Source organism: Actinacidiphila acidipaludis (assembly GCF_019890725.1).
Classification (GTDB): Bacteria; Actinomycetota; Actinomycetes; order Streptomycetales; family Streptomycetaceae; genus Actinacidiphila; species Actinacidiphila acidipaludis.
Map to the genome: position 1 here is coordinate 1 of NZ_JAINZZ010000053.1, position 54,103 is coordinate 54,103.

Genomic DNA, 54,103 nt, shown 5'->3' on the forward strand with positions numbered 1-54,103 from the left:
TGAGGACCAGCTCGAGGAAGCTCAGCGCATCAACGCCGAGCTGCGCCGTGACAAGGCCACGGCCGCCGACCCGCCGCCGGAACAGGGGTCCTGATCGAGTCAGTTGCTGCTGCTATGCACTGATTCTCATAATATGTGCGCATGATCGCCGAAGACGACCAGCCGCCGACACGCGTCCGAGCCACCCAGCTCGGTCCGAGCGCCACATCCGACGCCTCCCTTTCCACCGCCGGCACGTCCGGCCGGCAGCCGGGCCCGGCAGCCCATCCTCATGCCGTGGCACAGCGGACGGCAGCCGCCGTGAAGCCGAAGATGCGCGGGTGGCTGCACGCCGGCATGTTCCCCCTGGCGCTGCTCGGCGGCATCGTCCTGCTCACCCTCTCGCGCTCGGCAAGCGTTGCCGTGGCGTGCTCGGTCTATGCGGTGTCCGCGCTGCTGCTGTTCGGTACCAGCGCGATGTACCACCGCGGGGACTGGGGCCCGCGGGGCGAGGCGGTCCTGCGCCGGCTGGACCACGCGAACATCTTCTTGATCACCGCAGGGACCTACACGCCGTTGGCGGTGCTGCTGCTGCCCGGCCGCCAGCAGATGGTGCTGCTGTCCCTGGTGTGGTCCGGAGCCGCGGCCGGTATCGCGTTCCGCGTCTGGTGGATCAGGGCGCCGCGCTGGCTCTACACCCTGTGTTACATCGCCCTGGGCTGGGCGGCGGTCTTCTACCTCCCCGACTTCGCCCGCACCGGCGGCATCACCTCCGTCGTCCTCATCCTCGCCGGCGGTCTGCTCTACACCGCCGGCGCGGTCGTCTACGGGCTCAAACGCCCCAACCCCTCAGCCCGCTGGTTCGGGTTCCACGAGGTCTTCCACGCCCTCACCATCGCCGCTTTCACCGCGCACTACACCGCCATCCTCATGGCAACCGGATAACGTGCCGCGCAGGCGGTGCAGCACTCGTGTTCGATGTGTCCGTGCCGTGACGCGGCTCGCCCCGCCGGCTGCACAGACGCGTGTCGTCCTCGGCGGCTTCGGGGGTAGATGCCCTCAAGATCGTGGCATCAGAAGTCTAGATGTGTGGGGCGACCCAGGTGACTGACCATCCCTTCGCCGCTGTTCCGCCACCCGCCGGACCGGGCGTGGTGCGACACTGGCGCGCAAATTACGACAATGTCCCCGACAGCGTGGGGGCGGCCCGTGACCTGGCGCGTGCCTTCCTGACCGAAGCGGTCGACGAGGTGGCACCCGTCTCCGAACGCACGATGCAGGACGTACTGCTGGTCGTCAGCGAACTGGTCACCAATGCCGCGCGCCACGACGGGGGCCCCCGGATGCTCGACCTGGCCCGCACCACGGAGGCCGTGGAGGTCACCGTCTGGGACACCAGCTCACAACTGCCCACACGGTTCCCTCCCGACCCGGCCCGGGTCGGCGGCCACGGCATCGAGATCGTGACGCACCTGTGCTCTGCGTTCGAAGCGGCAACGGTTCCGGGAGGCAAACGCGTCCATGCCCGCGTCGCGCTGGCGTGACTGGACGTCAGCAGCCCACAGCAGCCTGTCGGCGACAGGCAGTCGGCTCCACATCGCCGGGTGGCGTTTCGAACCCGAAGGCGGCCAGGGCCTCCTCGGCGGCCTGCTGGTCCTGCTCGTAGTCGCCGCCGGAGATCCCCAGCCCCCCGATGTACCGGCCGTTCTCGATGATCGGGTAGCCGCCGACAGCCATCACACGAGGGTGGCCGCCCAGCGGCGCGATGTGCGGGTTGACGTGACGGCCCTGGTGCACAGCTTCGAGGCTCAGCACGAACCAGCCGGCAAACGCATCACCGTCCGCATCGCGCTGACAGATGAACCGGGCCTCTTTCAGCGAGCCCGCCATCTCTCCAGAGGACGTCAAAAGCCCTTCGCGGCCACCACGGTCGTCCGTGGCGCTTGCCAGCACCATCGACGGACGAGCACGGCCGGGCAGCGGGGAATGCGCCCGGCCGCGCTCCCTCGGTAGACCCGGCACGGGGGGAGCCGGGATCCACGGGGCCGGTCAGGCGCCGGCGGCGGGAGCCTCGGTGGCGGGGTCCAGGCGGTGGTCGCCGACCGCGTCGTAGGTGGCCCTGAGGGCCTTGCGGGCACTGTCCAGGTGGCGTTGTGCGACGCCGACGAACAGGCAGTCGATGACGGTCAGTTGGGCGATGCGGCTGGCGGTCGCGCCGGAGCGGAACGTGGTCTCGGGCGCCACCGTGGTCAGCAGCAGGTCGCTGACCTCGCGGATGGGCGCCCGGGGGAAGCTGGTCAGGCCGACCGTCGTCGCGCCGTGACGGCGCGCCACCCGCAGGGCCTCGACGGTGTCGGCGGTGGCCCCGCTGTGGGACAGCCCGATCGCCACGTCGCCGGCGCCGAGCACCGCGGCCGATGTCAGCATGATGTGCGTGTCGCTCCACGCGAAGCTGACCCGCCCGATGCGATGGAGCTTCTGCTGGAGGTCGGCGGCCACCAGCGCGTTCGCGCCGACCCCGTAGATGTCGACGCGGCCCGCGGCGGCAACGGCGGCCACCACGTCGCCCAGGACCTCGACGTCCAGTTGGCGTGCCGTCTGCTCGACGGCGCGGGCGTCGGCGAAGGCCACCTTGCCCACGACGTCGGCGAGTTCGTCGGTGGGGGTGATGTCGGCGCCGAGCCGCGGGTCGTCACGGATCTCGGCCCGCGCGGCGTCGGCGGCGAGTGCGATCCGCAGCTCCGGGTAGCCGCGCAGCCCGACCGCCTTGCAGAAGCGGACGACGGTGGTCTCGCTGGTGGCCGCCGCGCCGGCCAGTGCGGTGATGCTGCTGCGGGCGGCGGCGACGGGGTCGGCCAGCACGGCGGCGGCCACGCGCCGCTCCGCCGGTGCGAGACCCGGCATCAGCGACCGGATGCGAACGAGGGGGCTCGCCTCGCGGGGCTGGGAACCGGCGGCTGCCACAGGCACAACGTACCCACCGTGATCGCGCAGGTCAACGCGGTCGAAAGTGTGCCCGGGCGCCGCCGGTGGCCGACGGGCCTCAGCGCGAGGCGGCGGGCGCCGGATGCTGCACCTGGTGCCAGGCACCGCCCGGCGTCAGGGTGCACGAACCCGGCACGGTCGTGCCGCCGGCCGTCACCGACAGGTGCGCCAGGTCGACGCCGCGGCCCTCGTAGACCGGGTCGGTGCTGTAGCGCCAGCGGAGCTGGAAGGGCCCGGCCTGCTGCGGAACCCGGGTGTGAACCTGCCACCAGGCGCGCACCGCCTGCCCGGACAGGGAGGTCGGGGTGCCGGAGGGCGCGCCCCTGCCGGTCACGGTGAGCGGCAGCGCGTGCCAGGTGGTCCCGCCGTCCGTGGAGTCCTCGACGGACAGCAGGTCGGTGGACTCGGTGTTGACGAAGGCGGAGAAGTCCACGTCGGCGGGGGCGGCAGCGGTGAGCGGGCCGGTGGTCAGGGTGCTGGTGGTGCCACCGCCCTGACCGGAATACCACAGAGGTCCGCCACCGGGGGCGGCCACCGGCATCGCCTGCGCCATGGCCTCGCCGATCGCCCGGCGCGGCGGGTTCGTGGAGGGCGTGTTGCGACCGGGGTGCACCCGGTTGCTGAGCAGGATCACGAAGGACCGCGACTGCGGGTCGATGACCAGCGAGGTACCGGTGAAGCCGGTGTGGCCCAGGGTCCGCGGGCCGGACAGGCCGCCCATGTACCAGATCTGGTCCAGCTCGAAGCCCAGGCCGTGGGAGTCGGAGGGGAAGGCCTGGTTGAAGTTCTGCTCCATCAGCCGGACGCTGTTCTCGCTGAGAATGCGGTGGCCCTTGTAGATGCCGCCGTTGAGCACGGTCTGGGCCAGCACCGCGAGGTCGTCGGCGGTGGAGAAGACACCCGCGTGGCCGGCCACGCCGCCCAGCGACCAGGCGTTCTCGTCGTGCACCTGACCCCACACCATGCCGCGGGCCGGGCTGGTCTGGTACTCCGTGGCCGCGATGCGGGGCTTCTCGGCGGCCGGCGGGTTGTACCCGGTGTCGGTCATGTGCAGCGGAGCCGTGATGCCGTCACGCACCAGGACGTCCAGCGGCTTTCCGGTCACCTTCTGCAGAACCAGCTGCATGCTGAGCATGTTCAGGTCCGAGTACAGGTACGTGGTGCCAGGCGGGTTGATCGGCTTGGCGTCCAGCACGGCCTTTTCCCGCGACGCGATGTCGGGGTAGCCCTGCCACAGGGACGGGACCGGATCGGCGTCGAACCCCGAGGTGTGGGTGAGGAGTTCCTTGATGGTGATGGCGCCCTTGCCGTTGGCGGCGAACTCCGGCAGGTAGTGGGCCACGGGCGTGTCGAGGTCGATCCGGCCGGCTTGCAGCTGCTGCATGGCCACAATCGAGGTGAACAGCTTCGACAGCGACGCCAGGTCGTAGATGGTGTCGGTACGGGCCGGGATCCACTGGTCCCGGGGGAGTTCGGTGGTGGCGTCCGCGTACTTCACCGCGTAGCCGCCGGCGCTGCGCTCGACCACCACTCCATCGTGCGCCATCAGCGTCGTCGCGCCGGGGAAGTATCCGGCGCCGGACGCCGGGTCCTCCCAGCCGGTCATCCGGCGTTCGAAGGCGTCGATCGGCGCCGGGTCCAGGCCCGCCTCGCCCGGGGTGCCGGGGTGCAGGACGGTCCCCGCGGGGGCGAAGCCGCTGTAGGGGCGGTCGAAGCGCGCGTCGTGCGCGCGGTGCCCGGCCGGAGCCGCGGCGGCGGCACCCGACAGGGACAGCGTCAGGGAGGTCAGCAGCGCGGCGGCTGCCGTCAGTGCAGGAATCCGCATGAGCACCTCGTCGGTAGCGGCCAGGTCGAAAATTGTTCACCAAATGCCGGTCGGCATCGGTAAGTTACTGACCGCCTGATGCCTGGTCAACCACCGTGTCCCACAAGGGAGGAGCAGCTCGGCGCGCCACGGCGTCCTCGCCCGGCAGCGTGCACCGGCGTTGTGCCGGTCCGGTCAGCGGCCGGAGGTCACCCACGGGCCGACTCCGCCGATCCGTTCGACGGAGTAGCGGGCGATGTAGCCCGGCCCCTTGGGGGCGGGGAATTCGGCGTCCGGCGCCATGTACACCTTCGTCAGCCGGTTGAGCAGGTCCCACGCGCCGTCACTGGGCTCGACGGCGGCCCGCGCGTGGAGTACCACGTACTCGTTCAGTACGACGGCGGGATTCCGCGGCGCGAGGAACGACAGGACCACGCGCGGGTCCCGCTCGATGTTCCGCAGTTTCTTGTGCAGGGCCATGTGGCCGCTGACGATGTCGTCGCCGTCCAGCCCGATCCAGACGACGGTCACCTGAGGGCTCCCGTCGGCGTTGACGGTGCTCAGATGCGCCAGCGGTCCCGACTCGATCAGGTCCCGCAGTTCTCGCGGCAGACTGCTCATGACGTCGTCCTTTCCCCGAAGACCCCAGGGTAACAACGGTCCGGCGTGCGATCGGTGACGCAACGTTCGCGGAGCTTCCGCGTCGCGGCGGGCGAGCCGGTGATGGCCGCCTGCGCCGGGGTCCCGATGGGGCGACGGCCGGGGCCTTCCCGGCCCGGCCGGTTCAGCAGGGTGTCCGCCACGACTGGTCGAGCAGGCGGCGCAGCCACCGCCGCGACGCCGCGTTCGCATCCTGGGAGATGGAGAAGACCGCGTCGGCGAAGGCTCTCATCCGCTCGACGTCGATCCCGTGGTGCAGTCTCACTGGGAACTCGTGGCGAACCGGTCTTCATCGACGGCTGCGAACGCGGACATCACCGCGCCCCCTGCCACCTGGGCGAGCAGGCCGTCCCCGTTGGTGATCCGTGACCCGTTCGTGTCGTCGGTCACGAAGACGGCGGGCCCGGACAGGGCGACGACGACGCTGATGCTGCGGGCGAGTGTGCGCGCCGGCTTTTCCGCGGCCGCATGATGTCGGGCGGGGTCGTCCGTGTCCTGTGCGCCGGCGTCCGCGCCCGCGATTGCGATGATCCCGGGCGCGGTGCCCCGGACCACCGTCGGCAGCAGCCGCACCAGCTCGCGGGCCAGCGCGGTTCGCACCGGCAGGCCCCGGCGGTGAAGCCGTCAAGGACCGACGGTCTACCGGCGGAGCCGGCCGCCCGGGCCGCCTCGACCACGGCCGTCCGTTGATTTGCTTGCGGCGTCGCGAGGTTGATCACCACGGCGGAGGCGACGCCGGCGAAGGCGCCTGGCCTCGCCCGGAACGTCGACCATGGCCGGGATGCCGCCCAGCGCGTACAGCACGTTCGCGGTGAAGTCGGTGACGACGGTGTCGGTCAAGGCACTGCATGAGGGGGTGCCGCGATCTCACCCGGCTGAGTGCCTGCGGGACGAACGCGGCCAGTTCGTCGGTAGTCGCCGGCATCCGATGTCTCCGGAGCGGGAGGGGCAGCGCCCGGACACCCGCGGCGCGGGCAGGACGGTCCGCCCGGGACCGGGGGCCGACGCGTCAGTGCGGCCGAAGCGGTGCCTGGACGTCCAGGAACACCAGGAACGCTAACCGGCTCGTCACCTTTCGTGCGGAAGGCAGGGCCAGCAGACCGCCAAGTGGCCCGCCGCTTCGGGCGGGAAGTGGTCCACGCGGGCGGGCTGGTTGGGCCGTACGGTCGAATCACGTCGGGACAGGCACCTTGCCTGCCCGTAGCGGGCATCGGTGTGCCCGATCGCCGCCGCACAGTTTTCGAAGGAAGCCCATGCAAGCCATCACCGTCCAGGACCGGGAGGCCGGTATCGCCGGCCTCGCCCTGTCGGAGCTCCCCTATCCCCACGCCGCCGAGAACGACGTCATCGTGCGTGTGCACGCCGCCGGTTTCACCCGCGGGGAACTGGGGTGGCCCGCGACGTGGACGGACCGGACCGGCCGGGACCGGACACCAAGTGTGCCCGGGCACGAACTGTCCGGCGTCGTCGTCGAGTTGGGCTACGGCACCACCGGTCTGACCGTCGGCCAGCGGGTCTTCGGCCTCACCGATTGGGCGCGCGACGGATCGCTGGCCGAGTACACCGCGGTGGAGGCCCGCAACCTCGCTCCGCTTCCCGCGGACGTCAGCCACACTCAGGCCGCCGCCCTGCCGATCTCCGGACTGACCGCCTGGCAGGGCTTGTTCGACCACGGACGCCTCACGGCGGGCCAGACGGTGCTGGTCCACGGGGCCGCCGGCGGCGTCGGGTCGATCGCGGTGCAACTGGCCCGCGAGACGGGGGCACGGGTCGTCGCCACCGGCCGGGCAGCCGACCGGGAGACCGCTCTCGAGCTGGGCGCCGCGGCGTTCGTGGATCTCGACGCGGACCGGCTGGAGGACACCGGCCAGGTCGACGTCGTGTTCGACGTGATCGGCGGGGACGTCCTGGAACGTTCGGCCGCCCTGGTTCGGGGCGGCGGCACCCTCGTCACGATCACCGCGCCGCCCACGGCCAGGCCTGAGGACGGGCGGGCCGTCTTCTTCGTCGTCGAACCCGACCGGGCCCGCCTGGCCGACCTCGCACGGCGGCTGCGGGACGGACGGCTGAAGGCCCTCGTCGGCGAGGTGCGCCCGCTCGCCGAAACCCCGGCTGCGTTCGCACCCGGCCGCCACAGCCGCGGGAAGACGATCATCCGTGTCGCGCAAGCCGAGACCGGCCAAGCAGCCAGGTGATGAAGCACATGCCGGCCGTCGCCCTTCCCACGCCCGCCGGCGCGCAAGCGACCGCCGCGCTGGAGGTGAGCCGGCCTATCTGCCCGGCGCTGCTCAACACTCGCTGCGCGCGTTCTGGTGGTCGACTGCCGGGGAGGAGGCCGCCCGTTCAGGCATACCTGTGCAGCGGTGAGCAGAGCGGCGTTGCGGGGGCCGCAGCTGCCGGAGTGGCGGGGGCCGCCCGGGCCGCTGGTGATCCTCGCGTCGCACGGCGTCTGCCCGTCTGGGACCCAGGGCCGCAGCCCATGAAGGATTTACCAGGAACCGGACGTTTTCGGCTCGCCGGATCGGTGAGGCGCGTTGGTGCCGTGCGCCGGCGGTCGCCGCCGTGGGGCGCACACGCGTGAAGGGGAGCCCGAAACAGAACAACTAGTGCTGTGACCGGGAACGTTCGCCGGGTTGGTGGTTCGATGCTCGGTCGGCACGATTCGAGGTTGCGAGAACTCAGCGGTGTCGGGCCAGGTGGCGGGATAGGCTCCCGGCATGGCTGGCCCGACCCTGGTGATCGAATTGGCGGAGCCCATCTCCTCGGCTGTGCTGACTGAGTTCAGGGCGTTGATGCGCGGGCTCTCCACCCGCTTCGAGCAGCAGGGCCACGGATCCTTCGACGTCAACGTGCCTGTCGAGCGGCTTGGCATGGAAGCGCCGACGGCCCTCGACGCGCAGGATGTCGACAGTCAGCGGCCCTTTCTGGTCTACCTGATGGGTCCGGGGGTCGGCGACGAGAGCATCTTCGAGGCCGAACACGCGGATGAGTCTGAAGTGGAAGCGGTCCTTGGCTTTAAGCCGACCCATGCCGTGAATGTCAGCGCCGACTGCAACCGTGGGATCGACCACGCGGCCACTGCCCTGCTCACCGCGGCGGTCATCGATGTCCTCGGGGGCGTGGCCAAGGCCGAACTGTTGGAAGGACAGGAGGCGGTGGTCGCCGGACTTCCAGGGGTGCTGGGCCTCACCGACGAGGAGTATCCGATGGCGCTCGGCACCGCAGAATTCCTGCGGGCCTGGGTCGACCAGCCCGGTTTCCGGCTGGTCAAGTAGACCAGCACCTGGGCATGCATCCTTCTCACGCGGCGAAAGCGGGTCTGCCGCCCCGGCGGACGCCCTTCTCGCCGGGGATGCGGGCCCGTTCGCGTCGCTGGGCGGCGAGGACTGTGGGGTGCCGGGCATTCTTGTTGCGGCAGCGCAGGTAGGCGTGCAGGGCCCGGGTCTGGACGGTCTGATTACGGTGGTTCGGTTTCCATCGACCACTCACCCTCGAACTGACCACCTCAACCTGAGGAGGAAGCCTCACTGCCTCCTATACTCCTGGCGTGTTTGACGCGTCGGGCCACCTCCATGTTTCGTCCGCCCTCAATCGACAGTCGATCGCCGAGCATGGCCTGGACTGGACCCGGATGGGCGCGGCACCGGGAATCGCCGGCAGCCGCCGACCCGAGGTGGCGGGATCTTCGTCTGCCGAGGGGAGGAGGAGGCGGAGTTCTTCCTTCAGATCAACAACACCGGTGGGCCGGTTGATCTCTGGTCCGTGGACGGCATAGACGAAGGACTGCTCCTCGACAACGGCAACGGATTCGTCTATCTGCCCGACCGCATACCAGCCACACGAGTCCGCCTGGTGCGTTCCCAGATTCCTCCGCGACGTGGCTATTGACTCCGGTGCTGGATCGGGGGGATCCGGTATCTAGTGCCGTGGCCGGAAAGGTTGACCGGGGTCGAGAGCGGCGAGGTAACGGATGGGCCGCTGGAGCGGATCCGGCGGCCCATGCCGGCGTGAGAAGATCGCGACCGTGACCATCAAGCTTCATGACTTCGACGGCGAACACTCGCTGACGTTGGATGTCGGCGGCCTGGCCGCTGACGTGGCGGTAGCCGAGGCAGGGCACGAACCGAACGGGTACTTCTGGGAAGGTCTCGTGCGGTTTGCCTGGCCAGACATTGCCGAGCTGCTCGACTTCGACAGCGAGGCCGGCGTGTTCTGCGCTGTCGGGATTCCGAGCGACCTCGCGCAACTCAAGACGGTCCTTGAGCCAGTCATCACGAGCCCCGATGCGGTCCGCGACATCATCGCCCGGGCGGAGACTTCAGGATTCGAGTTCGACGACTAACAACTCCACCAGACAGCAACACCAGTCGTTCAGGCTGCCGTGGTGGTCGGGCGTCTGCCCCAACGGATGCCCTTCTCGCTGCGGACGCGTGCACGCTCGCGTCGTTGGGCGGCCAGCGCATCGGGGTGGCGGGCGTCGGTGTTGCGCCAGCGCATGTAGGCGTGCAGGGCCCGGGTCTGAATGGCGTGGTTGCGGTGGTTCGAGTTCGCGATCGTGAACTGCCGCAGCGGCCCAAAGTGAGCCTCGATCGGGTTCGCCCAGGACGCGTAGGTCGGGGTGAAGCACAGCTCGACGCGGTTCTTCTTCGCCCAGCGCCTGATCGTCTCGCCTTTGTGGGCGGACAGGTTGTCCAGAACGACGTAGATCGGGGCGCCGTCCGAACGGGCCGCACGGATCGACCTGAGGGCCGCCAACGTGTTCGCGGTGCCCTTCTTGTGGCGGTTGACGCCCCACAGGGTGTCGTCGCCTATGGAGTAGCAGCCGTGAAAGTAGCGGATGCCGTGGGTGCGGTGGTAGGTGGCGGGGTGGCGCTCGGGGTGACCGGCGAGAGACCAGCCAGAGCCGCCCGTGGGACGGATGCCGAGCGGCCCGAACTCGTCGAACGCGAAAACGCGGTCAGGGAAGCGCTCCAGGACCTGCTCGATGCGGTCCAGCTTGGCGTCCCGGTCGGGGTCGGGTGATTCCTTCCAGGTCTTGGTGCGCTGGAAGGTGATGCCGCGGCGGGCGAGCAGGCACCGTAACGCCTCGCGGCCGATCCGGATGACACGGCCCTGGACTTTCCGCAGGTACGCAGCGAGTTTACGGATGGACCAGCGGGTCAAGGGCTGGCCCAGCTTGGTCGGGCGGGTGGTGGCCGTCGCCACGACGAAGTCCTCGTCCTCAGGACTGATAAGGCGGGGACGGCCTCCCGCCCATTGAGGGTCCAAGCAGGCCAGGCCGATCTCGTTGAACCGGTGAATGGCGCCACAACGGAACTACTCGTCGAGGTGGAGCGGCCGTTCGCCGAACGGGCGCTGAGCGCGCCGGCCTTCGCCCTCTGCTCGACCACCGCGGACGGGCGGGCCGCAAAGTCTCGCTGCGGCCCGGCCGCCTCTTCGGTCAGGTTCAACTGACGTTGACGGCCGTGTCGTCGATGACGAACGAGGTCTGCAAGGTGGAGTCCTCGGTGCCGGTGAACTTCAAGGTGACGCTCTGGCCGGCGTAGGACGACAGGTTGAGTGACTTCTGGGTGTAGCCGGTGTTCTTGTTCAGGTTGGAGTAGGTGGCCAGCGTCGTGGAGCCGCACGTGACGGTCAGCGTGTCGTAGGCCGTGCTGCTCGATGTCTCGGCGGTGTCGACGTGCAGCCAGAAAGTGAAGGTCGCGCTGCAGCCCGCAGGGATGGTCACTGTCTGGGACAGGGTGTCGGTGTGGGCGGAGCCGTAACCGTCCAGCCATGCCTTCCAGGAGCCGGAGTGGGCCGGCTCGGACGTGTTGCTGCTCACGACGCCGGAGCTGGCGGTCCAGGGTGCGGCGGTACCGGTCTCGAAGCCCGGATTGCCGAGGAGTTGAGTGGGCGTGCAGCCACCCGTACCGCCGGTCGTGCTGCCCGTGGTGCCGCCGGTCGTGGTCCCGCCTGTGGTGCTGCCACCGAATTGGATGTCCTGGACGGCATGCAGCTCTATGGCGTTGGGGGCGACGCCGGTCTGGCCGTGGTCGAAGTCGAAGAAGCCGACCCCGGTGATGGTGACCGGCACGTTGGCGGTCTGGAAGCTACCTGTGGCGTTGTACTTGGCGTCGAACTCGCCGCGGGCCTTCTGGATGCCCGACAGCAGAGGGCTTCCCGCGCCCACGCACGCCGGGTCGGGTATCTCCCCGATCATCGTGTGGCCAGCGCCGTCGGACAGCACGAGGTGGTAGTCGGAGTCGGCTTCCAGCTTGTACTCCGTCAGCGTCGCCGACAGTCGGTAGACGGTCGTCTCGGTGGGCTTCACGCGGTTGTTGGACGGCAGCGAGGACGGCGCGGGGACCGCGTCCAGTGAGGCGATCGTCGTCGAGGTCGTGGACTGCAGGGTGATCGCGCCGGCATCGGCGTCGGTGCCGGTCTTGACCGACCACCGCTCCACTCCGCAACTGCCTGTGGTGGCCAGCGGGGCGCGCGTCACGTCCTCGTGCTCCTCGGCGTCCGGCGTCGAGTGGTAGCGCGGGCCGGCGCTGCTGGTCGCCGACAGTCCCAGCACCGCGGCGACCACTGCCGCCACAGCGGCCGACACGTAGATCCACCATCTCCTGCGCACGGAAGCCTCCCGGGGCGACGGCACGTTCCCCCGTCCCTGAGCTGGAACCCGTCACGGCGACAGCGAAGGGGCGACGGCACGTGATCCATGGGGTAGTTGGCTACGAGTGTGAGGGGCGGGCGGTTGACGCGCATAGATTCCTCACACAAACATTTGGCCGTGGACAGTCAAATCTTGGCCAGGTGAGACCTCCCGCCCGGGAGCCCGAACCGGCGTACCGCCATCCCATCGGCAGCGCCGTCCGCCGGCATCGGGGGGTTCCTTGAACGGCTCCTTGAGATGCGCCGTCCTTCTGCTTACGGCACTTGCCGCAGCCGCCACCGCCGGCGGAGCTAGACGGGCAGCGACACCTGCCGGACGCACGACATGGATCTGGAACTTTGAGCGCATCGGCCCTTTGGGGGCCCTTGTGCCAGGTCGCCTGCCGGTAGGCCCTGCGGCCGCCTTCGGCGGCCAGCCCTTTCAATTACAAGGCCGGATTGGTAGCGGGCGGTGGGCTTGCGCCCGGTCCCGGACCACGCCGGTGCGCTCGGCACAGCCTCATGCCGATGGGCGGCCTCATCGGCCCGCACCGCCACGCCGAAGTCCAGACCCCGCTCGGCTACGCCCTGCCGGAACGCGTCGTCCTGGCTGTATCCGGCGTCCGCGACGATCACCTTAGGTGCCAGGCCCCAGTTTCCCGGAGTACCGCATACACCGATGGGATACGGCCCCCGGCTCCGGCCCGACAACTCAACTCTCTTAATTCGCAAGACAGTTGAGGCCGGGCGAGGCGGTTCGTCATGGCCGTGCGCGGCAGCGGGGGGCAGACGGGCCCGCCGGTGCCGCGCACGGCCATGGCGGCGAGATGGGACCCTCGAGGGCGGCGGCGCTCCGCGAGGGTGAACTCGAAGGAACGTCGGGGTGTTCGCGGGTCCCTCGACCCGCTCATCGTCCGCGGGGGGCGGGGAGCGCGCTGGCGTGGGCGGCGAGGACGCGCCAGGTGCCTTCGGTGTGCACCCAGGTGCGGGTGTAGCGCAGGCGGGCCGCGAAGGGCTGTCCCCCGGCGGTGCCCGCGAGCGCGGCCAGCACGTGGGTGATGCCCGTCCCGTCCACCACGGTCACGTGCAGCTCCTGCTGGTCGAAGACCTCGACGGTCATGGCCCGCGACCGGTGCGCGGGCAGGTCCTCGTCCTTGGTGACGGTGCTGCCGTCGGGGCCGGTATAGACGACACGGTCGTCCAGGAGCAGGCGCAGTGCCTCGACGTCACCCGCCCGTGCGGCGGCCTGCAGCCTCAGCTCCGCCTTGCGCAGGCCGGCCTCTCCGGCCACCTCGTCCGTCCTCATCGGAACCCCCTCGCCTCGCCCGCGACCGCGGCCGTCGTCGGGTTTTGCCTCAGCCTGACACGTCCTGGGGGCGCTTCGCGGGGAATCTCACCGCCATCTGCAATGCCGACGGCATGCTCGGCAGCCAGAGCCACGCTGGGGACACCCCGGAACGACAATCGAACTGACAGGCCTTCACGGGGACGTCATGGCGAAAGCCGACCCTGATCAGGATGTCGTCACCGCGACACACACCCACTCTGAGTTCGGTGACCCCGAGGGCCCCCGCCCAACGGTTACGGCAGTCCGTATGACGAGCGATCATGACGACAGCGCCCTGCCCGCGCCCCGCGCCCCGCTCCACGGTACGGCCGCCGGCGCGCCGTGCGGGGGCAGATCTACGACGGCCTGGAGGTGGCGGCCGATGAGCCTCGTCTGCCCAACGGTGCAATGACGGGGCTCAGCTGCCGTGCCTGTCAGGAAGTGGCGGGGCGTCGGGCAGAAGCGTGCAGCTCGCCGTCTGGGGCGCCGGCGGGCTGCTTCCGTTCCTAGTGCAGGGCGGCGTGACCATGCCAGGCTAGGGCTCGTGGGGGCGGAAACCATATGGCAGGAAGCGTCACGCTGGGCTCGCAGACGAGCGGCGGCACGAGCGTGGCGTGCAGCTGACCGGCAGGTCGAGTCGTTCAGGGCAGATCTCGAGGTGCTCCTGGGCAGCGGTAGCAGGCCTGTTGGCCGGGTATGTTTGGGTTTGCGGCGATTTGTGATCAGCCGCCGCCCCGCGGTGGTCGGCCGATTGATTGCGGCACTGGTCTTTTCGGAGCTCGCGATGGGGTTGGACCGCGCGGTGGTATCCGCGGTCGCATCGCCGGCCCCCACCCGCCAGACCACCGGCGGCGACACAGCCTCCACTCTGCCTTCGCCTATCCTGCAGGGCCCGCTGGCCCTGGCGCTTCTGGTCCTGATTGTCATGTTCCTGGTGGCGCTGGCGACGGTGTTCGTCGTGCCGGTGGCAGGATTCGTCGTCGTGTGGCGGGGATCGGCGTCCAGTCCCTGGCGATCAGGCAGATGGGTCACCCAGTACCGGCTGGTCCACAGCGCGGCCCTCACCATCCGTGCCTGTGCCGTGGCTTCAAGAGCGTCGGCAGACGACTTGCCCCTCCGGCTGCGTGAGGTGGCCCGCCGGCTGGGCGTGACCTCCAGGCTGATCGAGAAGTCCTACCGCGATGCGGGCAGTGTCCGGTGGCCCTCCCATCGAAGGAAGGCCCTGCGGAACCACACGCGGCGGGTTGTTGCCAAAATCCGTGTCATCGAAGGTCGCCTGGACAGGGACGTCGACGCGGCGCTGACGGAACTGACATCTGTGCTGATCACGGTGTGCGACCGATACGTGCACGGACGGATCGGCGCGCTCTTGGACCTGGAGGCTTTGGAAGGCCTGGAGCCGGTCAGGAACTGGGAATGGGTCCGGCTGGTGGCAGCCTTGCTCGCCTGTAGCGGTGCTGCCGTGGGAGCTTCCTTCCTCCCCATACCGGGGGCCGGACTTCCGTACGCTATCGGGGGAGCGGCCGCAGCTGCTTTCATGCTCGCTTACACCGACCAGCCCGCCGCTGCGGTGGAGCTGTGGAACCGCATCGGCCGGGCCGGCGGTTGATCGCAGCCCCGCTCGGGGCAGCGACGCCCCCACGCGGGCTGGATCCTCGTCGCTCGCGAGCGAGCCCGAGTCCGTGATGAGAAGGGCATGTCGGGGCGGGCTCCGCCTCGCCGGCGCGGCCTGCACGACCCGGCGCAACTATGCGGCCCCTCCATACCCGATCTCGTTGCCGTCGGGATCGCGGTACAGGGCCTTGCGCATGCCGTCGGGATAGGACTCCCGCTTCACGGGCTCGATCCCGTGCTCGGTGATGCGATCGACGCAGGCGTCCAGGTCGTCGACGAGAATCGTCTGAACGGCATGGCCGGCGTGGTGGGCGTTCTCCTGGATATAGAGGTACCGATGCTCACCAAGCTCCCACACGGCTTCCGTGTCTGATGCGAGGAACGCCGGCTCGGAGCCCAGCAGACGCACGTACCAGGCTTGCGCAGCCTCGAAGTCGCGGACGTAGATCCCGGCAAACAACTCGAGTGGCATCCGGCCATGCTAGCGCCGGAGAAGGCACAGCGACCCCGCGAACCTCTGCGGTCACAGCAATCCGCCAGGGAGCACCGGTCCGGGTCCGCGGTCCGCCACCGCGACGACCAGCGTGGGGCAACAGCGGGGCGGTCGAAGCCGGTGACACCGGCTTCGACCGCCCGCAGGAGTCCGCGGACGCGTTGGGCGGTCTGTCAGCCCATGTCCGTCAGGAGGGCGTTCAGTTCCTTCTCCTGCTGCGCGGGAGCCATCGGCGGGTTCGAGTGATCGATGCCGAAGGTCTTGAGGACCTTGTCCATCTGGGCGTCGATGGAGGTCCAGCCGGTCTGGTCCAGCGGCTGCAGCGACGCCTGGTCGGCGTCCCACAGGTCGCGCAGCGACTGGGCGGCCGCGTGCGCGCCCTTCGCGTTCCCCGAGCGTGCGTCCTTGAGCGAGGTCGAGGCGAGGGTCCGCAGCGCGGCGACCTTGGCAGGCGGGAACTTCTTCACCGCCACGCCCGGAGCCATCTGGACGGCGGAGGTGTTGTCGGTCTCCGGCGCCGGGCCGACGTGCGGCTGGCTGTGAGCCCAGACCAGCAGGCCCGTGGTGACGACGGCGAGCAGTCCGAAGCCGGCCAGCGCGACGTGCTCCTTGCGCGGGTCGCCGGTGACGTGGGCGGCGTGGGTTGCCTCGTGCGTCTCGGTCACGTCCGAGCGCGTCACCGTCAGGTAGGCCACCGTCGCCAGGATGAGGCTGAGGAAGATCAGGCTGGTGGTGAAGGTGCCCAGCGCGAGACCGGTCGGCTCGCCCGGCTGAGCGACTTTCGGGGAGGCCAGCCAGTCGCCGATGTTGGCGCCGAGCGGGCGGGTCAGGATGTAGGCGAGCCAGAAGGACAGCACCGGGTTCGCGCCGAACTTCCACAGCGCCGTGATCGCCGCGATGAGGCCGAGCGGCAGCATTACTGAGGCGCCCGGGCTCCAGCCGGTGAGTTCGAGGGTCCAGTCGCCGGTCGCGGTGCCGAGTGCGAAGGTGACGAGAACGGCGAGCCAGTAGAACGACTCACGTGGCAGCGTCGTGACCGAGTGGATCGAGAGGGTGCGCTCGCGCAGCCACCACACGCCGAAGACCACGGCGAGCAGGACCGAGAACACCGCGGAGCTGATCCACAGCGGCACGTTGAGCTGGTCGGTGAGGATGTCGGTGTACAGGGTGCCCGTGACGCTGACAACGACCACGGTCAGCCAGTAGGGGAACGGGACGTACCGCTTCAGCCGCAGCTGGACGGCCAGGACCACCACGAAGACGGCGGTGAAGATCCATGCCGTGTTCACCAGGCCGACGCCCAGCTTCATGTTGATCCAGTCGGCGAAGCTCTCACCCACGGTGGTACACAGGATCTTGATCACCCAGAACCAGATGGTGACCTCGGGGACCTTGTTGAGCATGAGGCGCCCGCTGCGCGTTCGGGCTTCCGTTGTCGTTGTCATGCAGGGAGGTTTACGCGGGGAACCTGCAAGCAACCTGACTACGTGGCCGCGCGCGCGGCCGGGAGTGTCACCTCGACGTGACCGCGGCCGTCCGCGACCGCGCGCACCCCGACACCGGCCGAGGCGGCGATGCGCCGGACCACCGGCAGTCCCAGTCCGTACCCGCCGCCCCCGGTCACCCCCGCTTCGAAGACCCGGTCGACGTCCGCGTGATCGAATCCGGGGCCGTCGTCCAGGACATCGACCACGACGGCCTCGCCCTGGATGCGTGCGGTGATCCACACACGGGACCTCGCGTGCCGCAGGCCGTTCTCCAGCAGGGGTGACAGCAGCGACACGGCGACGTCGGGGGGCACGCCCACCTCGACCTTCGCCGGGAAGGCGATCTCGACCGCGCGGGAGCCGATCGCCTGGCGCGCGGCGGAGCGCAGATCGCACCGGGCTTCGTCGTCGGTCCGTGCGCGCGCGGCCCGCAGGATCGCCGTGATCGCCGTATGGAGGCGGTCGACCTCGCTCAGCACCACCTCCGGGACCACCGGCTTGCCGGACAGCTGGGCCAGTTGCGCCTCGCCTCGGAGGACCGTGAGCGGTGTCCGCAATTCGTGGGCGATCTCATCGGTGAGCCGGCGCTCGTCCGCCAGCGCGTTGTCGACGCGCTCCAGGAGGCGGTCCAGGGTCTGTCCCAGTTCCCCGAACTCGTCGCGGGGGACTCCGAGGTTGAAGCGGCGCCCGGGTTCGTGATGGCCCCAGTCGTCGGCGAGGGCGGCCATCTCGTGCACGACCCGCAACGCACGGCGCACCACGACGTGCGCGACACCGCCGGCGAGGATGATCGTGAGACCGCCCAGTATCAACGACAAGGTCAGACTGCGCTGCTCGGACATCTCGTAGGGCGTGAGGTCGACCCGGACAACCACCACGGCATGGTGGCCGTCGATCGGGACCTGCCGCGCGTACAGGAGGTGGTCGCCCACCGTCGCGGTCCGCGATCGCCCCGAGTCCGCCAGTTCCTCGACGCGGCCGACCATGCTCGCCGGTACGTTCCCGTCGATCAGACGACCGTCGGCATACACCCAGGCGACCCCGTCCAGCGCCTCGCTGCCATTCTCCGTGAGCACGACACGGCCGCCCTCGGCGCTGACGTTCGCCGCGACCGCCTCGGCGCGGGTCCGGGCCAGATCGTGCGCGTCGGTGTCCGTCACCCTGCTCAGCAGCACATGCGAGACCACGACCAGGACCGCGACCACGGCGGTGGCGATCAGCACAGTGAGCGCGACAACGCTTCTGCGGAATCCCGTCACTGCCATCGGTAGCCCACGCCGCGGACGGTCGCCAGACGCTCGGCCGCACCCAGCGGACCGAGCTTGGCCCGCAGTCGGCGCACATAGGAGTCGAGGGTGTTCTCGCTCACCTGGGCCCCGTGCGGCCAGCCGGCGGCGATGAGAGCGTGGCGGCGTACAGCGTCGCCCTGCGAGGCGATCAGACGGCCCAGCAGCCGGAACTCGGTCGGGGTCAGGCTCTCGCTCACCGAGCCGTAGGTCACCACGTGCTTCGCCGGATCGAGGACGACCTCGCGCGGTGCGGACGCCACGGTGGCGCGGCGCAGCAGCGCTCGGACCCGGACCAGCAGTTCCGGGATGTCGAAGGGTTTGGTCATGTAGTCGTCGGCGCCGGCCTCGAAGCCGCCCACCTTGTGATGAAGGCCGTCCAACGCGGTGAGCATCAATACCGGCACGTCGACACCGCGAGCCCGAAGGGCCAGGCAGACATCGCGGCCGTCGGCGTCCGGCAGCCCGAGATCCAGGACGACCAGATGGGGCGCCGGTGCGAGCTGCCGCAGCAGGCTGTCGGCCGTGGCGGTGACGGAAACGGTATGGCCGTCGTACTCCAGGGCGCGCTTGAGGACGCCACGGACCGCCGCGTCGTCTTCGCACACCATGATGAAACCCACAGGCTGACCCTAAATAGTCCGGCCCCCGTTCTCCATCTTCCCTGGTCAGCCGCCTGACGGTCGAGAAACGCCGGCTTCCGCGCAGCCCTCCCCACCCAGCCTCATCGCTGCCAGGACGTCTCCACCGCCGCAGACCTGCTCGGCTTCTTCCGCCTGCTGCTGGCCGGCGGGGGACCGGTGCTGTCCGAGCGGACCGTCCGCTGATGCGAGTGCTGACCCCCGCAGGCCTGGCCCGGGAGGTGCCGGCCCGTTCGGGTGCCGCGCCCGTCGCACACCGTAGTCCAGGATGCCCCCGCAGGCGAATACCTGTCTCCGCCACCCCGCACGCTCAACACGTGTTCGCGGGCAAGGTGCCCTGGTCGCAGGTGCCTCTCCGTCGATGACTGTCAGTGGGGCGACGTCCTGGCCTCGTCTGCCGTCCCAGTCACGGCGAGGGACAGGACCGGAACCGATTCGGACGGCACGTGCCTTGGCGCTGTCGGATCGGCTGCCAGGGCCCTGGTCCCTGTTCAGGCTCGGAAGGTGCGGCGGTAGGTGTCGGGGGGGACCCCGACGCTGCGGTGGAAGTGGCGGCGGAGGGTGGTTGCGGTGCCCATGCCCGTGGCCGTGGCCACGGTGTCCACGGTGGCGTTGGTGGTCTCCAGCAGTTCCTGGGCGTGGCGGATGCGTTGGGTGTGGAGCCAATGCAGGGGTGTGGTTCCGGTCAGGTGCCTGAAGTGGCGGCCGAGTTGGCGGGAGCTCATGCGGGCTTGGCGGGCCAGGTCCTCCACGGTGAGCGGTTGGTCCAGCCGCTCAAGCGCCCAGGGGAAGAGGTCGTCCAAGGGGTGGTTGCTGGGGGCGGGGAGCGGGGTGGTGATGAACTGGGCCTGGCCGCCGTCGCGGTGCGGTGGGATGACGAGGCGTCGGGCGATCTTGTTCGCGTCGGCTGCACCGTGGTCGAGGCGGACCAGGTGCAGGCACAGGTCCATGGCGGCGGCCTTTCCCGCGGAGGTGAGGACGTCGCCGTTGTCCACGTAGAGGACGTCCGGATCAACGGTGGCCGCGGGGTGGCGCCGGGCCAGTTCGCCGGTGTGGGCCCAGTGTGTGGTGGCGCGCCTGCCGTCGAGCAGTCCTGCTGCTCCCAGGACGAAGGCGCCCGTGCACAGCGAGGCCACGCGGGCCCCGGCCGCGTGTGCGGCGCGCACCGCCTCGACCAGCTCGCCCGGTGGTCGGCGGTCCGTGTCGGCCCAGCCGGGCACGATCACGGTGTCCGCTAGGGCGAGGTGGTCGAGTCCGTGGTCGGGGTCCAGGCGGAAGCGGCCGACGCGCACTGGGCCGTTTCCGCAGAGGGAAAAGTCGTACCAGGGGTCCACCAGGTGGGTCAGGTCGGATCCGAAGATCTCGACGGCCACTGCCATTTCGTAGTGGAGCATGCCGTCGGTGACGGCCAGCGCAACGGAGGGCATGTCCGAAACTGTACGCGGCATGTCGTTTCCGACGCTCGTGAGGTGCGTTACCGCGGGGACAGGATGGGGTGTCGGGCCGGGGCGGATCGACCTGGCAGCGGACGTCTTGGCATAGGGCATGCAGAGGGAGAGGTCTCATGGGGTCAGGTCAGCCGGTGGCGGTGTTCGGCGCGTACGGTCACACCGGGCGGTTCGTGGTCGCAGAGCTGGCCGCGCGCGGGTTCAATCCGGTGCTGTCCGGCCGCGACGCGCAGGTCCTGTCGGGGATGGCCGACGAACGTGGGCTGCAGGCCAGGGTGGCGTCCGTCGAGGACCCTGCGTCGCTGGACGGGGCCCTGGCGGGCGCCGCGGCGGTCATCAACTGCGCCGGGCCCTTCGCGGCGACCACGGGCCCCGTGATCGAGGCAGCACTCCGCGCCAGGATTCCCTACCTGGACGTTGCCGCCGAACTTGAGGCCAATCTGGACACGTTCGCCCACTATCGCGAGCGGGCCCGGGAGGCAGGCGTGGTGATCGTCCCGGCCATGGCCTTCTTCGGCGGTCTCGGCGACCTGCTGGTCACCATGGCGATGGGCGACTGGCCGGTGGCCGACGAGGCCCACATCGCCTACGCGCTCAGCAACTGGCACCCCACCGCCGGCACCCGTCTGTCCGGAGCCGTCTCCCGCGCGCGACGCGGCGACGTCCGCCTTCGCTACAGCGGCGGCCGGTGGGAGCAGCGCACCGACGCCGCGCCCACCCTTCAGTGGACCTTTCCGGAACCGCTGGGACCCAAGGAGGTGATCGGGGAGTTCACGATGGCGGACGTCATCACCGTCTCCCAGCACTTGTCCATCCCCGACGTGACCACCTACATGACCGCCGAGGCGGTCTGCGACGTCGCCGCCTCCCACACCCCCGCCCCGACCGCCGCAGACGAGAGCGGGCGCTCGGACCAGACCTTCCTCGTCGACGCCGTCGTACGCTCGAACGGAGACGAACGCCGCGCCACGGTCAGCGGCCAGGACATCTACGCGATTACCGCGCCCCTCGTCGTCGAGGCCCTCGACCGTGTTCTGACGTGCCGAACCAACACCATCGGCGTCGCCTCCGCCGGCGAGATCTTCGACGCACCGGACTTCCTGCACGCGCTGACCCCGCGCCTCACCCTGAATCCCTCGTAAGCCGCCTGGCCGCGATGCTCCGCAACGCATGGCCCTTTTCGCGCCAAGAAGATTCGCCGAGCTTCCTCCGGCGTGTCGCCGCATGGCCCGCATGCGCTCGTGACCAGCGCGAACCATCGAATGAGGGGTGCGAAGGCGAGGGTGTTCCGCGGGATCGACCGGGCTGAGAAGCATCACGGTCACTGCGAACCGGCGACCCGCGCCGGGGAGGCGCGCTGGGCGCGGCCCTGCGCGGCCGGCGGTTCCGGGGCGCCGAACCAGCGCGACAGGGCGCCCGTCAGTTCCCGCTGGTCGTCGCCGGCCCACACGACGTGGCCGTCGGGGCGGAGCAGGGCGGCGCGGGCGGCGAGTTCGTCGCTGGTGTCGACGGCGTGGTCGACGCGACCGGCCCAGCCCGCGGCGGAGAGTCGACCGCCGGTCTGGTCGATCAGGAGCCCGCGGCCGGTGCGCGTCAACGCGTAGACGCGGCCGCCCTGCTTCAGCGGCATGTCCTTCAGCCGCCTGCCCACCAGTGCGTGACCGCCGCCGAGGTCATAACGGATACCGGTCGCGGTGATCTTCTCGGTGAGGCGGCGGTTGACCTCGTCGATGTCCATGAGTTCGGCGACGAGCCGGCGCACCGCCCGGGCTCCGGGGTCCGGCGCCATCAACTGCATCTGGGCACGGGTGTTCTCCAGAACCTCGGCGGCCACCGGATGCCGTTCGGACTCGTAGGTGTCGAGCAGGCCCGGCGGCGCCCAGCCGGCGACCTCGGCGGCCAGCTTCCAGCCGAGGTTGAAGGCGTCCTGGATGCCGAGGTTGAGGCCCTGCCCGCCGATGGGAGGGTGCACGTGAGCGGCGTCGCCCGCCAGCAGCACCCGGCCGACCCGGTAGCGCTCGGCCTGCCGGGTTCCGTCGCCGAACCGGGACAGCCAGCGCGGCGCGTGCGCGCCGAAGTCGGAGCCCGCGACCGCCCGCAACTGCTGCCTGAGCTCGTCCAGCGTCGGCGGGACGGAACGGTCCACGGCGACGGCCGCCGCGGGCACGACGACGCGGTGGGCGCCGTCCTGTGACGGGCCGATGCCGAAGCGCAGCTGGGTCTTGCGCACCTCGGCGACGACGGCGGCCACCTCCTCCGGCGGCGCGGTCAGCCTCACCTCGCCGAGCAGCGTGTCGGCGCGGCTGGGCTCGCCGGGGAAGCCGACGCCGAGCAGCGTGCGCACCGTGCTGCGGCCGCCGTCGCACCCGACGGCGTAGCGTGCCCGCAGGAGAGAACCGTCCGCGAGGGTGACGGTGACGCCGTCCTCGTCCTGGCTCAGTCCGGTCACGGCGCTTCCTCGCCGGATCCGCGCACCGAGCGCAGCGGCGTGGGCGGTCAGCAGCGCGTCGGTGACCGGCTGCGGGATGCCGAGGACGTATCCGTGTGCGGTGTCCAGACCTGCCGGTGCCGGCTTGCGGATCCCGGCGAAGAACCCGCCGACGTCGTACCGGCGGCCCCGCGCCAGGAACTCCTCCAGCAGCCCCCGCTGGTCCAGCACCTCGATGCTGCGGGCGTGCAGCCCGAGCGACCGGACGATCTTCGTCGGCTCGCTGTCCCGTTCCAGCACCACGACGCCGACCCCGTGCAGCCGCAGCTCAGCCGCGGTCATCATTCCCGTCGGGCCGCCGCCCACCACGACGACGTCCACGCGCCCGGTCCCGCCGGTTCCCTCGCCTTCGCCGACCCTGTCGACCCTGCCGCTCACGGCATTCCCCCATTCCATCCAAAGCGTGTGATTCGGCGCGCACCCGGCATCTCACCAGGTACCGCCACCGGCGGGGAATTCTGCAGCAGGAGGGGGGCCTTGCGGCAAGGCCCCCCTGCCGCTATAGCTTGAAAGTGGAGGGGAGATGCTTCCCCCTTTCCGCCGATCAGTCGCCGTCAAGAGCCGTGGGTCGCCAGGTCCGCGAGCCGGCGACGGGGCGTCGGTGACCACGACGTCCGCGCCTCTCCGACGCCTTCGGGCCGGCATGCGAGATTTCTGGGCACGAATTCCGCACAGAGCGATGAGGTGGGGCGGTGCCGCCGGTAGGTACCGGTGAACACCGAACCGAGAGGAATCCCCGCATGAGCGGAATGGTCGGCGAGTTGATCACTGTGAACTCGAGCCTGTCCGACCCGGACGAGTCGCCAGGCGCGCCGCTGGGCGGCTGTGGGTTCCGGCACGGCCGGGAAGCGGCCTGGGGCAAGTCCAAGGCGCCGGACGGCGACCTGGTCGAGGATCACCGGGTGCTGACCTCTCCTACGGCCCTGGGGACCGGCAGCCGGCTCTTCTCCGCCAGCGGCCGGCCGGCGGTCCTGGATCTGCTGGATGTCGCGAACGTCGGTCCCGACGTCCTCACCCGGTATCGGAGGGCCGGCCGATGACGGCACGCTTCGTCGCCCTGTACGAGACGCCCGCGGATCCCGAGCGGTTCGAGCGGCACTACCGCGAGGTCCACATCCCGCTCGTGCGACGACTGCCGGGGCTGCGCAGCTATACGGTCGGCCGGGAGCTGGCCGCCACCGGCGGCGACTGCCCGTACTACATGATCGCTGAACTGGACTGGGACACGACGGACGAGTTGCGTGCCGCGTTCGCCTCACCCGAGGGGCGCGCGTGCGGCGCCGACGCCGCGCACCTGCGAGAACTCGCTCCCCTGCACACCATGATCTTCACCGTGGACGACATCATGCTGTAGGGCGATCACGGCCGCGTCCGCGCGGTGGCAGGTCACTTGGCGGGAGCTGATTTTCTGTGGCGTCTGCGAGCAGCAGCCAGGGCGAGCCCGAGATGCGAATGGTCGCGTCCGTCATCCGCCGTCGCAGGCCGTCCACAACGAGCGGGTGCCGAGTCCGACGGTGTCCAGGGCCAGTTCGGCGTACATCGCATTGGCCCATGAGAACCAGGGGCGGGTGAACTGCCGTGGGTCGTCCTTGTCGAAGGACTCGTGCATCGCCCCGGTTCCCGCATCGGTGTCGACCAGCGTGCCCAGCGCCCGGAGCCGATCGTCAGGGTCGTTGCTGGTCAGGCCCTCCACGGCGATCGCGATCGGCCAGATGTACCCGTCGGGGGTGTGAGGGCTGCCGACTCCCTCCGCGGCGGTCCCGCTATACCAGGTCGGATTGGCCGGGGAGAGCACGAATGTCCGGGTCGCGAGGTAGCGCGGGTCCGTCGTGGAGACGTTCGCCACGAGGGGCAGGGACAGGAGGCTCGGCATGTTGGCGTCATCGGTGAGCAGCGCGTGCCCGTGTCCGTCCACTTCGTAGGCGTAGATCGAGCCGAAGTTGGGATGGTGCACGGTTCCGTGGCGGAGCGCCGCGTCGCGCAGTTCCGCCGCCAGAGCGGTGGCGGCGTCGGCGAGCGCCGTGTCCGACAGGTGGCGTGCCATGTCGGCCGCGCCGTCGAGGGCGGCCGCGGCGCACAGGTTCGCCGGCACGTTGTAGCCGTAGACGCACGCGTCGTCGCTCGGCCGGAATCCGCTCCAGGTCATCCCGGTCCGGGCGACGGGGGTGCCCCTTCCGTCGTTCTGCAGCGTGTCGCTCCGTGCACTGGCCGGGCGAAGGAACCGGTACGCGGACAGGTCCTCGTGGTCCTGCTCCCTGCGCCACACCTCGATGACGAGGCGGGCGACCCGGGCGGCGCCGGCAAGGTGATCGGTGCGTTCGGTGGCCAGCCAGAACCGGTGGGCCAGCAGGAGAGGGAAGGCCAGGGAGTCGACCTCGTACTTCTCCTCCCACACCCAGGGGTCGTCGCACAGGTCGTTCGGGTCGTGCGCCCGGCCCGAAGGTTCGGCGTTGAATGCGTTGGCGTACGGGTTGCGCCCGATCTGCTGGAACTGACGCTTCATCACCGCGAGCACCAGGTCCTGCAAAGGGGCGTCGTCCCGCATGAGCGCGAGGTAGGGCATCATCTGCGTCGTGGAGTCGCGCAGCCACATCGCGGGGATGTCGCCGGTCACCACGAAAGCCGTTCCGTCGGGCATCGGGCGGATGGTGCGAGCCAGGGTGTCGTCCAGGCACCGCACCAGTGTCGGACCGAACCGCGGGTCGCCCAGCGCGTCCAGGCGCCGGAGCGCCTGCTCCACGATCGGATGGTCCTTGACGCTGGTGGGGAACTTCATGGTCAGTCCTTCAGGCGGTCGCCGACGGATGTCGTGGAGGGGAGGCGCGTGCCGGCTGCCCGCCGTCGACCACGGGTGGAGGGCCGGGCACCCAGCCGAACGGGCGTCAGGCGAGCGGTCGCGGCCCGGCTCCGGGCCCGGCGGAAGGCGGCCCGTGGCGGATGACGCGGGTGGGGACGGTGACGCGACGGGCGGCCGGCGGCTGCCCGTCGCGCTGGTCGAGACGGTCGATCAGCAGGCGCGCCGCCTGCCGGCCGATCTCGTCGGCATCGTAGGAGACCAGCGTCAGCGGCAGGCCGAGCACATCGGAGAGTTCGAAGTCGTCGAACCCGGCCAGGGGAATGGTGGTCCCGGCCTTGTGGAGGGCCCGGATCGCGCCATGGCTGATGCGGTTGTTGGTGCAGAACAGCGCCGTGGGGCCGTCGGCCCGGTCCAGCAGTTCCGCGGCCGCCTGCTCCGCTGTGGCGGCGTCGACGAGACCCTGGCGGATCAAGGTGTTGTCCGGTTCGACGCCGGCTTCCTCGTGCGCCGCCCAGAACCCCCGCAGGCGCTCGGTCCCGGTGTACAGCGCGGGAGGGTTGCCGAGGAAGGCGATGCGGGTGTGCCCCTCGGCAAGGAGGGACGCGGTGGCCTCGCGGGCTCCGTGGAAGTCCTCGACCAGGACGCAGTCGGTGTCGAGGCCGGCCGGTGGCCGCGCAGCCAGCACGACGGGGACGTGGCGCATCGCATCCGCCAGATGCTTCTGCCGGCTCCCCGCGGGAACGACGATCAGCCCTTCGACCTGGTGGTCGATGAGGCCGTCGACCAGGCCGGGCTCCTTTTCGACCTGTTCGGCGGAGTTGCTGAGCACCACCCGGAAGCCGTACTCGGTGGCCACTTCCTGGACTCCGAGCGCAAGACGCGAATAGAAGGGGTTGGCAAGGTTGGTGACGACCAGACCGATCATTCCGCTGCCGCCCAGCCGCAGGCTGCGTGCGGTCTCGTTGCGGCGGTAACCGAGCTGGTCCACCGCGGCGAACACCCGCTCGCGGGTCGCCTGGGACACCCCGGGATCGTTCTTGAGCACCCGTGAGACGGTCATGGCACTGACCTGCGCGAGCTTCCCGACGTCGTGCATCGTCGGGCCGCCGCCTCGCCGAGCGGTCATGCCCCTTCTCCTCCCTGCGCTGGCCGGCGGCGGAGTCCCCGTCCTCATGCAGCGCCCGGTCCGTCCTGTACCCAGTGGGCGGCCCCGATCAGCGGAGCGTCCTCGGGCTGCGCGGCCGGCAGGACACTCACCGCTGGTGTCCCGGCTGAAGCCAGTCCGCCGGCGAGCGCGGGGTGGATCAACTCCCACGACCGGGCTATGGATCCGCCGACGACCACCGCGCCGGCCTGGAAGCGGGTGATCCATGGAGCCAGGGCCCGGCCGAGCGTGTCGAAAGCGTAGCGGAAGACCTCCGAAGCGACAGCATCCCCTTCCCCGGCGCGAGCGGCGATCTCCCGGACGTCCGGAAGGTGACCGCCGGCGGGCAGGGCCGCGCGTGCGTAGTGCGCGCGGATGGCCCGGCGCGAGATCACGTCCTCCAGCGGCCGGCCGTCCACGGTCAGACGGTGCGCGTGTCCTTCGGGCGGCACCCGGTCACCGTCGTGGACGGGCCGGCCGGCCCGCAGGAACGAGGAACCCACGCCGGTGCCGAGCGTCAGGCACACCACGCGGTCGTGCCCGGCCGCGGCACCGGCGCGATACTCGCCGAGCGCGAAGGCGTCGGCGTCGTTCAGGAAGCACAGCCGCTCGGCGCGATCGGCCAGGCGCCGGCGCAGACCAGCCCCGACGTTCACGCCGGACAAGGACTCGAACTTCCCGATGCCCGTGAAGCGGCCGATCCCGGCGGTGTAGTCGAAGGGGCCGGGCATGGCCACCCCCCAGCGGGCCCGGTGCCCCGCGGGCAACTCCAGGGCGGCCCGGGCGATCGCGTCGAGGATGCCGTCAGCCGTGGCGTGCGACCCCAGCGACTTACGCGTCACCGAGGACGCGACGGGGCGAGCGGTGCCGGGGTCGACGAGAGCGGCGGTGACATGCGTCCCGCCGATCTCGAGCACGGGGATCGCCGCGAACGCACCCGTGGACGCAGCGGTCACGGCTCGACCACCAGGGCCTTCACGACGCACACCTCGTCGGAGCCCACGGAGCGCACGCGGTAGGCGCCCACCGCCGCGGGCACGGTGAGGGTCTCCGCGAAGGCCAGGAAGTGTGTGCGGCCGTCGGCGGTCTCGATGACAGCGCCCTGGCCCGCCGCGAGGTTGAGGATGTGGAAGCGGCCGGCGGTGTCGTCGGCGATCTCGGCACCGGGGGCGACGACGAGACGGTGCACCGCGTAGAACATCTCCGGCAGCGCGCCGATGACCTCCTCGCGCCACCCCTCGCCGGCGCGCAACGTGCGCGGCTGCTGGATCAGGTCCTTCGTCACGTCCTCCCCGCGCCGGGTGGCGTCCAGATTGGCGAAGCCGTGTTCGTAGGGCAGAGGCCGGGACGCGCCGTTGGCGTCCTTGCGGAGCCAGTCGTAGAAGCGCAGCGAGTACAGGTAGGGCGTCGCACTCACCTCCAGCACCAGATTGCCGGCCCCCGAGGCGTGCGGAGTACCCGCGGGGATCATGAACAGCTGACCGACCCTGGCGGGGTGGGCCTGTACATGGTCCTCCACCGGCATCGGGGTGCCGTCGGCTATGGCGTCCTCCACCTGTCGGCGCATGGTGTCGAGATCCGCGTGCTCGGTCAGGCCGAGCAGCACCTTCGACCCCGGCGCCCCGGCCGTGACGTAGTACGTCTCGTGCTGGGTGTACGGCCAGCCGAACACCTCCCGCATGTACCGCTCCTGCGGATGGCAGTGCAGCGACAGGTTGCCGCCTCCCATCGTGTCGAGGTAGTCGAACCGGATGGGGAACGAGGTGCCGAAACGGCGGTGCACCTCCCGGCCCAGCATGTCCTCGGGGTGCAGCACGCACAGCAACTGGAAGGGGACCTCGACGTGCGCTCCGCTCCGCTCGCCGATGAGGACTCCCGCTTCGGGAGCGATCAACTCGTAGCCCAGGGCGGTGTTGCCGGCCTGCGGGGTGAAGCCCAGTTCGCTTGCCGCCCACCGGCCTCCCCACGGAGTGGAGTTGAAGTACGGGCGGGTGCGCACCGGGCCACGGGCCAGGTGCGCCAGGGTACGGCGCAGGGCGGCCCCGTCCAGTGACGCCGGCGCGTGCGCATCCTGCAGATCGATCCACCGGTCGACCCGGCGGGCGATCGCATCGCGGTGCCGGTCCTGTACCGGCCAGTCGGTGTAGAACAGGCGCACCAGATCACCCGGCTCGCCGGGGCGGCCCAGATTGACGCCGACCGGCAGGTCCTCGTGCGCCACGGCTGCCTCGGCGTATCGCTTGGGCAGGTCCGCGTACCACAGTACGTCCGGCTCGCAGAGCGCGGCACCGGGACCGAACACCACCACCACGACGCCGCCGTCCACGGGTTTCACCGGCCGGGGCACGGCGTCGAACAGGTCGGCGGCCTGCGCCTCCGACAGCGGGGTGAAGAACCGGTCGTGCTCGGGGACGGGGCGGGCGGACAGCCGCTCGGCAGCCGACGGCGCGTAGTGACCGCGCACGTCCAGCAGGTCGGCGTCCCACCCCGCGGAGCGCAGAGCCGCCGCCAGGCCCTCGGCCAGCGCATCCCAGTCCGCCGCGGCAGGACCGTCCACCGACAGGACGAGCGGGCCGGCCGGCAGTGCGGCGACCGCGGCCGGCCAGCCGGCGATGACCTGTCCGGCAACCGGCCCGTAGCTGGGGTGGGGATCGTACGAACGAGACGCGGGCTGCACATCGGCTCCTCAGTAGGCACCACGAAGTGCGTTAACGATAACAGTCGGTGGCCGAAACGGTCCACACTTCGTCTGCGGTGGATCTTCATTCCATTCATGGGGTTTGAGCTGCGAAGATGTCGTGATGCCGAACTGGGAATCCGTTCGTTCGGCACCGAGGCCTTGCTACCAACGGAATGGTGTCGTTAACCTCCACGCAACGTGCACTCGGTGACCCGGGGGATTGGCGGGTCCACGTATGCCCCGTGGTTCCCATCCGGCCGTAGCAGGTGGCCCGATTCGGTGAAGGTGATCAATGTCAGCATCGGGCAGGACCCGCCGTGCGGCCGCGCCGCTCGCCCGGCGCAGCTTCCTCGCCGGGACGGCCGCCGCCGCGGCCGCTCTCGCGCTACAGGGGTGCGCTCGCGGGGAGAGCACGTCCGCGCAGCCGGGGACCACGAGCCTCTCCAACGACAACGCCACCTGGGACGAGGGGTACCGCTCCGCCGGGCGAGCGCTGAAAGCGATCACCGGCAGTGCGCTACGGCCGTTGTCCAACCCCTCGGTGACCTCGTACCAGCAGGTCGTTCAGATGACCCTGCAGACGTCCAAGGCCTCCGACCTGGTCAAATGGGCCTCCGGATACCAGCTGAAGCGCTTGGCGCGCACGGACGGGCTGACCGACCTGACAGGGGTCTGGGACCGGTACGTCTCCAAGGGGTGGGTGCGCGACGCGTCCCGGGACGCGGCGTCCTATCGCGGCAAGGTCTACGGCATCCCGCTGTACGAGTCGTACTACGTGCTGTTCTACAGCAAGCCGGTGTTCGCGAAGCTGGGGCTGTCGGCACCGGGCAGCTGGGCCGAGCTGCTGCACTGCGCTGAGGTCCTCAAACGCAACGGGATCACGCCGTTCCTTGCCAGCCAGGTCGGCGGCTGGCCCGCGATCGAGTGGTTCCAGGAGCTGGTCACCAAGGTCGATCCCCGCTTCTACCAGAAGCTGGTGACCGGCCAGGCCTCGTACACCGACGCCCCGGCCCGCCGGGCGATGGACATCTGGCAGGACTTCATGCGCAAGGGCTGGATGACGTCACCCGACTTCGACCAGGCGCGCGGCCCCGGCGCGCTGAAGTCCGGCACGGTCGGTATGTTCCTCCACGGCACGTGGCAGGCCCAGGGGATGACCGCCGTCGGCATGAAGCCGGGCGTCGACTACGGCGCCTGCATCCTGCCCACCGTGCAGCCCTCCACCCCCAAGAGCGTGATCGCCGAGTCGGGAGTCTTCGTCGTCCCCCGCCGCGCGTCGTCCCACGGCGCGGCCATGGCCAACGTCGGTGCCTGGCTCGACCCCTCGGTCCAACGGGTCTGGAGCGACTTCCTGCAGGACAGCTCGGCGAACCCCACCGTGCGTTCGGGCAACCCGGTCGTCGCGCAGCTGCAGCAGGACATCGCCCGGGAGCACCGGATCCCGCTGATCCGCTACTGGGAGGCCAGCCCGCCGAGCCTCATCCAGGGCAACACCGACGACCTGGGCGGCTTCATGGCAGGACAGACATCCCCGGCCACCACGCTGCGCCGGATGCAGGAGCGTGCACGAGACGAATGGGCGGCCTGGAGGCGTGACGAGGCATGAGCACTTCGACAACAGACCGAGAACTCCCCGCCACCGGCGGCGGAATGCCGGCAGCGCCTGCCGGCGGTGCGGGGCGTACGCCGAGGTCCCGTCCCTGGCTCAGCACGCGTGAACGTCTCACGGCGGGCACGTTCATGGCCCCGGCGGTGCTCCTGGTCGTGGCGTTCCTGCTCGCCCCGTTCGTCTGGACGATCTACCGCAGCTTCTTCAGCGACTCCCGCACCTCGCCCTTCAGCTGGTTCGACAACTACTCGCGGTTCGCCTCCGATCCCGCGCTGACCCGCTCCGTCCAGAACACACTGATGTGGGTGGTGGGAACGGTCCTGCTCCCCTTCGTGCTGGGCCTCGCCATCGCCTGCATGACCAACGCGACCCGCTGGTCCCGCGCCGCACGACTGTGCGTGGTACTTCCCTACGCGCTCTCGGGCGCCGCGGTGGCGGTGGTGTGGAACTTCATGCTCACCACCGATGGCGCGGTCAACCAGGTCCTGACGAACCTGCACCTGGGCTCGCTGGCACACGGATGGCTGCTGACCTGGCCCGGCAACACCATCGTGATGATCCTGGCCAACGCCTGGCAGGCCACCGGCGTGGCCGTCATCCTCTTCCTGGTCGGCCTGCAGTCCATCCCGCCGGAGACTCTCGAGGCGGGAGCGCTCGACGGTGCGGGGAGCTGGCAGCAGTTCCGTCACATCGTCCTGCCGCAGCTCAGGCCGGTGTCGATCATCGTCATCGGCATGAGCCTCGTCAACGGTCTCAAGTCGTTCGACCTGATCTGGGTCCTCACCCAGGGCGGTCCCGGCCGGGCCACGGAGACCCTCGCGGTGTCCATGTACAACGAGACCTTCCTGGAACTGCGGCCCGGCGTGGGAGCGGCCATCGCGGTCGTCCTCACCGTGATCGTGCTGGCGGCCTCCTGGCTCTACCTCCGCCGTCAGCTGGACGTGAAAGGCGAATGACCATGCCCCTTGGCCGAGTTCTGCGCAACGGCACCGTCGTGGTACTGGCCGTGCTGTGGCTGGTTCCCACCTGGCTCCTCGTGGTCAACGCACTGGTGCCGGCAGGCGACTACTCCGGCAGCCCGCACTGGCTGCCCGGGCACGTCGGACTGTTCGGCAACATGTCCCAGGCCTGGGACAAGGCCAACCTCGGGCCGGCGTTCGGCAACAGCGCGCTGTACGCCACGGTCAGCGCCGTGGCCGCCGTGGTCGTGGCCACCGGTGCCGCCTTCGCCACGGTCATCATGCCGGTCAAGCGCCGCGTGCTGTGGTTCTGGGTGATCTACTCCGGCACCCTGCTGCCCCTGCAGGTCTTCATCCGGCCGCTGTTCGTGTCGTACGCCCGGTCGTCGCTGTACGACACCCAGATCGGCCTCGTTCTGATCTACACCGCGATCGCGGTTCCGTTCGCCTTCTTCGTCATGCGCAACTACGCGCTGACGCTGCCGCGTGAGGTCGTGGAGGCCGCACGGATGGACGGCGCGTCGTGGTGGCGGGTGTTCTGGCAGATCCACGTCCCGCTGACCAGGTCCGCGATGATCGCGGTGTTCGTCTTCCAGTTCGTGGCCGTCTGGAACGACCTGATGTTCGGCATCACGCTCACCACGAGCCGCAACATCCGGCCCGTCATGGCCGCCCTCGCCGATCTGCAGGGCAACTACTCCAACGTCGGGCCGCCGGTCGTGCTGGCCGGCGCCCTCCTGGTCTCCGTGCCGACCCTGGTCCTGTTCGTCTCCGCACAGCGCTACTTCGTCAGCAGCCTGAAGATCCACCAATGACCCCCGCACGCCTCCTCCTCGCTGCCAAGGGAACACCATGCTGAGATCTCTGCTCCGCCACGCCACGGTGACCGCCGTCTGCTCCGGGCTGCTGTGGACCGCCGTCCCCGCACAGGCGCAGACCGCTCCCCACACCATCCAGTCCGCGCAGTGGGCCGACCGCGCCACCGAGGCCTACCGCGCCCTGCAGGCCGACCTCTACCAGGGCCCCGACGCGCACGGCCTGTACCTCGAACGCACGCCCCGGCAGTCCGGAGACCCCGAGCACTCCTACCTGTGGCCGATGCGGGAGGCCACGGCAGCGGCCGTGGACATGCAGCGCCTCCCGAACACCGGCCGGGACTACCGCCAGGACGCGGCCGCGCGCTTCGGCACCGTCGAACTGTACTTCGCCGCCGGCGACCGGCCGGGCTACCAGTCCTACCTGCCCGCGCCCCTGGGGACGGGCGGCGACGCCTACTACGACGACAACGCCGTGGTGGGTCTGAGCGAGCTCGACCAGTACGAGGCCACCCGCGACGAAACCTACCTCCGCCGGGCCGAGCAGATCGTGCCCGTCGTCACGCGTGCCTGGGACGACGACGGCGCCAAGACCTGCCCGGGCGGGATGGACTGGTTCGACTCGCCCCGCAACAGCATCCGCGCCACCAACGTCACCTCGCTGTCCGCCCAACTGGCCGCCAGGCTCTACGCGGACACCCACGACCGCGGCTACCTGGACGCCGCCGAGAAGTGGTACGGGTGGGTCCACGCGTGCATGCGGCAGGCGCCGGGCCTGTACGTCAACGACCGCGGCGACGACGGCAGTACGGACCCGACCCTGTGGACCTACAACTCGGGATCCATGATCGGCGCGGCCGTCGCCCTGTACCGCGGCACCGGCAACGCCGACTACCTGAACAAGGCCGTCGAGGACGCCCGCGCCTCGCTGGCCTACTGGACGCAGGACAGCCGCCTGCACGACCAGCCGGCCATCTTCAACGCCTTCTACTTCAAGGACCTGCTGACCCTGGACGCGGTGCGCCCCGACCCCGCGTACCTGCGGGCCGTCAGCGCCTACGCGGACAGCACGTACGCCACCAACCGGGACGCCGCAACCGGTCTGTTCCGCTTCCAGCCCTCGGGCGGGGGCGACTACGACCCCGCCGCTCCGGCCGAGACCCTCGAACAGTCCGCCATGGTGCAGATCTTCGCCGTCCTGGCCCGCGCCACCCGGGACGACGACCACCAGCCCGGGCACCGACCGCACTCCTGACACACGCCGCGGCCCCGCCAGGCACCACCAGCCCTCAACGCAAAGGACCAGCACGCACCATGCCCAAGCCACCGCTGACCCGGCCTTCCTGGTGGGACTCCGATATCGCGCGCGATATCCTGCGCGACCGCGTGGCCGTCACCACCGGCATCGGGGATCTGGAGGTGCAGCTCTCGGGCGAGCCTCTGCTGCGCCGCGACAGCGGAGGCGGACTGCTGCAGTCCATCCGGCTGCGTGTGGGCCGCCCCGGCACCCCCCAGAACATCCCGCGGATCACACGGGTCCACGTCACCACCGGCGGGGGCGCCCCCGTCCACTGCGAGATCCTCCCCGGCCCCGGGGAGGACACCCGCATCCTGGTACCGGAAGTGGACACCCCCACGGACCTGCTGATCGAACTCCCCGACCTGGGGGACGACGCCCGGTTCGCGTTCCAGGCCCGTCCGCAGCGGCACTGGACGCTGCACCTGGTGCAGCACTCCCACCTCGACATCGGCTACACCGACCCCCAGGGCCGGGTGATGGCCGAACACCGCGCCTACCTCGACTCGCTGCTCGAACTGTGCGACGACACCGACGCGTGGCCGGAACCCGCCCGGTTCCGCTGGGCCGTCGAGGGCTTCCACTCCTTCCAGGACTGGCAGGCCAACCGGCCCCGCCGCCGGATCGACACCTTCCTCGACCGCGTGCGCGAGGGCCGCATCGAGCTGACGGCCATGCCGTTCAACCTGCACACGGAGACCTGCTCCACGGACGAACTCCACGAACTCCTGCGCCCGATGACCGAACTGCGCGACCGGCACGGCATCGACATCCGCACCGCCATGCAGACCGACGTGCCCGGGCAGGTGGTCGGCCTGCCCGACGTCCTGGCCACCAACGGCATCCGCTACCTGTCCGTGGCCCACAACTGGGCCGGCCGCGCCCAACCGCACCTCGTCGGCGGAGACGACCTGCCCCGGCTCTTCCGCTGGCAGACCCCGAGCGGCAACAGCGTCCTGGTCTGGCGCACGGACACCCCCCACGGACTGGCCTACATGGAAGGCTCCATCCTCGGCTTCGACGAGTCCTACGACCACGTCGACGACCTGCTGCCCGCCTACCTCAGCGCCCTGGCCGCGTTCCCCTACCCCCACCAGGGCCCCGGGATCCCCGGCTTCCCCGCCCTCGACCACACATCCAGCGCCGACCCGTATCCGTGGGACGTCCTGCACCTGCGCGTGCTGGGCAAGTTCGCGGACAACGGGCCGCCCCGCCGGATCATCTCCGACACGGTCCGCCGCTGGAACGAGCAGTGGGCCTTCCCGCACCTGCGCGCCTCCCGCCACCAGGACTTCTTCGAGGACGCCGAAAAGCGGGTCGGCGACCGCTTGGAGACCTACCGCGGCGACTGGAGCGACTGGTGGGTCGACGGCGTCGGCGCCGGGGCCGTGCCGATGGCCGCCACACGCCGCGGCCAGGCCGCCCTGGCCGAGGCCCAGACCGTCGCCGGCTACGCCCAGCTGCTGGGTGTGCCCGGCAGCACGGCCGTCACCAGGGCGGCGCCCGCGGTCTACCGCGCGGCCTCGCTGTTCAACGAACACACCTGGGGCGCCGGGGATCCCTGGACCCACGGGGACCACGGCCACGGATCCGGCGAGACGCAGTGGCACTGGAAGTACTCCCAGGCCCTGCGCGCGCACGACGAGGCGGAGACCCTGCTGGACTCCGCGGCAGCCCTGCTCGGCGAAGGTCTCCCCGCCGGGCCCGGCGCGCTGGCCTCCTACTACGTGGTGAACACCTGCAGTTGGCCGCGTGCGGAGACGGCACGCATCTTCCTGCCGGAGAGCACCGTCGCACTGGACGACGCCGTCCAGGTCCTCGACGCACGCACCGGCACGCTCCTGCCCGCCGCGCAGGAGGCGCAGAGCAACGAACGCCACCGGGCGGCCGGCCGGTTCCTGAACGTACCCGTGTCCGACGTGCCGGCCTGCGGCGCGGTGCGCCTGGACATCGTCCCCGCCGCCCCTGACACCGTGTCGCAAGCCGACAGCACGCCCGCGCGGTCGGAGGCCACCGTCCTGGAGAACGACCACCTGCGCGTCACGATCGACCTCCGCCACGCCTGCATCGGCTCCATCCTCGACAAGCACACAGGGCGGGAACTCGTCCGGCAGGACGCCACCGTCGGATTCAACGGCTACGTGTACGACGAGTACGCCACGGCCGGAGGCTTCAACCACCAGTCCAGCAAGACCGTCGCCGACGACTCGCTGCACCTGCTCGCCTCGCGGCGCACCGCACCGCCCGCGGCACTCGTCGACCGCACGACGGACGCCACCGGGCACACCCTGGTCTACGAGTGCGCTCCGGCCGGCACCCGCCGCCTGCGGGTGAAGGTGCACCTTCCGCACGGCGCGGCACGTATCGACATCGAGAACCGCATCGACAAGACGGCGACGCTGACCAAGGAGAGCGCGTTCTTCGCCTTCCCCTTCGCGCTGGACGACCCGGCCGTGCGCATGGAGGCGACCGGCGGTGTCACCGGCACCGGCCTGGAGACCGTGCCCGGATCCGCCACCCACATGCGTGCCGTCCGGCGCTGGGTCGCCCTGAGCGACGGGACCCGGCACGCGGCGCTGGCCACGGTCGACGCCCCCCTCGTCCAGGTCGGCGGTATCGCCGTCCCCTACGTGCCCTACCCGCAGTCGCTGGCCCAGGAGGAGCCGGCCACCGTCTTCTCCTGGGTGCACAACAACATCTGGGACACGAACTTCCCCGCGCAGCAGGCGTTCGACCACGGCTTCCGCTACAGCGTCGCCTTCGCGAGCACCGCATCCGGCCCGAACTCCGCGCCAGACCCCGCCGCAGACCCGGATCCGGCGATCGAGGAGCAACTGGCGGTGCGCACCGCAGCGGTGACCAGCCACCCGTTGGTGACGGTGCGGGCACGGGCCCAAGCGGGTGGGCAGGCACCCGCGCAGTTGGGGTTCCTTGCCGTGGACGATCCGCGCGTGCGCCTCGTGGGTCTGACGAACCCGAGCCAGGACGTCCTCCTGGTCCGCCTGCAGTCCCTGACCGACACCCCGGTCACCTGCCGCCTGACCACGCCGTTCCCGGTCCTTCAGGCGTTCAGGACCACCTACCTCGGCCTCACGCCGACCGAACTCCGCCTGGAACCGGGCGACGTGATCCCGATCGAGGTGCCCGCGCTGGGAACGGCAGCGGTCACCGTCCAGTTGGCCCGCTCCGCAGCCGAACACCTCGCGAGTCCGCAGCCGTGATCCGCCGCGGCTGCGAAGCCCCGCGCCGAGGCGTCACCTGACGGCGAGGCGTCAGGCCGTGGCGCTGGCGTGCGGTGTCTCCAGGTCCCAGATGACGCGGGCCACCGAGAACCGCATGTTGTTCTGGCAGTCGTACTTCATCTCCTGGATGGGGAAGGGGTTGCTCGCCATCGGGCTGTTCTCGGCGACGGACACCCGCTGCACCAGCGTGTACTGGGTGTCCTGGTCCGCGGCCAGCCAGTTGCCGCACGTGGAGGCGCCGGTGAGTCCGTTGGCGCTGGCGGACAAGGCCGCCGCGGGGACCCCGTGCGCTTCGTCCTGGCCCGATGAACCGCCCTGGGCCGGCGACGCGTTGGCTCCCGCCGTGCCCGTCCCGTCACCGGTGCTGCCGGAGACTCCCGCCGTGGCGGACGTCCGACCGAAGGCCGCCACGACCTAAGGGGGCGGACTGCGGAGCCGTGGGCGGGGGGGGCTCAGGGCGGACCGGCGGCCGGCACCGGCCGGATGTCTGTCGCGCTCCCATCGAGCAGCTCCTCCAGGGTGCGGGCCAGCAGCGGGCGCAGGTGCCGGGCGTCGGGGGCGAGAGCGGTGACCAACGTGGCGGCGCCGCCGGCGAGCGGAGTGGCCACCGCCTGGACGACGTCCGAGGCGCGGGTGAGCAGTTGCGGGCCGAGGGTCGCGGTCCCGGAGCCCGCCACGAGCAGCTGACCGAACGCGCGGTGGCCCGCGAGGCCGGCCGGTCCGTCCCAGCCAGGAGCGGAGCCGGGTCCGACACGGAAATCCTGGTCGAGCAGCGGCCGGCCGTCCACGGTCACGGTGAGCCGGGAGGCCAGCCGTCCCGGGCTCTCCCCGTACCGTCCGAGCACGGCCTCCTCACGCAGCACCAGGCGGGCCCCGCGCACGAGGTCGACCCGGGTCGTCATGCGCAAGTCGCTTCCAGCCGCCGCGATCAAGGGCTCGGGCAGCCATAGCAGTTCCGCGCCTCCGGCTACCGTCAACAGCACGTCGTACCACGCGGATTCGCCGCCACGGCCGGGCAGGGCCACGGTCGCCGCAGCCGACCTGACGGTCAGCCGCGCGTCGGCCCCGACGGCGATCTCGACCCGCATCCGGTCGCCGCCCAGGGGTGCGCTCATCGCGCCCACCAGCGTGACGGCGGCACCCTTCGGCCGCGGTGACTGCTGAGTCCACGCCCGGGTCCCCGTCCGGCGGACAGCCAGTGCGCCCTCCCCGGCGAGCAGCGGCAACGCAGTGCCGCCCCGGCCGTCGGCGACGGCTGCGACGCGGACGCCGCCCGTCACCCTGCCGGCCGTCCGCGGGCAGCTCGCGACCCCCGTGGTGGTCACGCGGCCCCCGCCGTGCTCTCGGCGAGCCGCTCGCGGATCCAGTCGGCGACCGGTGCGACGCCCTGGCCGCGGGCGACCGAGGTGAACACCGTCGGCAGGCCGCCGCGCTGCGCGGCCGCGTCCGCGGCCATCCGGTCGAGGTCGGCGCCGACATGCACCGCCAGGTCGACCTTGTTGACGACGAGCAGGTCGGACATGGTGACCCCCGGCCCGCCCTTGCGCGGGATGTCGTCCCCGCCGGCCACGTCGATCACGAACATCTGGACGTCGACCAGCCCTTTGGAGAAGGTGGCGGTCAGGTTGTCCCCGCCGGACTCCAGCAGCACGAGGTCCAGCGGCCCCACCCGTTCCTCCAGTTCCTCCACGGCCTCGAGGTTGGCCGAGATGTCGTCGCGGATCGCGGTGTGCGGGCAGGCGCCCGTCTCGACGGCGACGATCCGGTCGGGTGCGAGGACCGCTTGGCGGAGCAGGAAATCGGCGTCCTCGCGCGTGTAGATGTCGTTGGTGACGACGCCGATGGACACCTCGTCGCGCAGCGTGCGGCACAGGGCCGCGACCGTCGCCGTCTTGCCGGAGCCGACAGGTCCGCCAAGACCCACCCGCAGGGCGCGGTGGCCGCCGGGTACGGACATGGTGTGCCGCTGGGGGAAGATCTCGGGATGGTCCTGGTGCATGGTTGCTCCTGGAGAGGGGGCGGGTGGTCACGTGATGGAGGGCCGAAGGCGCGGACGGGCCGGGATGCGTTGCTGCGCCTCCCCGGCGGCTCAAGAGCCGAGCGGCGCGAGGACGGTTCATGACGAAGCGCCGTCCGGGCGGTTATGAGGTGAACAGCCGCGTCGGCCACGCCGCATGGCGCTCCGCGGACACGTCGAGCAGCGGCGCCGAAGCGGCCGGGAGGGCTCCCGTGCCCTCGGTGCGGGCTCGGTGCGCGGCAGCGGTGGCGGCGTCGGCCACCGCGTCGACCTCAGGTGCCAGCCGGGCGAGGACGGCGGCGGCCTGGAAGGGGTCGAGGCCGAGCAGCCGCACCGTGGCGGTCGCCGGTGAACCTGCCGACTCGTACGCGGCTGCGCGTGCGGCGTCGAGCGGCGTGAGGCCGGCCGCTCGGGCCGTGGCGCCCAGGACGACAGGCTGGTGCGCGCCGCGCGGGCGGTCGGCGGCCAGTTGGTCGAGGACGGCGGCGGGCCAGGCGGCGCGGGCGGCCCGCAGCAGTTGGCGGCCGAGGCGCCGGGAGACCGTACGCAGCGCCGGGGAGGGTGTGCGGGCGTCCGCGGCATCGTCGAGCGCCAGGAGGTCGGCGCCGGCCGCGGCCGCGGCGGCGAGCGCGGCCGCGACCAGTCCTGTGGTGTGCAGCCGGCCGCGGCAGAACTCGGCGAGGGTGGCCGCACCGGTGATCCTGCCCTCGGCGACGGCGGCCTCGGCGCCCCCGGAGTGCGCGTGCCCGCCCGCCGGGAACCTGCCGTCGGTGAGCAGGAGAAGTGCCGCACTCATCCCCGGTCCCTTCAGAAGAGGAAGTACCGCTGCGCCATGGGCAGTTCGGCAGCGGGGGCGGGCTCCACCACGTCGCCGTCGATGCGCACGGTGAAGGAGTCGGGGTCGACCTCGACATGCGGCAGGGCATCGTTCTCACGCATGTCCGCCTTGGTCACCGCGCGGGTGCTGCGGATGGCGGCGAACGGTTTGGACACGCCGAGGCGTTCGGGCAGCCCGGAGTCGAGGGCCGCCTGCGTCACGAAGTTCACCGAGTTCCGGCTCGGCGCTGCCCCCACCGCGCCGAACATCGGCCGGGGCAGGACGGGTTGCGGGGTGGGAACGGACGCGTTCGCGTCGCCCATCTGCGCGTACGCGATCTGACCCCCCTTGATCACCAGGTGCGGCTTCACGCCGAAGAACGCCGGCTCCCACAGGACCAGGTCGGCCAGCTTGCCCGCCTCGACCGAGCCGATCTCACCGTCCATGCCCTGGGCCGCGGCCGGGTTGATGGTGTACTTCGCGACGTACCGGCGTGCCCTGCGGTTGTCGGCCCGCCCGTCCCCCGGCAGGGTGCCGCGCCGCTGCTTCATCACATGCGCGGTCTGCCAGGTGCGCAGGGCGATCTCGCCGATCCTGCCCATGGCCTGGGAGTCGGAGCTGACGATGCTGATCGCGCCGAGGTCGTGCAGTACGTCCTCGGCAGCGATCGTCGAGGGCCTGATCCGCGACTCCGCGAACGCCAGGTCCTCCGGTACGGACGGGTTGAGGTGGTGGCAGACCATCAGCATGTCGAGGTGCTCGTCGACGGTGTTGAGGGTGTGCGGCCGGGTCGGGTTCGTCGACGACGGAAGGACGTGCGCCCGGCCGACGACGGTGATGATGTCGGGGGCGTGGCCGCCGCCCGCGCCCTCGGTGTGGTAGGCGTGGACGCCCCGTCCGGCGATGGCCGCGAGGGTGTCCTCGACGAACCCGGCCTCATTGAGTGTGTCCGTGTGCAGGGCCAGTTGGGCTCCGCTCACCTCGCAGACCCGCAGGCACGCGTCGATCGCGGCAGGGGTGGCCCCCCAGTCCTCGTGAATCTTGAAGCCGACCGCCCCGGCAGCCAACTGACTGTGCAGCGCCTCTGCGTTGACGGTGCTGCCCTTGCCGAGGAGGCCGATGTTGACCGGGTACGCCTCCAGGGCGCCGAACATCGCGGCCAGGTGCCAGGCACCCGGGGTGACGGTGGTCGCCTTGGTGCCCTCGGCGGGCCCGGTGCCGCCGCCGACGAGCGTGGTGACGCCGGCGGTCAGGGCCTGGTGGACCAGACCGGGCGTGATGAAGTGGACGTGCGCGTCCACGGTTCCGGCGGTCAGGATCCGGCCGTTGCCCGCGATGATCTCCGTCTCCGGGCCGATCACCAGGTCGGGGTGCACGGCGTCCATGGTGTCGGGGTTGCCGGCCTTGCCGAGCGCGGTGATCCTGCCGTCGCGAATGCCGACGTCGGCCTTGACCACACCCCAGTGGTCGAGCACGACGGCGCCCGTGACGACGGTGTCGGGGGCGCCCTCCGCGCGGGACGTGCGGCCCTGGCCCATCGACTCGCGGATGACCTTGCCGCCGCCGAACACGGCCTCGTCACCGGCTGACCCGGGTCCTCCGGCGAGGTCGCGCTCGATCTCGATCAGCAGGTCGGTGTCGGCCAGCCGGATCCGGTCACCGGTCGTGGGACCGTACAGCGCGGCGTAGTCGGCGCGGGTGAGTTCAGGCATCCAGCGCACCGCCGATCCGCCCGCACAGACCCGCCACCACGCGTAGTCCCGCCAGCGGGACGAGTTCGACGTCCATCGGAATGCCGGGTTCGAAGCGCACCGCGGTTCCGGCGGGGATGCCGAGCCGCCGCCCGCGGGCGGCGTCCCGGTCGAACTCCAGGCCGGGGTTGCACTCCGCGAAGTGGTAGTGCGAGCCGACCTGCACCGCGCGGTCGGCCACGTTGAGCACGGTCACCCGGCAGACCGGGCGGCCGCCGTTGATGAGCACGGGCGTCTCGCCGTACAGGATCTCGCCGGGGATCACGACGCCCCTCAGACGATCGGCTCGTGCACGGTCACCAGTTTGGTGCCGTCGGGAAAGGTGGCCTCGACCTGCACGTGATGCAGCATCTCGGGGATGCCGTCCATGACGTCGGCACGGCTGAGCACGGTGCGTCCGGACGCCATCAGCTCGGCGACGGACCGGCCGTCGCGGGCCCCTTCCAGGACGTGTGCCGTGATCAGGGCGATCGCCTCGGGGTGGTTGAGCCGCAGTCCGCGGGCCCGGCGACGCCCGGCCACGTCGGCCGCGACATGGACGAGCAGTCGTTCCTGCTCATGGGGGGTCAACTGCACAGCCGCACCTCGCCGTCGTCGGATCCAGCGACCGTAGAGCCGGTGTGGTTCCGGCGGATTACCGTGACGTGTCCGGGCTGTTACGCACCGTCAGCAGACGACGCGCGGCTACACCCCGCAGCAGATCAAGGCGCGGCTCGGCCTCACCGGTGACGGCAGCGGCCAGACGGTCGCGATCGTCGACGCTTACGACTACCCGAACGCCGCGTCCGACCTGAACCACTTCGCCGACCACTTCGGCCTGCCGCAGACCTGCGACAGCGTCCCGGCCGGCACGGACTGCTTCGACTTCCAGCAGGTGTACGCCGACGGGAATCGGCCGCCGGCCAACCCGGGCTGGGAGGAAGAGGAGGCGCTCGACATCGAGTGGGCGCACGCCGTCGCCCCGCACGCGAAGATCGTGCTGGTCGAGGCCGCGGACGCCTCCGCCGCCGGCCTGTACCAGGCCGTCGACAAGGCCGCCGCGCTGCACCCGGCCGTGGTCAGCAACAGCTGGGGCATGCCGGAGTTCTCCGAGGAGTCGTTCTACGACGGCCAGTGCAAGCTCACCGACGCGGTGTGCACGCAGTCGACCGGCGACGCGGGCTACCCGGCCGGGTACTCCAGCACCAACCCCAACGCCCTGGCCATCGGCGGCACCAGCCTGCAACTGGACGCCGGCGGAGCCACCTTGGGCGAGACGGCATGGTCCTCGACCGGCGGCGGCCTGAGCTACTTCGAGAAGCGCCCGGCCTACCAGGACGGCGTGCAGAACTCGGCGTTCCGGGCCACCCCGGACGTCAGCTTCGTCGCCGATCCGAACACCGGGGTCGCCGTCTACACCACCGCGACCGGGCGCGCCCTGTGGCTGGAGGTCGGCGGCACCAGCCTCTCGGCCCCCGTGTGGGGCGCCCTGCTGACCGACGCCGACCAGTTGCGGGCGACCGCGGGCAAGCCGCACCTGTCGGTGGCGGGCCCGAACGGCGATACCGCCCACGGCGACGTCTACGCCCTGGGCGGCAAGCTCAACGACGTCACCTCCGGCTCCAACGGAGCGTGCGGCGCCGAGTGCACCGCGGGTCCCGGCTACGACACCGTCACCGGCCTCGGCTCCCCGCTGGCCGGCGTCGACACCGCCCTGGCCGCCATGAAGTGACGGCTCGCTAAGGGTGATGCAGGTGATCCGGCTCCGGCCGGATCACCCCGCGGGGTGAGGCGCCCGGAGGGGGGCGCCTCACCCCGCCAGGAGCCGGTCCAGCCACCGGGGCCGGCCCCGTGGCGTTGCCGGCCCGCGGCACAGCCGCTTCCGGTCGCGCCGTGGGCACGACGATCACCCAGGCCGGCGAGATCTCCCGCGCGCGAGCCGGCAGACCCCGGAGAGGCGACGGTCCCTGCGTTGCTCCGACGGACCCGGCCCACTTGCGACCCGCTCGGCGCCCCATGGCTCAGCCTGATGCGAAACCGGCTGTCAGGCAGGCCAGCAGTCGGCCGGGCGCGTCTTCCTGCAGGAGATGACCGGCGCCGTCGATCCAGTGCAGCTCCGCGTGCGGAACGCGCTCGTGCAGCCACTCCGCGTACTTCGGGGGGAGGATATGGTCCTCGCGGCCCCAGACGAGCCGCACCGGAATCGAGACACCGTCCAGCAGGTGCTCGTACGCGGCCGTGTCCGCCTGCCTGATCTGGCCGTACTGGCGGTAGAACGCCGCCTGACCCTCCTCCCCCCGCCACGGTGCGAGGAAGGCGTCGAGGATCCCCGGCCGGAATCCGGTGTGGGTGGCGTGCCGCAGGTGGGCGGCGACCAGAGCTTCGTGCGCGTAGCCCGGGAGCTTGCGGAAGACCTCCTCGTGCTCGAGGAAGAGCTGGAAGAGCCCTCGCTCCCACTCGCCCCCGCTCACCGCGTCGAAGAGGGTCAGGTCCCGGTAGCTCCGCTCCTCCAGCAGCAGCGTCCGCAGCGCTACCGCCCCGCCGATGTCGTGAGCCACGACGCTGGGCCGCGACAGCCCCCAGTGGTCGAGAAGCCGGGCGAAGTTCCTGGACTGAGCGGCCAGGCTCAGGTCCTGGCCCTTGCGCTGCTCCGACTGCCCGAAACCGAGATGGTCGAAGAAGAAGACCTTGCGGGTGCGGGCGAGCGCGGGGGCGATGTCCCGCCAGAGGAAGGAGGAGTACGGCGTGCCGTGAACCAGGACGAGTGGCTCTCCGCTCCCTTGGGTCCCCCACCGCACCACCCCTCCGGGTGTCTCGAATCCTTCGTTCAGTGACCAGTCCACCGCTTCTCTCCTCTTTCGCCTCGAGAGCACCGCCTTCCACACGGAACCGGCTTTGATGCCTCCCCGGCCGGGTTCGGCCGCTGCTGGCCGACACGCTCGTTCCCGGCGGGAAGCAAAGAGGGGGCCATGAGACGTCGCGCGCCCGTCCGGCCTACTCGGCGAGGCGCGTCAGTCCGGGTACGGCGTGTGCCTGAGCGAGGGTGGGCTTCGTCCGCGGCTGCATGTCTCAGGACCAGGCCCAGCGTCCGCTTCACAGTGCAGGAAGGCAGGATGCTGCACTTATGCAGCGCTTGGGAGACTCGCAGCTCAGCACCGTCGATCAACCGGGTGGTCTGAAGCTCCTGTCGTCCGCAGTCCGATGAGGGCCGCCCGCGCCAAAGCCCTGCTGTCGCCATCATCGGCGGCGCGTTCGTACCAGACCAGCGCCTCGTTCAAGCGTCCAGCCTTCGCCACCCGCTCGGCCCCGCCGCAGATCCTGTTAGGAAAGACGTCCAGTACGCGGAGGAGTGGCAGCTGAAAAGGTTCTGACTGCCCTCGGTAGTGTGGCGGGCTCGGGCCAACCGGATCATGGGCTGCACCAGCAGCAGTCCAACGTCACGCGGCGGCGCGCGCCGCTGGTGAAGGATGGTGCGGGTAGAGCAATGACGGACGAAGGAGTGGGGAGAACGTGAACAGCAGCGCACCCGCCATGGTGCTGGAGCGGCTGACTCTCGGTCGTGCGCGGGGTCGCCGTGCCGCACGCGCGGTCTCCTGCGGATGTGGTGTGCAGCCATGCTCGTGAAGCGCATCCGCATCGAGAACTTCCGGTCGATCGCCGCATGCGACGTCCGGCTCGGGCCGCTAACAGTGCTTGCCGGGCCGAACGCTGCCGGCAAATCCAATTTCCTGGACGCCCTGCGCTTCGTCCGGGACATCCTGCGCTCATCGCCGGGGCATGCCCTGGAACCCCGCGGCGGCCTGGAGGAGGTTCTCCATCGCTCACCCACTGGCAGGCAGGCCGACTTCTTCCGCATCCACCTAGAGATGACCGTTGGCGCGCCCGCACCGGACAATGACCGGACCATGCTCGATGCTTCCTACCTGGTGGAAGTGGGCGCCGACCCCCAGGAGGACGGCAGGCCCGGAATCCGGCGGGAAGAGTTGTCGTTTCCCCGAACGCCCGTCCATGTCTCCCTACCGCGCGGTCCTGAACGGCAGCTCCGGTCTGAGGAATGGCGGGAGAACCTGATCCTGTCCAAGGTCTCCGGCAGGCAGCATCGTGAAGCCTCCCTGGTAGCCCGCAACCTGCACTCCATGCGCTTTTACGAAGCTCCATACCCCAGTGCTGCGGGACGTGGACCAGACACCGCGCCGACGCGGCGATGTCGTGCTCGGTGAAAGGGGCGAGCACCTGGCACGGGTGTTGAACCTCCTGGCCCGGGACACGCCCTGGGCCAAGGAGACCATCGACGGCTACCTCTCCACCATGATCGACAACGCGGCAGGGCTGGACGGCAAGGAGTTCGACGAGGCCGACCTCGCCTACCTCGTCGGCCGTTTCCTCGAGGACGGCAGCCACAAAGAGGTCGACCGCCGGTCGCTGTCCGACGGCACCCTGCGCCTAACCGGTGTCCTTGCCGCGCTCTTCCAGCCCCGCGCGCTGAACGGGTCAATTCCCTTCGTCGGGATCGAGGAACCCGAGATCTCCCTGCACCCGCCGATGCTCGGAGCCCTCTACGACGCCCTGGTGGCAGCCTCACACAACACGCAGGTAATGGTCACCACACAGAGCGCCGACCTGCTGGACAACCCCGAGGCAGATCCTTCACACCTGCTGGTCGCCCGCGACGACGGCCACGGCAGCACGATCGGCCCGATCGACGGGAGCGGCCGCCGACTGCTGACCGACGGCGTACTGACCCTGCCCGAGCTCCTGCGCAGCGGAGAGATGCGCCCGCGGGCCATTCTGCCGGGCAATGCGCAGGAAGGTGGCCGGTGGTGAACAACCCCCACCCGGTGATCGCCTCCATCGTGGAGGGCCACGGGGAAGAGAAGGCCCTCCTCGGCCTGCTGCACCGCCTCGTCCCCCACCTCCGAGAAGGCGCCTACGCCCATATATCCCGCCCCCCTACCGTCTCCCGCGTGACCGCATGCTCAAGCCCGAACCGCTTGCCCAAGCCGTCACCATCGTCACCGCCCGCAAGCCTGAGCCCACCGGCGTTCTCGTCCTGCTCGACGAGGACGACGACTGCGCCGTCGAACTAGCCGCCCACGTACACGACCTCGCCCAGAACAGCCATGCTCACATCCCCCTGACCGCGGTGGTGGCCGTCCGGGAGTTCGAAGCCTGGTTCCTGGCCGGAGCCGCCGGACTGGCCGGTCACATGGGGCTGCCCCACAACCTCACCCCTCCACACCACCCGGAGTCCATCCGCGGCGCCAAAGAATGGCTCTCCGAGCGCATGCCCGCGGGTAGCACCTACCGCCCTCCCGCCCACCAGCCGTCCTTCGTCCAGCACTTCGACCTGGACGCAGCCCGCCGTGCCGCACCGTCCTTCGACAAGTTCTGCCGTGAAGTGCTGCGTTTCCTCGACTGAAATGCCCCCGGCCCGCCCGCCCCGGCACCTCGATCGGGACTGTAAGACGAGGGCTCTGTTCCGTAGTCGGTGGTGACCTGGTCATCGGCATCTCAGCGGCAAACGCTCACGACAGCCACGGTCTGAAGCCCATGGTGGCAGGTCACCTAACAGACACGACCCCCAGCGCGGCCGCCACTTCAAGCCCCAGCGCCTCCGCGCCGACAACGCCTACGACGTGGCCCACCTGCGGAAATGGTTACGCGGCAATCGCATCGGCGTATGGATCGCCCGCAAAGGCATCGAGTCCAGCGAACGACTCGGCCGCCGACGCTGGGTCATCGAACGAACGATGTCGTGGCTGACCGGCTGCCGCCGGCTGAACCACCGCCGCGAACGCCTCCCCGCAACTACCCGGCCTTCCTCGGCCTCGCCGCCGCCCTCTGCTGCTGCAAACGGCTCGTCCCCTCACCACATAGGACGCGGTCTTGGCCTCGCCATTAGGCTGGTATTGCTGGCGGCGCTCGTCCATCCGGTATGCATAGGGCGGCGGGTTGACCGACGCCGGCAGGGTGTTGCAACTGCCCACCTACGCTGCTGACCTCAATCCAACCGAAGGCATCTGGTCACTGTTCAAGCGCGACATCAGCAACCTCGCCGTCACCGACGTCGCCCAGATCACCACCGCCGTCAAACGCCGACTCAAGGAGATCCAGTACCAACCACGCCTGGTCGACGGCTGTTTTGGGAGCACCTGACCGCGGTGGTGCGCTACCAACGAGTCGAAGCTCCAGTTGCCGCGAGTGACCTTCCCAAGTCGCCTGCGCCAACCGGAGCGTCGATGTGCCGTCAGTTTACCGCCTACCGCACGATAGGTCAGTTGTCGATGTACACGCGGGGGCTCTGCGCATTGCCGTAGTAGGCGTAGTTGCCGTTGATAGTGGCCCAGAAGCCGATTTGGAGAACAAAGATGCCCGGGCCGGCACCATCCGTGTTCCCCTTGTGTTGCCAGTTGCTGAGCTCGTCGCCAGGGGCCGACTCGCTGATCCCGTCGGAGGTGGTCCAGCCACTGCAGCCGTAGTCTTGCTCCAGGCTGGTGGAGCCGTGCGCATCCACCCGCAGCAGCTGTGCGCAGTAGTCCGCGTTCACTCTGTTGGGGTTCTCTGCCTCCAGAAGGCCGTAAACGGACTCATAGCCGTCGCCGTAGAGGCAGGGGTTGAGCTGGAGTCCGCCGGGCTCATTTGCCCACCCAGCATTGGAGCTACGGCAACCACCGCCCCTGGTGCTGGCGGAGGCGTTTGTGGCCCCAACCCCGCTGATGGCGCAAGTCCCCAGCAGCGAGGCCGCCAACGTCAGACTGCTAAGGGTGCGCGTGTTGCGCATTTTTCTTCCCCCTGTATTGTTCGGTTTTGTTCGAACTGGGTGCCAGTAGGTCCGGCGCGTGGCGGCCCGGGCAATGCCGCCGAGCGTTCATACGAAACGGCACGCTTTATAAAGCTTGTGCCGCTTCCAGACTCAATAATTCGCCACCTGCTAGAGCGTCACGGCTCAGAGCGCCTTCCGGCGCAGCGCGTCAGTCCTGGAAGGGGGTATATTAAATCCGGTCGGGACAGGGACCCCACGGTCATATGTTGATCGCCGCCCCGGCGCCTCGGCGTCCCTGCAAGCTCCCGGAACAGACACAGTCTCTTGGTTTCCGTGAAGGCAGCGCTGACATGCCGTTCCCTTCATGGTTCAGCGACGAGATGACCCCGTGGGAACGCTACGGACTCGGGTCCTTGGACCGTCCTAGATTCGTCCTAGTGCCAGGTCAGCCCAGCCATGGGCGTTGGTCGCGACGCGGGTGGAAGGCAACGACGCCTTGTACGAGGCGGTACCTCGTGAGGACTTCGTCCCGGACCAGGTCGGGCGGCCCGAACGGGCAAGACCGGCTGCTACCCGCTGCTGGAACGCGCTCTGGAGCCGGACGGATGGTTGAGGGCCGTTCGGAGGCAGCCGCCGTGTCCGGGACTGGACAGCCGTCGTGCCGCGCGGAAATCCCGGCCTCCGGGCGGCCACCGTCGCGTCCGCGGCGATACACGACATGACCGGTCGCGCCCCGGCGAAGACGGCCGCGAAAAAGACCACGGCGTCGAAGAAGACGGCGGAAAAGGCCCCGGGGAAGCGGGTCGGCGGCAGCAAACGCGCCGGCTGACCCGCACCCGGGGGGCCGAGCTGCGGCTACGCACCGGGACGGCGGGCTGACCGGCCCGTCGGACGCCGCCAGTATTCTGGACGTAGTGAACGATTCTCCTGGTATGCCCGAGTACGCGTCCCCGGCCGGGCGGCTGGCGGCGGAACGCGCTGACGCCCTTGCCCGGATCACCGGTCTGAGCAGCGACTTCGACCAGATCGTCGCGGCGAACGCCCTGGTGGCGGTGGACGACGAACACGACCCCGAGGGGTCGAGCACCGCCTTCGAGCGGGCCCACGTCGCCGCCCTGCTCGCCCAGGCCCGGCAGCGGCTGGCCGAGGTGGACCGCGCCCTCGAACGCCTTGCCGCCGGCGACTACGGCCGCTGCGATACCTGCGGCCGGCCCATAGCCGACGCCCGCCTGGAGGTCCGCCCCGCCGCGGCCACCTGCGTGATGTGCGCGGAGGCCCGTCCCCGCTGAGACGGCTCCTTCCGCAGCGGACGTCGCAGCGGAATACCACTGGGTCCACCCTTCGCCGCAGCAGGTTCGGCACGCCCCCTGTCCTCGCCGTCGCCAGGCGGCTGGCTCCCACGGCGCGCCTGAAGGGGGGCGCTCTCCGTCTCGCCGCACGGAAACCACCTCGGACCAGGCAGAGAGCACCTCCAGGAAGTGGGCCGTAGACGGGGCCGCCGACGGCCGGAGGGCGCAGCGGCCGGCCGCTCAGCCCGGGCGGCTTTGCCGCCGGGGACGGCAGGGAGCAGCGCCGCACCGTGGCGGTACCGAACTGCGGATGCCCGAGCACCGGAGAGGAAGGCCTATGAGCGTGGACGTCCGGATCGACCCGGGCCGGATCGCCCGGCTGCCGCGCGCCCGCGGGGCCCCGTGGATCGCGAGCACCGGGAGCGCACCGAACGCGTCGAGGCCATCGCGAAGGCCGAGGCACCGGGCAGCATGCCGGACTTCATCACCTACCGGATCGAGGAGGGACCGCGCGGCTTGCAAGGCGTCGCCGTGTGCACCCACCCCGCCGTGCGGTTCGCCCTCGACGGCACCCGCTCCCACACCATCGTGCCCCGCCGCGCGAAGGCCCTGCGGTTCGACATCGGCGGCCGGATCGTGTTCGCCCGGGTGGTGCGCCATCCGGGCACCCGACCGAAAAATTTCGATGCGAGGGCACTACCCAGAGGCCGGTAGCGGCCGACAGGTCAGCCGGCGCGATGCCGCAGCCTATTACCGAGATTCGCGTCAATCCAGAAATAGGCATGCCGCAAACCGGGAATTCGCTTGATCCCATCAATGAACCGCTGTGTCTTGCTGGGATGTACGGTGGTCGCTGTAAGGCGGTGATCTTTGTTCGGCACTATCACTCCTGGCGCGATATGCGTGTGCGGCCTGCCTCCATGGTGGCTGGAGGCAGGCCGCACGTCTACGAGTTACGCGTGGACGTCGGCGTTGGGCGTGGTTTTGAAGCCAGACGACCATGCCACGTTCACGTACGTCTCGCTGCTGAAGGTCACGGGGCCCACGTTCTCACTGCCCCAGGCTACATAGCCGTCACCGCCGGGCGCGGTCTCGCAGCCTGGGAAAACGGCCACGTCCCAGACGCCAGGGTTGGCAATGGTGACATTGTAGCGGAAAGTCGCCGTCACGTCACAGACGGTTCCGACGTACTGGCGCGTCTTCGACGTCCAAGAGTCGAGTTTCAACCCTTGCCAACCAGGTACTGGCAGGTGTCGCCGGTGCACTTCGTAGCGTTGCTCGGCTGGACCTCAGTGCCGTGATGAATGGTCGGGGTCAGCTTCACCACGTGCACTTTCGTGCCTGCCGGCGCATCGGCCGTCGCATGTTCGACGTCGGCAAGCGCCCTTGCTGAAAGCGCCTGAGCGTTGACCACGGTCACGCGTGCGCTCGCCCCGGTGCTGGCGTGTGCGGAAGTGGCAAGGCTGATGGACACCAGTGCCGCAATCAATGCTGCAGCCACCGACAACACTCTTGGCCTCAATAAGGCCATTTCCCCTCCTTGGTAAAAAAATGAATCGGGCCTTCCGTTTTCCGGTGGAAGGGCCAGGTAGGAGCATGCAGGAACGGCGCCCACGTCTCAAGGGTCTTTATTTGGACATGTCGGCTCCTTTCGGCCAGTGTGACTTGCCGCGTTACTGAAAGCGGAATTGATCGTCTCGAATTTTGTCTCGCATTGACCTGGATCAGGAGTCGAAGCAGCGCCGATGAGGACCCAAGCGGACTTAGCCCGCCGCGGCCGAACCCGGCGGGGGCGCCTGTGGTCGCGTCAGATCTACTGCGAGGAACCCGGCGCTCGCCTGCACATCATCCAACCGCGCCGCACGAAGGCCCTGCGGTTTGACGCCGGCGGCCGGATCGGCTTCGCGAAGATCGTGCACCACCCCGGCACCGAACGAACAACTTCCTCGCCCGGGCGGTTCATGCTGTGTCAGGAACGGCCCACCTGGCCACTCCCGAACGCTGGCAAGAGCTCGTCCAGAGTGCCTTGCAGAACGGCGACACGGTCACGCTGCCCATCCCCGGGTCGCGCCACCGGCTGACGCGGCCGGCGCAAGGGTCATCGCCGCCCGGCGAGTTCGCGCGCGAGGATCCCGTAGACGTATTCGCTGCTCCAGTCCGTCCCGTCGTGGTCGTTCTCGACGAGGTGGGCCTCGCGGCGCATTCCCAGGCGCTCGCACACCCGGGTCGAGGCGTCGTTTCGCGTGTCGAGGCGCGCGAAGAGGCGGTGAGCGCCGAGTGTGCGGAACGCTGCCGCGGCGACCGCGGAGGCGGCTTCGGTGGCGTATCCCTTGCCGCCGTGCCGGGGATGGAAGACCCAGCCGATCTCCACCTGGCGGGCGCGGGGGTCGTCGAGTTTGAGGACGATCTCACCGATGGGTTCGGGGGATCGGGCACGGCGGACGGCCAGCACCAGCCGGTCGCCGGCCTGCGTCCAGGGACTGCCGTGCGCGACTTCGTCGATGACCTGGGCACTGCGTTCCCGGGTGTGCGGCGGACGGTAGAGGTAGCGGGCGACTTCGGGCAGGCGTTGGTAGGCGTACATCGCGTCGACGTCGCCGGGTGTGAACAGGTCGATGCGCAGGCGGTCGGTGCGCAGCGGCCACACGACGGGCGGCGCGGGCTCGGGCCAGGCGGGATGGCGTCCGAGGAGGCGGAGGATCTCGTTCAGCGGTGTGCCGTGCGGGTCCGCCTGTGCGCAGGGCAGGCGGGGGGCGAAGGCGGAGGCGGGGGCGCTGCGGGCAGGGCCGTCGGGGACGGCCCGGGCCACGGCGAGCGCGGCGTCCAGGAGCCGAGGGCCCAGTTCCACCGGGACTTCCAGGCTCCGGGCCACGTCCCAGGCGTGCACCACGTTGTCCAGGAGGTGGAAGCCGACAGCGAGGTGGCCGGGGAAGGTCCGTTCGGGGTGGATCTCCGGAAGAAGGAAGGACCGTTCGAGGACGCCGGGTTCGGCGAAGGCGGTCAGAACCTGCCCGGCGGCGGCCCGGCACGCGGCGGCAGGGTCCGGCTCCTCGGGCCGGGGCTGCCATACCTGTTGGCCGCCCCCGCCCTTCGCGGCCGCCGCGAACCCCCGGTGCTGCGCGGCCATGTGCGACAGCAGGTCGCGCAGTGTCCACCCGGCACACGGAGTCGGCCGGCCGAGGTCGGCCGCGTTCATGTGCGCCATCACGTTCACGCCGGCGCGCACCGCCTCGGCGTCGAGTGCGAGAAGGTCCCCGATATTCGTAGGCATGCGCTTACGATCTCTCTGTGCCTATCATCTGTCAACGGTGACTATCATGCGGTCATGACGGACGACGACCGCAGCCGCGACCTCGCCGCGATGCTCCATCCGCTGCTCGACTCCCTCCTCAGCGCGGAACAGCCGATCCTGGCCGCACACGGCCTGTCCATGTGGGGCTACGCGGTACTCGGCGCGCTCGGCGCCGGACCGGTGCGCACGCAGGCCGCGCTCAGCGAGGCCATCGGCGCGGACAAGACCCGCATCATCACCACCCTCGACAGGCTTCAGGCGGCCGGCCTCATCTCCCGGTCACCGGACCCGGCCGACCGCCGCGTCCGACTCCTGTCGATCACCGAACGGGGCCGTGACGTCCTCCGCTCGGTGCGCACACAGATCCGCGCGGCCGAGGATCACCTGCTCACCGCCCTCCCACCCGCCGACCGCCGCACCTTCCGGCGCGCCCTGAACACCCTGACCAGCAGCAAGAGCCCCAAGCACGGTCCGTGAGCGATACCCAAAGGCGACGAGGGCGGCTACGCGCAGAGACTCCTCGACGGCGCCGCTGGGTAGGGCCGTAGGAGTGTCTGCGCGAGTTTCGTGAGCTGGTCGTCCCGGGGGTGGGGTGTGGCGCGGCGTCGGTCGGTGGCGGAGGCGTTGGCGGAGGCGCTGCGGTTGCGGCAGGAGGCCAAGCTGGCAGGCGGGTGCGGCCGCGCAGCCTCAGCGTGCGAAGGGTTCCCCAGTCCCGCCGCTGACCAGGCACGGCTGGCGGCACAGGGAGAGAAGTCCCTCGAATGCCAGGAAGCAGAGCGCGCCAAGGCTCAACCGAGTTCAGTG

The 54,103-nt window shown here is 70.4% G+C and carries 50 protein-coding genes and 5 pseudogenes; 23 read left to right on the top strand and 32 right to left on the bottom strand.

The features are described 5' to 3' along the window. Positions 1-312 precede the first annotated feature (312 nt). Together trhA and K7862_RS29025 are read left to right on the top strand one after the other, a co-directional pair. Entirely contained in the window at positions 313-924 is a 612-nt protein-coding gene (gene trhA / locus K7862_RS29020) for a PAQR family membrane homeostasis protein TrhA (RefSeq protein ID WP_222967725.1), read from the top strand. Positions 925-1,130: 206 nt separating this feature from the next. After that, entirely contained in the window at positions 1,131-1,523 is a 393-nt protein-coding gene (locus tag K7862_RS29025; RefSeq protein WP_308012242.1) for an ATP-binding protein, read from the top strand. A 7-nt stretch (positions 1,524-1,530) separates the two neighbouring features. Here K7862_RS29025 and K7862_RS29030 read toward each other — a convergent pair whose 3' ends face one another. The 6 genes from K7862_RS29030 to K7862_RS38330 all read right to left on the bottom strand — a co-directional run bounded on the left by K7862_RS29030 (position 1,531) and on the right by K7862_RS38330 (position 6,028). Continuing rightward, positions 1,531-1,935, bottom strand: a complete 405-nt coding sequence (locus K7862_RS29030) for a heme-binding protein (RefSeq protein ID WP_222967664.1) — start codon at positions 1,933-1,935, stop codon at positions 1,531-1,533. 93 nt (positions 1,936-2,028) lie between these two features. After that, positions 2,029-2,943, bottom strand: a complete 915-nt coding sequence (locus tag K7862_RS29035) for a MurR/RpiR family transcriptional regulator (RefSeq protein ID WP_308012243.1) — start codon at positions 2,941-2,943, stop codon at positions 2,029-2,031. A 79-nt stretch (positions 2,944-3,022) separates the two neighbouring features. Beyond that, positions 3,023-4,789, bottom strand: a complete 1,767-nt coding sequence (locus tag K7862_RS29040; RefSeq protein WP_222967666.1) for a serine hydrolase domain-containing protein — start codon at positions 4,787-4,789, stop codon at positions 3,023-3,025. A 174-nt stretch (positions 4,790-4,963) separates the two neighbouring features. Beyond that, complete coding sequence (locus K7862_RS29045; protein ID WP_222967668.1) at positions 4,964-5,389, bottom strand: PPOX class F420-dependent oxidoreductase; 426 nt, start codon at positions 5,387-5,389, stop codon at positions 4,964-4,966. A 163-nt stretch (positions 5,390-5,552) separates the two neighbouring features. After that, positions 5,553-5,693 carry a hypothetical protein gene (locus tag K7862_RS29050; RefSeq protein WP_222967669.1) on the bottom strand — a complete coding sequence of 47 codons (141 nt, stop codon included), beginning with the start codon at positions 5,691-5,693 and terminating at the stop codon, positions 5,553-5,555. Next, positions 5,690-6,028 carry a hydroxyethylthiazole kinase gene (locus K7862_RS38330; protein WP_222967670.1) on the bottom strand — a complete coding sequence of 113 codons (339 nt, stop codon included), beginning with the start codon at positions 6,026-6,028 and terminating at the stop codon, positions 5,690-5,692. Before K7862_RS38330 ends, K7862_RS29050 begins: the two co-directional genes overlap by 4 nt. Before the next feature lie 653 nt (positions 6,029-6,681). Here K7862_RS38330 and K7862_RS29065 point away from each other — a divergent pair. Next, positions 6,682-7,623, top strand: coding sequence for an NADP-dependent oxidoreductase (locus K7862_RS29065; RefSeq protein ID WP_222967672.1), 942 nt, complete (start codon positions 6,682-6,684; stop codon positions 7,621-7,623). A gap of 522 nt (positions 7,624-8,145) precedes the next feature. Beyond that, positions 8,146-8,703, top strand: a complete 558-nt coding sequence (locus K7862_RS29070; protein ID WP_222967673.1) for a DUF6368 family protein — start codon at positions 8,146-8,148, stop codon at positions 8,701-8,703. Positions 8,704-8,728: 25 nt separating this feature from the next. Here K7862_RS29070 and K7862_RS37910 read toward each other — a convergent pair. Continuing rightward, positions 8,729-8,896, bottom strand: a pseudogene (locus tag K7862_RS37910) (IS630 family transposase); the annotation flags it as partial. 556 nt (positions 8,897-9,452) lie between these two features. On the opposite strand from K7862_RS37910, the gene K7862_RS29075 reads away from it, so the two are divergent. Then, positions 9,453-9,770 carry an Imm51 family immunity protein gene (locus K7862_RS29075; protein WP_222967675.1) on the top strand — a complete coding sequence of 106 codons (318 nt, stop codon included), beginning with the start codon at positions 9,453-9,455 and terminating at the stop codon, positions 9,768-9,770. Positions 9,771-9,799: 29 nt separating this feature from the next. On the opposite strand, the pseudogene K7862_RS29080 reads toward K7862_RS29075, so the two are convergent. The 4 genes and pseudogenes from K7862_RS29080 to K7862_RS29095 form a co-directional block, all read right to left on the bottom strand. Further along, positions 9,800-10,729 (bottom strand): annotated as a pseudogene (locus K7862_RS29080) (IS630 family transposase); the annotation flags it as partial. Between the two features lie 145 nt (positions 10,730-10,874). Next, positions 10,875-11,390, bottom strand: a pseudogene (locus tag K7862_RS29085) (hypothetical protein); the annotation flags it as partial. 986 nt (positions 11,391-12,376) lie between these two features. Next, positions 12,377-12,700: a transposase gene (locus K7862_RS38545; RefSeq protein ID WP_222967677.1), complete on the bottom strand. Its 324-nt coding sequence runs from the start codon at positions 12,698-12,700 to the stop codon at positions 12,377-12,379. A 271-nt stretch (positions 12,701-12,971) separates the two neighbouring features. Next, positions 12,972-13,370: a nuclear transport factor 2 family protein gene (locus tag K7862_RS29095; RefSeq protein ID WP_222967678.1), complete on the bottom strand. Its 399-nt coding sequence runs from the start codon at positions 13,368-13,370 to the stop codon at positions 12,972-12,974. A gap of 739 nt (positions 13,371-14,109) precedes the next feature. On the opposite strand from K7862_RS29095, the gene K7862_RS29100 reads away from it, so the two are divergent. Continuing rightward, positions 14,110-15,000 carry a hypothetical protein gene (locus K7862_RS29100; RefSeq protein WP_222967679.1) on the top strand — a complete coding sequence of 297 codons (891 nt, stop codon included), beginning with the start codon at positions 14,110-14,112 and terminating at the stop codon, positions 14,998-15,000. A 138-nt stretch (positions 15,001-15,138) separates the two neighbouring features. Here K7862_RS29100 and K7862_RS29105 read toward each other — a convergent pair whose 3' ends face one another. From K7862_RS29105 to K7862_RS29125, 5 genes are all read right to left on the bottom strand, one after another. Continuing rightward, positions 15,139-15,477 (bottom strand): VOC family protein, encoded by a 339-nt coding sequence (locus tag K7862_RS29105; RefSeq protein ID WP_222967680.1) that lies wholly within the window; start codon positions 15,475-15,477, stop codon positions 15,139-15,141. Between the two features lie 194 nt (positions 15,478-15,671). Further along, positions 15,672-16,943 (bottom strand): COG4705 family protein, encoded by a 1,272-nt coding sequence (locus tag K7862_RS29110; RefSeq protein WP_222967681.1) that lies wholly within the window; start codon positions 16,941-16,943, stop codon positions 15,672-15,674. Between the two features lie 38 nt (positions 16,944-16,981). Continuing rightward, entirely contained in the window at positions 16,982-18,250 is a 1,269-nt protein-coding gene (locus K7862_RS29115) for a sensor histidine kinase (RefSeq protein ID WP_222967682.1), read from the bottom strand. After that, on the bottom strand, positions 18,241-18,894 hold the full coding sequence (locus K7862_RS29120) for a response regulator transcription factor (RefSeq protein ID WP_222967683.1): 654 nt from the start codon (positions 18,892-18,894) through the stop codon (positions 18,241-18,243). The genes K7862_RS29115 and K7862_RS29120 overlap by 10 nt, the downstream gene beginning before the upstream one ends. A 509-nt stretch (positions 18,895-19,403) precedes the next feature. Further along, entirely contained in the window at positions 19,404-20,339 is a 936-nt protein-coding gene (locus K7862_RS29125; protein WP_222967685.1) for a helix-turn-helix domain-containing protein, read from the bottom strand. A 137-nt stretch (positions 20,340-20,476) separates the two neighbouring features. Here K7862_RS29125 and K7862_RS29130 point away from each other — a divergent pair, with 137 nt between their 5' ends. Continuing rightward, on the top strand, positions 20,477-21,502 hold the full coding sequence (locus K7862_RS29130; protein WP_222967687.1) for a saccharopine dehydrogenase family protein: 1,026 nt from the start codon (positions 20,477-20,479) through the stop codon (positions 21,500-21,502). Between the two features lie 179 nt (positions 21,503-21,681). On the opposite strand, the gene rox is transcribed toward K7862_RS29130, so the two are convergent. Continuing rightward, a complete protein-coding gene (rox, locus tag K7862_RS29135; RefSeq protein ID WP_308012244.1) occupies positions 21,682-23,226 on the bottom strand; it encodes a rifampin monooxygenase in 1,545 nt (514 codons plus the stop codon). A gap of 362 nt (positions 23,227-23,588) precedes the next feature. Here rox and K7862_RS29140 point away from each other — a divergent pair, with 362 nt between their 5' ends. After that, the gene (locus K7862_RS29140) at positions 23,589-23,888 is read left to right on the top strand and encodes a hypothetical protein (protein WP_222967690.1); all 300 of its coding nucleotides are present in this window, start codon (positions 23,589-23,591) and stop codon (positions 23,886-23,888) included. After that, a complete protein-coding gene (locus tag K7862_RS29145; protein ID WP_222967692.1) occupies positions 23,885-24,202 on the top strand; it encodes an EthD family reductase in 318 nt (105 codons plus the stop codon). Before K7862_RS29140 ends, K7862_RS29145 begins: the two co-directional genes overlap by 4 nt. A 111-nt stretch (positions 24,203-24,313) precedes the next feature. Here the strand turns inward: K7862_RS29145 and K7862_RS29150 are convergent, their stop codons facing one another. From K7862_RS29150 to K7862_RS29165, 4 genes are all read right to left on the bottom strand, one after another. Further along, positions 24,314-25,624 (bottom strand): glycoside hydrolase family 125 protein, encoded by a 1,311-nt coding sequence (locus K7862_RS29150; protein ID WP_222967695.1) that lies wholly within the window; start codon positions 25,622-25,624, stop codon positions 24,314-24,316. 106 nt (positions 25,625-25,730) lie between these two features. Beyond that, a complete protein-coding gene (locus K7862_RS29155; RefSeq protein WP_222967696.1) occupies positions 25,731-26,771 on the bottom strand; it encodes a LacI family DNA-binding transcriptional regulator in 1,041 nt (346 codons plus the stop codon). Between the two features lie 44 nt (positions 26,772-26,815). After that, on the bottom strand, positions 26,816-27,745 hold the full coding sequence (locus tag K7862_RS29160; protein ID WP_308012245.1) for an ROK family protein: 930 nt from the start codon (positions 27,743-27,745) through the stop codon (positions 26,816-26,818). Then, positions 27,742-29,466, bottom strand: coding sequence for a class I mannose-6-phosphate isomerase (locus K7862_RS29165; protein WP_308012247.1), 1,725 nt, complete (start codon positions 29,464-29,466; stop codon positions 27,742-27,744). Before K7862_RS29165 ends, K7862_RS29160 begins: the two co-directional genes overlap by 4 nt. Positions 29,467-29,761: 295 nt before the next feature. Here K7862_RS29165 and K7862_RS29170 point away from each other — a divergent pair, with 295 nt between their 5' ends. Genes K7862_RS29170 through K7862_RS29190 form a run of 5 tightly spaced genes read left to right on the top strand, consistent with a single transcriptional unit; the run spans position 29,762 to position 37,370 of the window. Beyond that, positions 29,762-31,075, top strand: coding sequence for an ABC transporter substrate-binding protein (locus tag K7862_RS29170; protein WP_222967697.1), 1,314 nt, complete (start codon positions 29,762-29,764; stop codon positions 31,073-31,075). Positions 31,076-31,119: 44 nt separating this feature from the next. Further along, positions 31,120-32,034: a carbohydrate ABC transporter permease gene (locus tag K7862_RS29175; RefSeq protein ID WP_372461695.1), complete on the top strand. Its 915-nt coding sequence runs from the start codon at positions 31,120-31,122 to the stop codon at positions 32,032-32,034. Then, positions 32,031-32,852 carry a carbohydrate ABC transporter permease gene (locus K7862_RS29180; protein ID WP_222967699.1) on the top strand — a complete coding sequence of 274 codons (822 nt, stop codon included), beginning with the start codon at positions 32,031-32,033 and terminating at the stop codon, positions 32,850-32,852. Before K7862_RS29175 ends, K7862_RS29180 begins: the two co-directional genes overlap by 4 nt. Before the next feature lie 37 nt (positions 32,853-32,889). Then, entirely contained in the window at positions 32,890-34,107 is a 1,218-nt protein-coding gene (locus K7862_RS29185) for a glycoside hydrolase family 76 protein (protein WP_222967700.1), read from the top strand. A 59-nt stretch (positions 34,108-34,166) separates the two neighbouring features. Further along, the gene (locus tag K7862_RS29190; RefSeq protein ID WP_222967701.1) at positions 34,167-37,370 is read left to right on the top strand and encodes a glycoside hydrolase family 38 N-terminal domain-containing protein; all 3,204 of its coding nucleotides are present in this window, start codon (positions 34,167-34,169) and stop codon (positions 37,368-37,370) included. A gap of 51 nt (positions 37,371-37,421) precedes the next feature. Here K7862_RS29190 and K7862_RS29195 read toward each other — a convergent pair whose 3' ends face one another. The 7 genes from K7862_RS29195 to K7862_RS29225 form a co-directional block, all read right to left on the bottom strand. Continuing rightward, positions 37,422-37,802 carry a hypothetical protein gene (locus K7862_RS29195; protein WP_222967703.1) on the bottom strand — a complete coding sequence of 127 codons (381 nt, stop codon included), beginning with the start codon at positions 37,800-37,802 and terminating at the stop codon, positions 37,422-37,424. A 41-nt stretch (positions 37,803-37,843) separates the two neighbouring features. Continuing rightward, positions 37,844-38,716: an urease accessory protein UreD gene (locus tag K7862_RS29200; RefSeq protein WP_372461696.1), complete on the bottom strand. Its 873-nt coding sequence runs from the start codon at positions 38,714-38,716 to the stop codon at positions 37,844-37,846. Beyond that, positions 38,713-39,390, bottom strand: coding sequence for an urease accessory protein UreG (gene ureG, locus K7862_RS29205; protein ID WP_222967705.1), 678 nt, complete (start codon positions 39,388-39,390; stop codon positions 38,713-38,715). The genes K7862_RS29200 and ureG overlap by 4 nt, the downstream gene beginning before the upstream one ends. Positions 39,391-39,532: 142 nt before the next feature. Further along, positions 39,533-40,204, bottom strand: coding sequence for an urease accessory protein UreF (locus K7862_RS29210; RefSeq protein ID WP_222967707.1), 672 nt, complete (start codon positions 40,202-40,204; stop codon positions 39,533-39,535). 11 nt (positions 40,205-40,215) lie between these two features. Next, positions 40,216-41,937 carry an urease subunit alpha gene (locus K7862_RS29215; protein WP_222967709.1) on the bottom strand — a complete coding sequence of 574 codons (1,722 nt, stop codon included), beginning with the start codon at positions 41,935-41,937 and terminating at the stop codon, positions 40,216-40,218. Further along, positions 41,930-42,241 (bottom strand): urease subunit beta, encoded by a 312-nt coding sequence (locus K7862_RS29220; protein WP_222967711.1) that lies wholly within the window; start codon positions 42,239-42,241, stop codon positions 41,930-41,932. Before K7862_RS29220 ends, K7862_RS29215 begins: the two co-directional genes overlap by 8 nt. An 8-nt stretch (positions 42,242-42,249) precedes the next feature. Further along, positions 42,250-42,552 carry an urease subunit gamma gene (locus K7862_RS29225; protein WP_222967713.1) on the bottom strand — a complete coding sequence of 101 codons (303 nt, stop codon included), beginning with the start codon at positions 42,550-42,552 and terminating at the stop codon, positions 42,250-42,252. Positions 42,553-42,850: 298 nt separating this feature from the next. Between K7862_RS29225 and K7862_RS29230 the strand changes: the two genes are divergently transcribed. Beyond that, positions 42,851-43,687: a S53 family peptidase gene (locus tag K7862_RS29230; RefSeq protein ID WP_222967714.1), complete on the top strand. Its 837-nt coding sequence runs from the start codon at positions 42,851-42,853 to the stop codon at positions 43,685-43,687. A gap of 289 nt (positions 43,688-43,976) precedes the next feature. Here the strand turns inward: K7862_RS29230 and K7862_RS29235 are convergent, their stop codons facing one another. Then, entirely contained in the window at positions 43,977-44,798 is an 822-nt protein-coding gene (locus K7862_RS29235; RefSeq protein WP_222967715.1) for an alpha/beta fold hydrolase, read from the bottom strand. Between the two features lie 771 nt (positions 44,799-45,569). Between K7862_RS29235 and K7862_RS29240 the strand changes: the two genes are divergently transcribed. From K7862_RS29240 to K7862_RS29260, 5 genes and pseudogenes are all read left to right on the top strand, one after another. Continuing rightward, positions 45,570-46,175 carry an AAA family ATPase gene (locus K7862_RS29240; protein WP_222967716.1) on the top strand — a complete coding sequence of 202 codons (606 nt, stop codon included), beginning with the start codon at positions 45,570-45,572 and terminating at the stop codon, positions 46,173-46,175. Continuing rightward, on the top strand, positions 46,132-46,779 hold the full coding sequence (locus tag K7862_RS29245) for an AAA family ATPase (RefSeq protein WP_222967717.1): 648 nt from the start codon (positions 46,132-46,134) through the stop codon (positions 46,777-46,779). The genes K7862_RS29240 and K7862_RS29245 overlap by 44 nt, the downstream gene beginning before the upstream one ends. A 148-nt stretch (positions 46,780-46,927) precedes the next feature. Then, positions 46,928-47,374: a DUF4276 family protein gene (locus K7862_RS29250; protein WP_222967718.1), complete on the top strand. Its 447-nt coding sequence runs from the start codon at positions 46,928-46,930 to the stop codon at positions 47,372-47,374. A gap of 68 nt (positions 47,375-47,442) precedes the next feature. Beyond that, positions 47,443-47,857, top strand: a pseudogene (locus K7862_RS29255) (transposase); the annotation flags it as partial. Positions 47,858-47,925: 68 nt separating this feature from the next. Beyond that, positions 47,926-48,111: pseudogene (locus K7862_RS29260) on the top strand (IS630 family transposase); the annotation flags it as partial. A gap of 118 nt (positions 48,112-48,229) precedes the next feature. Here the strand turns inward: K7862_RS29260 and K7862_RS29265 are convergent. Next, a complete protein-coding gene (locus K7862_RS29265) occupies positions 48,230-48,736 on the bottom strand; it encodes a hypothetical protein (protein ID WP_222967721.1) in 507 nt (168 codons plus the stop codon). Between the two features lie 914 nt (positions 48,737-49,650). Here K7862_RS29265 and K7862_RS29270 point away from each other — a divergent pair. Both K7862_RS29270 and K7862_RS29275 read left to right on the top strand, forming a co-directional pair. Continuing rightward, entirely contained in the window at positions 49,651-50,007 is a 357-nt protein-coding gene (locus K7862_RS29270; RefSeq protein ID WP_222967731.1) for a TraR/DksA family transcriptional regulator, read from the top strand. Positions 50,008-50,409: 402 nt separating this feature from the next. Further along, complete coding sequence (locus K7862_RS29275; protein WP_262413993.1) at positions 50,410-50,721, top strand: hypothetical protein; 312 nt, start codon at positions 50,410-50,412, stop codon at positions 50,719-50,721. Between the two features lie 508 nt (positions 50,722-51,229). Here the strand turns inward: K7862_RS29275 and K7862_RS37915 are convergent. Further along, positions 51,230-51,508, bottom strand: a complete 279-nt coding sequence (locus tag K7862_RS37915; protein ID WP_262413994.1) for a hypothetical protein — start codon at positions 51,506-51,508, stop codon at positions 51,230-51,232. Positions 51,509-52,105: 597 nt separating this feature from the next. Continuing rightward, on the bottom strand, positions 52,106-53,278 hold the full coding sequence (locus tag K7862_RS38335; RefSeq protein WP_308012248.1) for a TIGR03086 family metal-binding protein: 1,173 nt from the start codon (positions 53,276-53,278) through the stop codon (positions 52,106-52,108). Positions 53,279-53,332: 54 nt separating this feature from the next. Between K7862_RS38335 and K7862_RS29295 the strand changes: the two genes are divergently transcribed. Next, the gene (locus K7862_RS29295) at positions 53,333-53,776 is read left to right on the top strand and encodes a MarR family winged helix-turn-helix transcriptional regulator (RefSeq protein WP_222967723.1); all 444 of its coding nucleotides are present in this window, start codon (positions 53,333-53,335) and stop codon (positions 53,774-53,776) included. The last annotated feature ends 327 nt before the right edge of the window (positions 53,777-54,103 follow it).

Coding starts and splice junctions, on each gene's coding strand:
- trhA (WP_222967725.1), top strand. CDS start 313: ATGCGCGGGTGGCTGCACGCCGGCATGTTCCCCCTGGCGCTGCTCGGC.
- K7862_RS29030 (WP_222967664.1), bottom strand. CDS start 1,935: ATGGTGCTGGCAAGCGCCACGGACGACCGTGGTGGCCGCGAAGGGCTT.
- K7862_RS29040 (WP_222967666.1), bottom strand. CDS start 4,789: ATGCGGATTCCTGCACTGACGGCAGCCGCCGCGCTGCTGACCTCCCTG.
- K7862_RS29045 (WP_222967668.1), bottom strand. CDS start 5,389: ATGAGCAGTCTGCCGCGAGAACTGCGGGACCTGATCGAGTCGGGACCG.
- K7862_RS29065 (WP_222967672.1), top strand. CDS start 6,682: ATGCAAGCCATCACCGTCCAGGACCGGGAGGCCGGTATCGCCGGCCTC.
- K7862_RS29070 (WP_222967673.1), top strand. CDS start 8,146: ATGGCTGGCCCGACCCTGGTGATCGAATTGGCGGAGCCCATCTCCTCG.
- K7862_RS29095 (WP_222967678.1), bottom strand. CDS start 13,370: ATGAGGACGGACGAGGTGGCCGGAGAGGCCGGCCTGCGCAAGGCGGAG.
- K7862_RS29105 (WP_222967680.1), bottom strand. CDS start 15,477: ATGCCACTCGAGTTGTTTGCCGGGATCTACGTCCGCGACTTCGAGGCT.
- K7862_RS29110 (WP_222967681.1), bottom strand. CDS start 16,943: ATGACAACGACAACGGAAGCCCGAACGCGCAGCGGGCGCCTCATGCTC.
- K7862_RS29115 (WP_222967682.1), bottom strand. CDS start 18,250: ATGGCAGTGACGGGATTCCGCAGAAGCGTTGTCGCGCTCACTGTGCTG.
- K7862_RS29125 (WP_222967685.1), bottom strand. CDS start 20,339: ATGCCCTCCGTTGCGCTGGCCGTCACCGACGGCATGCTCCACTACGAA.
- K7862_RS29130 (WP_222967687.1), top strand. CDS start 20,477: ATGGGGTCAGGTCAGCCGGTGGCGGTGTTCGGCGCGTACGGTCACACC.
- K7862_RS29140 (WP_222967690.1), top strand. CDS start 23,589: ATGAGCGGAATGGTCGGCGAGTTGATCACTGTGAACTCGAGCCTGTCC.
- K7862_RS29145 (WP_222967692.1), top strand. CDS start 23,885: ATGACGGCACGCTTCGTCGCCCTGTACGAGACGCCCGCGGATCCCGAG.
- K7862_RS29150 (WP_222967695.1), bottom strand. CDS start 25,624: ATGAAGTTCCCCACCAGCGTCAAGGACCATCCGATCGTGGAGCAGGCG.
- K7862_RS29155 (WP_222967696.1), bottom strand. CDS start 26,771: ATGACCGCTCGGCGAGGCGGCGGCCCGACGATGCACGACGTCGGGAAG.
- K7862_RS29170 (WP_222967697.1), top strand. CDS start 29,762: ATGTCAGCATCGGGCAGGACCCGCCGTGCGGCCGCGCCGCTCGCCCGG.
- K7862_RS29175 (WP_372461695.1), top strand. CDS start 31,120: ATGCCGGCAGCGCCTGCCGGCGGTGCGGGGCGTACGCCGAGGTCCCGT.
- K7862_RS29180 (WP_222967699.1), top strand. CDS start 32,031: ATGACCATGCCCCTTGGCCGAGTTCTGCGCAACGGCACCGTCGTGGTA.
- K7862_RS29185 (WP_222967700.1), top strand. CDS start 32,890: ATGCTGAGATCTCTGCTCCGCCACGCCACGGTGACCGCCGTCTGCTCC.
- K7862_RS29190 (WP_222967701.1), top strand. CDS start 34,167: ATGCCCAAGCCACCGCTGACCCGGCCTTCCTGGTGGGACTCCGATATC.
- ureG (WP_222967705.1), bottom strand. CDS start 39,390: ATGCACCAGGACCATCCCGAGATCTTCCCCCAGCGGCACACCATGTCC.
- K7862_RS29210 (WP_222967707.1), bottom strand. CDS start 40,204: ATGAGTGCGGCACTTCTCCTGCTCACCGACGGCAGGTTCCCGGCGGGC.
- K7862_RS29215 (WP_222967709.1), bottom strand. CDS start 41,937: ATGCCTGAACTCACCCGCGCCGACTACGCCGCGCTGTACGGTCCCACG.
- K7862_RS29240 (WP_222967716.1), top strand. CDS start 45,570: ATGCTCGTGAAGCGCATCCGCATCGAGAACTTCCGGTCGATCGCCGCA.
- K7862_RS29250 (WP_222967718.1), top strand. CDS start 46,928: ATGCTCAAGCCCGAACCGCTTGCCCAAGCCGTCACCATCGTCACCGCC.
- K7862_RS29265 (WP_222967721.1), bottom strand. CDS start 48,736: ATGCGCAACACGCGCACCCTTAGCAGTCTGACGTTGGCGGCCTCGCTG.
- K7862_RS29270 (WP_222967731.1), top strand. CDS start 49,651: ATGCCCGAGTACGCGTCCCCGGCCGGGCGGCTGGCGGCGGAACGCGCT.
- K7862_RS38335 (WP_308012248.1), bottom strand. CDS start 53,278: ATGCCTACGAATATCGGGGACCTTCTCGCACTCGACGCCGAGGCGGTG.
- K7862_RS29295 (WP_222967723.1), top strand. CDS start 53,333: ATGACGGACGACGACCGCAGCCGCGACCTCGCCGCGATGCTCCATCCG.